Annotated in this window: 50 protein-coding genes and 1 tRNA gene (1 of these 51 running past the window's edge); 19 read left to right on the top strand and 32 right to left on the bottom strand. The window is 33.2% G+C overall.

Annotated elements, in window-relative coordinates; genetic code table 11:
• From BM024_RS12250 to BM024_RS12155, 20 genes are all read right to left on the bottom strand, one after another.
• Positions 1–1,471, bottom strand: part of the annotated coding region (locus tag BM024_RS12250) for a non-ribosomal peptide synthetase (RefSeq protein ID WP_143077774.1) (this coding region is incomplete at its 3' end). 5,802 nt of the annotated region lie to the left of the window's left edge; 1,471 of its 7,273 annotated nt are in view.
• 2 nt (positions 1,472–1,473) lie between these two features.
• Positions 1,474–2,886 (bottom strand): aspartate aminotransferase family protein, encoded by a 1,413-nt coding sequence (locus BM024_RS12245; protein WP_090680866.1) that lies wholly within the window; start codon positions 2,884–2,886, stop codon positions 1,474–1,476.
• An 89-nt stretch (positions 2,887–2,975) separates the two neighbouring features.
• The gene (locus tag BM024_RS12240; protein ID WP_090680864.1) at positions 2,976–4,697 is read right to left on the bottom strand and encodes a cyclic peptide export ABC transporter; all 1,722 of its coding nucleotides are present in this window, start codon (positions 4,695–4,697) and stop codon (positions 2,976–2,978) included.
• 125 nt (positions 4,698–4,822) lie between these two features.
• Positions 4,823–6,421: an MBL fold metallo-hydrolase gene (locus BM024_RS12235; protein ID WP_090680862.1), complete on the bottom strand. Its 1,599-nt coding sequence runs from the start codon at positions 6,419–6,421 to the stop codon at positions 4,823–4,825.
• A 553-nt stretch (positions 6,422–6,974) separates the two neighbouring features.
• Positions 6,975–7,706, bottom strand: a complete 732-nt coding sequence (locus BM024_RS12230; RefSeq protein ID WP_090680860.1) for a thioesterase II family protein — start codon at positions 7,704–7,706, stop codon at positions 6,975–6,977.
• A gap of 25 nt (positions 7,707–7,731) precedes the next feature.
• On the bottom strand, positions 7,732–8,343 hold the full coding sequence (locus tag BM024_RS12225) for a 4'-phosphopantetheinyl transferase family protein (protein WP_245753888.1): 612 nt from the start codon (positions 8,341–8,343) through the stop codon (positions 7,732–7,734).
• A gap of 1,202 nt (positions 8,344–9,545) precedes the next feature.
• Entirely contained in the window at positions 9,546–10,418 is an 873-nt protein-coding gene (gene sucD, locus BM024_RS12220; protein WP_090680855.1) for a succinate--CoA ligase subunit alpha, read from the bottom strand.
• Positions 10,419–10,506: 88 nt separating this feature from the next.
• Positions 10,507–10,881 (bottom strand): hypothetical protein, encoded by a 375-nt coding sequence (locus BM024_RS12215; protein ID WP_090680852.1) that lies wholly within the window; start codon positions 10,879–10,881, stop codon positions 10,507–10,509.
• A complete protein-coding gene (locus BM024_RS12210; RefSeq protein ID WP_090680849.1) occupies positions 10,878–11,813 on the bottom strand; it encodes a UDP-3-O-(3-hydroxymyristoyl)glucosamine N-acyltransferase in 936 nt (311 codons plus the stop codon). The genes BM024_RS12215 and BM024_RS12210 overlap by 4 nt, the downstream gene beginning before the upstream one ends.
• Before the next feature lie 25 nt (positions 11,814–11,838).
• Positions 11,839–12,402, bottom strand: coding sequence for an elongation factor P (gene efp / locus BM024_RS12205; RefSeq protein ID WP_090680846.1), 564 nt, complete (start codon positions 12,400–12,402; stop codon positions 11,839–11,841).
• Between the two features lie 28 nt (positions 12,403–12,430).
• The gene (gene lpxA / locus BM024_RS12200; RefSeq protein ID WP_090680843.1) at positions 12,431–13,216 is read right to left on the bottom strand and encodes an acyl-ACP--UDP-N-acetylglucosamine O-acyltransferase; all 786 of its coding nucleotides are present in this window, start codon (positions 13,214–13,216) and stop codon (positions 12,431–12,433) included.
• 18 nt (positions 13,217–13,234) lie between these two features.
• Positions 13,235–14,620, bottom strand: coding sequence for a bifunctional UDP-3-O-[3-hydroxymyristoyl] N-acetylglucosamine deacetylase/3-hydroxyacyl-ACP dehydratase (locus tag BM024_RS12195; protein WP_090680839.1), 1,386 nt, complete (start codon positions 14,618–14,620; stop codon positions 13,235–13,237).
• Between the two features lie 37 nt (positions 14,621–14,657).
• Positions 14,658–15,677, bottom strand: coding sequence for a UDP-3-O-(3-hydroxymyristoyl)glucosamine N-acyltransferase (gene lpxD, locus BM024_RS12190; RefSeq protein ID WP_090680836.1), 1,020 nt, complete (start codon positions 15,675–15,677; stop codon positions 14,658–14,660).
• Between the two features lie 30 nt (positions 15,678–15,707).
• Positions 15,708–16,943 carry an HD domain-containing protein gene (locus tag BM024_RS12185; protein ID WP_090680833.1) on the bottom strand — a complete coding sequence of 412 codons (1,236 nt, stop codon included), beginning with the start codon at positions 16,941–16,943 and terminating at the stop codon, positions 15,708–15,710.
• A gap of 106 nt (positions 16,944–17,049) precedes the next feature.
• Positions 17,050–18,552 carry a histidine ammonia-lyase gene (gene hutH / locus BM024_RS12180; protein WP_090680831.1) on the bottom strand — a complete coding sequence of 501 codons (1,503 nt, stop codon included), beginning with the start codon at positions 18,550–18,552 and terminating at the stop codon, positions 17,050–17,052.
• 37 nt (positions 18,553–18,589) lie between these two features.
• Positions 18,590–19,354, bottom strand: coding sequence for a peroxide stress protein YaaA (gene yaaA / locus BM024_RS12175; protein WP_090680828.1), 765 nt, complete (start codon positions 19,352–19,354; stop codon positions 18,590–18,592).
• A 107-nt stretch (positions 19,355–19,461) separates the two neighbouring features.
• Positions 19,462–20,682, bottom strand: coding sequence for a M1 family aminopeptidase (locus BM024_RS12170; protein ID WP_090680825.1), 1,221 nt, complete (start codon positions 20,680–20,682; stop codon positions 19,462–19,464).
• A gap of 30 nt (positions 20,683–20,712) precedes the next feature.
• Entirely contained in the window at positions 20,713–21,720 is a 1,008-nt protein-coding gene (locus tag BM024_RS12165) for a metal-dependent hydrolase (protein ID WP_090680823.1), read from the bottom strand.
• 77 nt (positions 21,721–21,797) lie between these two features.
• The gene (locus BM024_RS12160) at positions 21,798–22,277 is read right to left on the bottom strand and encodes an Lrp/AsnC family transcriptional regulator (RefSeq protein WP_090680820.1); all 480 of its coding nucleotides are present in this window, start codon (positions 22,275–22,277) and stop codon (positions 21,798–21,800) included.
• 80 nt (positions 22,278–22,357) lie between these two features.
• Positions 22,358–23,503, bottom strand: coding sequence for a M14 family zinc carboxypeptidase (locus BM024_RS12155; protein WP_177190211.1), 1,146 nt, complete (start codon positions 23,501–23,503; stop codon positions 22,358–22,360).
• A gap of 294 nt (positions 23,504–23,797) precedes the next feature.
• Between BM024_RS12155 and BM024_RS12150 the strand changes: the two genes are divergently transcribed.
• Positions 23,798–24,244 carry a helix-turn-helix domain-containing protein gene (locus BM024_RS12150; protein WP_090680814.1) on the top strand — a complete coding sequence of 149 codons (447 nt, stop codon included), beginning with the start codon at positions 23,798–23,800 and terminating at the stop codon, positions 24,242–24,244.
• Here the strand turns inward: BM024_RS12150 and BM024_RS12145 are convergent.
• Positions 24,234–24,785 (bottom strand): 1-acyl-sn-glycerol-3-phosphate acyltransferase, encoded by a 552-nt coding sequence (locus BM024_RS12145; RefSeq protein ID WP_090680812.1) that lies wholly within the window; start codon positions 24,783–24,785, stop codon positions 24,234–24,236. The genes BM024_RS12150 and BM024_RS12145 overlap by 11 nt on opposite strands.
• Positions 24,786–24,842: 57 nt before the next feature.
• On the opposite strand from BM024_RS12145, the gene BM024_RS12140 reads away from it, so the two are divergent.
• Genes BM024_RS12140 through BM024_RS12130 form a run of 3 tightly spaced genes read left to right on the top strand, consistent with a single transcriptional unit; the run spans position 24,843 to position 27,506 of the window.
• The gene (locus tag BM024_RS12140) at positions 24,843–25,511 is read left to right on the top strand and encodes a spermidine synthase (protein WP_090680809.1); all 669 of its coding nucleotides are present in this window, start codon (positions 24,843–24,845) and stop codon (positions 25,509–25,511) included.
• The gene (locus BM024_RS12135) at positions 25,511–26,386 is read left to right on the top strand and encodes a transporter (protein WP_090680806.1); all 876 of its coding nucleotides are present in this window, start codon (positions 25,511–25,513) and stop codon (positions 26,384–26,386) included. Before BM024_RS12140 ends, BM024_RS12135 begins: the two co-directional genes overlap by 1 nt.
• 4 nt (positions 26,387–26,390) lie before the next feature.
• Positions 26,391–27,506 carry a GNAT family N-acetyltransferase gene (locus tag BM024_RS12130; RefSeq protein ID WP_090680804.1) on the top strand — a complete coding sequence of 372 codons (1,116 nt, stop codon included), beginning with the start codon at positions 26,391–26,393 and terminating at the stop codon, positions 27,504–27,506.
• A 47-nt stretch (positions 27,507–27,553) separates the two neighbouring features.
• On the opposite strand, the gene BM024_RS12125 is transcribed toward BM024_RS12130, so the two are convergent.
• Positions 27,554–27,991, bottom strand: coding sequence for a GNAT family N-acetyltransferase (locus BM024_RS12125; RefSeq protein WP_090680801.1), 438 nt, complete (start codon positions 27,989–27,991; stop codon positions 27,554–27,556).
• A 362-nt stretch (positions 27,992–28,353) separates the two neighbouring features.
• Between BM024_RS12125 and BM024_RS12120 the strand changes: the two genes are divergently transcribed.
• On the top strand, positions 28,354–28,797 hold the full coding sequence (locus tag BM024_RS12120; protein ID WP_090680800.1) for a GNAT family N-acetyltransferase: 444 nt from the start codon (positions 28,354–28,356) through the stop codon (positions 28,795–28,797).
• Positions 28,798–28,799: 2 nt separating this feature from the next.
• Positions 28,800–29,870 carry an alanine racemase gene (locus BM024_RS12115; RefSeq protein WP_090680797.1) on the top strand — a complete coding sequence of 357 codons (1,071 nt, stop codon included), beginning with the start codon at positions 28,800–28,802 and terminating at the stop codon, positions 29,868–29,870.
• Positions 29,871–29,936: 66 nt separating this feature from the next.
• Here the strand turns inward: BM024_RS12115 and BM024_RS12110 are convergent, their stop codons facing one another.
• The 4 genes from BM024_RS12110 to BM024_RS12095 form a co-directional block, all read right to left on the bottom strand.
• Positions 29,937–30,767: a CvfB family protein gene (locus tag BM024_RS12110; RefSeq protein ID WP_090680795.1), complete on the bottom strand. Its 831-nt coding sequence runs from the start codon at positions 30,765–30,767 to the stop codon at positions 29,937–29,939.
• A 10-nt stretch (positions 30,768–30,777) separates the two neighbouring features.
• Complete coding sequence (locus BM024_RS12105; protein ID WP_090680792.1) at positions 30,778–31,221, bottom strand: hypothetical protein; 444 nt, start codon at positions 31,219–31,221, stop codon at positions 30,778–30,780.
• A 212-nt stretch (positions 31,222–31,433) separates the two neighbouring features.
• The gene (gene dnaX / locus BM024_RS12100; protein WP_090680790.1) at positions 31,434–32,519 is read right to left on the bottom strand and encodes a DNA polymerase III subunit gamma/tau; all 1,086 of its coding nucleotides are present in this window, start codon (positions 32,517–32,519) and stop codon (positions 31,434–31,436) included.
• 47 nt (positions 32,520–32,566) lie between these two features.
• Positions 32,567–33,274 (bottom strand): DUF4294 domain-containing protein, encoded by a 708-nt coding sequence (locus BM024_RS12095; protein WP_090680788.1) that lies wholly within the window; start codon positions 33,272–33,274, stop codon positions 32,567–32,569.
• Between the two features lie 79 nt (positions 33,275–33,353).
• On the opposite strand from BM024_RS12095, the gene BM024_RS12090 reads away from it, so the two are divergent.
• Complete coding sequence (locus tag BM024_RS12090; RefSeq protein ID WP_090680786.1) at positions 33,354–34,442, top strand: M42 family metallopeptidase; 1,089 nt, start codon at positions 33,354–33,356, stop codon at positions 34,440–34,442.
• A 365-nt stretch (positions 34,443–34,807) separates the two neighbouring features.
• The gene (locus tag BM024_RS12085) at positions 34,808–35,596 is read left to right on the top strand and encodes an enhanced serine sensitivity protein SseB C-terminal domain-containing protein (RefSeq protein ID WP_090680783.1); all 789 of its coding nucleotides are present in this window, start codon (positions 34,808–34,810) and stop codon (positions 35,594–35,596) included.
• A gap of 56 nt (positions 35,597–35,652) precedes the next feature.
• On the opposite strand, the gene BM024_RS12080 is transcribed toward BM024_RS12085, so the two are convergent.
• The 5 genes from BM024_RS12080 to BM024_RS12060 form a co-directional block, all read right to left on the bottom strand.
• Positions 35,653–36,918, bottom strand: a complete 1,266-nt coding sequence (locus tag BM024_RS12080; RefSeq protein ID WP_090680780.1) for a cysteate-C-fatty acyltransferase — start codon at positions 36,916–36,918, stop codon at positions 35,653–35,655.
• 259 nt (positions 36,919–37,177) lie between these two features.
• Positions 37,178–39,583, bottom strand: a complete 2,406-nt coding sequence (locus BM024_RS12075) for an alpha-ketoacid dehydrogenase subunit alpha/beta (RefSeq protein ID WP_090680778.1) — start codon at positions 39,581–39,583, stop codon at positions 37,178–37,180.
• Positions 39,584–39,882: 299 nt separating this feature from the next.
• Positions 39,883–40,515, bottom strand: coding sequence for a nitroreductase family protein (locus BM024_RS12070; RefSeq protein WP_090680775.1), 633 nt, complete (start codon positions 40,513–40,515; stop codon positions 39,883–39,885).
• A 10-nt stretch (positions 40,516–40,525) separates the two neighbouring features.
• A complete protein-coding gene (locus tag BM024_RS12065; protein ID WP_090680773.1) occupies positions 40,526–41,479 on the bottom strand; it encodes a phosphoribosylaminoimidazolesuccinocarboxamide synthase in 954 nt (317 codons plus the stop codon).
• Between the two features lie 25 nt (positions 41,480–41,504).
• On the bottom strand, positions 41,505–43,490 hold the full coding sequence (locus tag BM024_RS12060; protein ID WP_090680770.1) for an alpha-ketoacid dehydrogenase subunit alpha/beta: 1,986 nt from the start codon (positions 43,488–43,490) through the stop codon (positions 41,505–41,507).
• 971 nt (positions 43,491–44,461) lie between these two features.
• Between BM024_RS12060 and BM024_RS12055 the strand changes: the two genes are divergently transcribed.
• Entirely contained in the window at positions 44,462–46,153 is a 1,692-nt protein-coding gene (locus tag BM024_RS12055; RefSeq protein ID WP_090680766.1) for an acetate--CoA ligase, read from the top strand.
• Positions 46,154–46,534: 381 nt separating this feature from the next.
• On the opposite strand, the gene BM024_RS12050 is transcribed toward BM024_RS12055, so the two are convergent.
• Positions 46,535–47,461, bottom strand: a complete 927-nt coding sequence (locus tag BM024_RS12050) for a bestrophin family protein (RefSeq protein ID WP_090680764.1) — start codon at positions 47,459–47,461, stop codon at positions 46,535–46,537.
• 336 nt (positions 47,462–47,797) lie between these two features.
• Here BM024_RS12050 and nhaC point away from each other — a divergent pair, with 336 nt between their 5' ends.
• From nhaC to BM024_RS12000, 10 genes are all read left to right on the top strand, one after another.
• On the top strand, positions 47,798–49,261 hold the full coding sequence (nhaC, locus tag BM024_RS12045) for a Na+/H+ antiporter NhaC (RefSeq protein WP_090680761.1): 1,464 nt from the start codon (positions 47,798–47,800) through the stop codon (positions 49,259–49,261).
• Between the two features lie 204 nt (positions 49,262–49,465).
• On the top strand, positions 49,466–50,104 hold the full coding sequence (locus BM024_RS12040; RefSeq protein ID WP_090680760.1) for a peroxiredoxin: 639 nt from the start codon (positions 49,466–49,468) through the stop codon (positions 50,102–50,104).
• A gap of 21 nt (positions 50,105–50,125) precedes the next feature.
• Positions 50,126–50,434 carry a thioredoxin family protein gene (locus BM024_RS12035; protein ID WP_090680757.1) on the top strand — a complete coding sequence of 103 codons (309 nt, stop codon included), beginning with the start codon at positions 50,126–50,128 and terminating at the stop codon, positions 50,432–50,434.
• Between the two features lie 17 nt (positions 50,435–50,451).
• Entirely contained in the window at positions 50,452–50,709 is a 258-nt protein-coding gene (locus BM024_RS12030) for a DUF6952 family protein (RefSeq protein ID WP_090680755.1), read from the top strand.
• Between the two features lie 192 nt (positions 50,710–50,901).
• Positions 50,902–51,402 carry a thiol peroxidase gene (tpx, locus tag BM024_RS12025; RefSeq protein ID WP_090680752.1) on the top strand — a complete coding sequence of 167 codons (501 nt, stop codon included), beginning with the start codon at positions 50,902–50,904 and terminating at the stop codon, positions 51,400–51,402.
• A 259-nt stretch (positions 51,403–51,661) separates the two neighbouring features.
• On the top strand, positions 51,662–54,085 hold the full coding sequence (locus tag BM024_RS12020) for a DNA translocase FtsK (protein WP_090680750.1): 2,424 nt from the start codon (positions 51,662–51,664) through the stop codon (positions 54,083–54,085).
• An 8-nt stretch (positions 54,086–54,093) separates the two neighbouring features.
• The gene (locus BM024_RS12015; RefSeq protein ID WP_090680747.1) at positions 54,094–54,741 is read left to right on the top strand and encodes an outer membrane lipoprotein periplasmic chaperone LolA1; all 648 of its coding nucleotides are present in this window, start codon (positions 54,094–54,096) and stop codon (positions 54,739–54,741) included.
• An 8-nt stretch (positions 54,742–54,749) separates the two neighbouring features.
• Positions 54,750–56,189, top strand: coding sequence for an LptF/LptG family permease (locus BM024_RS12010; protein WP_090680744.1), 1,440 nt, complete (start codon positions 54,750–54,752; stop codon positions 56,187–56,189).
• Between the two features lie 4 nt (positions 56,190–56,193).
• Positions 56,194–57,330 carry a 3,4-dihydroxy-2-butanone-4-phosphate synthase gene (ribB, locus tag BM024_RS12005; RefSeq protein ID WP_090680742.1) on the top strand — a complete coding sequence of 379 codons (1,137 nt, stop codon included), beginning with the start codon at positions 56,194–56,196 and terminating at the stop codon, positions 57,328–57,330.
• A gap of 114 nt (positions 57,331–57,444) precedes the next feature.
• Positions 57,445–57,529: transfer RNA gene (locus BM024_RS12000), tRNA-Ser, on the top strand.
• The last annotated feature ends 142 nt before the right edge of the window (positions 57,530–57,671 follow it).

The following is a 57,671-nucleotide window of genomic DNA, read 5'->3' as shown; positions in this document are numbered from 1 at the left end:
ATTGTTGTACAACACGTTCTATATCTTGCGGAAAATGATTTACTCCATTAATGATCATGAGTTCCTTTAAACGACCTGTTATATAAAGTTCTTTATTGTTTAAAAAACCCATATCTCCTGTACGCAAATACTCCTGTTTGTCTTCCTCTAAATTTTCATCTGATTTTTGGATTCGTGCCTGAAAAACATCTTTAGTTAGGTCCTCTCTTTGCCAATAACCTTTAGCAACACTGGCTCCGCTAATCCAAATTTCACCTATTGCATTTTCCTGACATATCATCTTAGTATCAGGATTTACTATCTTAATTTCTAACTCTTCTAAAACTGGTCCATTACCTATAAATTTAATAACATTAGATATTTTATCTTCTTTCTCGAAAAGTTTTACTTCTCCTGAATGAAATTTTTCTTTATCTAATAATAAGGCTTTGGGTATTGAATTAAAATTAGAGCAGCTAACAATTAGAGTAGTTTCCGCCATCCCATAGCATGGGATTAAATAAATTTCATCAAATCCAATAAAGCTGAAACTGGTAGTAAAATTATTTACGGTTTCAGGCCTAATTGGTTCTGATCCATTGTAGGCTACTTGCCAACTGCTTAAATCCAAACCTATTAAATCTTCTTCTTTAATTTGATTTGCACATAAATCATATGAAAAATTAGGCCCCCCACTAAAAGTCCCTTTATAATCTGAAATAACTTTTAACCATCGACTAGGTTTTTGTATAAAAGCGGTTGGTGGCATGACAATCATTTCAAACCCTACGTATAAAGCCTGAAGAATATTTCCTATTAGTCCCATATCATGGTAAATAGGTAACCAACTAACCCCTATACTTTCAGAATTTTGATGAAAACAATTTTTCATCAATTTATTGTTATGTACAATATTAGAATGCGTGACCATAACTCCTTTTGGATCACCTGTTGACCCAGAAGTGTACTGGAGAAACGCAGTATCCGTTGGTAATATAATAGGAAAATCTTTATCCAAAGAATCAAACAACCTATTGGTTTGCAACCATTTTACATTTTTAAGGATTTCAGTATCAAACCAGCCATTACTCTTTGTATATATACTCTCTATAGTCAGAATAAGAGTAGCTTTACAATCCGCAACAATATTTTCTAATCTGCCTATTCTTCGTTTCCCTTGTGGTGGAAAAGCTGGAACTGCAATTACCCCTGCGAAAAAACAGCCTAAAAAAGCGTCAATAAAATCTAATCCTGACGGATATAAGAGTAAAACACGATCTCCAGGTTTTGCATGTTCTAATATATGTGATGCAATACGTTTTGCGTTATCATATAAATCCTGGAATGTCCTGCAATCACTTTCTTCTTCCCCATTTTCTAAAAATCTATAAATAACCTTATTGGGAGTTTGACTAATATGATTTCTTAAAATTTTAACTAAGGTTTCTTGCGAAGATATATCTTCAGGAATAGTCGATTTTATTAGTGACATTATTATATGATTTTATTATTTTCTATAGCGGGTTCTAAATATTCTTCCATACAAACTACTATGGCTTCTTTGATAATTTCAATTGCTGCATCAACAATATTCTGAGTTGTAATTAAGGGAGGAGTCAATCTCATTACATTTTTATAATGACCACCTACTTCAAATAATAGTCCTCGGCGAAAGCATTCTCCCCTAAGCTTTTTAAGATATTCAGGAAAAGGTTCCTTCGTAGTTTTATCTTTTACAAATTCGATTCCTATCATCATTCCCTTTCCTCTTACATCGCCTATAAACGGATTTTGGCTTTCTAATGTCCTAAATTTTTCAATCAAATAATCTCCTATTAACTGGGTGTATTTTTCTATATCATATTCTTCAATAAAATCGAAAGCTCCCCTTGCTGCAGCAATACTCACCTGGTTACATCTAAAAGTACCTATATGGTCTGCCGACTTCCAGGCTTCTATATTTTTTTTATATATCAATCCGGAAATTGGAAAACCTATACCCCCAAAACCCTTAGAAAATGTTATAATATCAGGTACTGCATTTGTATGCATAAATTCTAAAAATCTTCCTGTTCTGAAAAAACCACTTTGGACTTCGTCAAAAATCACAATAATACCATGTTTATGAGCTACTTCTACGATACGTTCTAAATACCCTTCTTTAGGTACAATATTACCGCCTTCTCCTTGTAGTGGTTCTAATATGATTGCCGCCGGAGTTACAATTCCAGAATGTTCTGTGTCTAATATCCATTCAAAGTGACTTACACACTCAAAATCGCAACTATTAGAATTTTTATTAAAAGGACAACGATAACAATAACTGTAAGGTACAAAACTTACATTTGGAATAAGAGATGTTAATTTATTGCGAAAAAAAGTATCAGAAGTTACTGCCAAAGCTCCAGAACTCATACCGTGATAGCCTCCTGTGAAAGCAATAACTCCATCACGTCCTGTTTTAATTTTTGCGAGTTTTATTGCAGCCTCTATAGCATCTGAGCCAGTAGGTCCTCCAAAACTCACCTTATATTCGTCTTGAATTTCTACTGGTAAATTTTTTAATATTAGCTGAATTAAAGTAAGTTTATTTTCTGTTGGAAAATCTAATGCATGAATCAATTCTGTTTGTTGCTCTTTAACATAATCTAACACATACTCATTACCATGTCCCACATTCAAAACTCCGCATCCTCCAAAAAAATCAATAAAATAGTTTCCATCTACATCTTCTATAATACTTCCTTTTGCTCTTTTTATTGCAATTGGCATATTTTTAGGATATGAAACGACACTTCCTTCAATTTCACTTTGCAATTTCAACAATACTTTCGACTTTTCACCTGGTAATGAAGATGAAACAATTTTTGCACATTCAGATAAATGATACTTTTCAAATAACTCCATAATATATTATTCTTGTTTATTTTATTAAAATAGATCTTTGAAAATAAAATTCTCAAATTAACCAGTGTTTATAAATGATCTATAAACTCTCAGACCAATTGTTCTTTCACTAACATTTCACCATAATTAAATTTTATTAATCGATCACAGTACTTATAGTAGGCATCATCGTGGGTGATTGCAATTACAGTTTTCCCTTTACTTTTTAAATCAGGAATTATGTTTTCATAAAAATATTTTCTAAATTCTGGATCTTGTTCTGCAGCCCACTCATCAAAAATAAAAATATCTTTATCTTCTAATACAGAATATATCAATGCAAGTCTTTTTTGTTGACCGCTTGACAAGTTTTGAAATATTCTATTTTTTTCTTCATCTTGTCGAATAACTTTGTCAAGTTTCATTTTTTTTAAAAGCTCTGCTAAGTGTTTATTGGACGGAAGAAGATTAAAACAATCATAATTCTCTGTAAAGAGATAGTTGTCAGAAAAAATACATGATATCATATCTCTATATTGAGCTCTATTATCATTTGTAACTATTAAGTCATTAACGACAATTTTACCTGATTTAGGAATATATAATCCCGATAATAAATTTATAAAAGTGCTTTTCCCGCTACCATTACTTCCAGAAATGAAAATAATTTCTCCTTTACTTATTTCTAGATTGATCGGTTTAAGTTCAAAAGAGACATCTCCTTTTTCATCAATATGTTGATAGCTTATTTTATCGATAGAAAGAGTGGTAAAAACTAGAAACTCCCTTTTTGAAGTAGATAATGAAATTGTATCTGAATCGTTCAAATTATTTGTAAGAGTATCATTAAATTCATTAATTCTTGCAAAAGCAATTTTATAACCTATAACATTTTTCATAAGGTTTATTAAAATAGCAATTGGTCCCATTAAAAATAATAATGTAATCATAAAACCGGAAATAACCGTTTCGTCAATGTTAAAAACAAAAGGTAACACAAAAAGTACTGTACCAATCAAAAAATAAAAAAAATAATCTCCTAATAGTTCATTACCAAAAGCCGATAATCCCGCTTTGATATTGAGATTTATAGCTTTATCACGATTCTCGGTAATGTGCTCTAAAAATATAGAATCACTTCTCTTAGTACTCATTTTAACCTTATTAAAACCATGTAAAAAGTCGTTACAAAATCTCATAAATACATCATCAAGATTCCTCTTCGCATCCATATCCTTTTCAATAATTCCATTTCGATAGATATAAATAAACGCCAATACAATAATAAGAGCACATATCGTTAAGGCTCCTTTGGGATAAAGCCAAAACATATATCCCATTCCTGCAACTACCATTATTAGAGAATTAAAAAAAGTTATAAAAACTCCAGGAAGTGATTCTAAAGTGTGTACATCTTCCAATACAGTTCTTACTCTTGCTTCACCCATCTTTAAATAAGATTCATAATTCGATAACCGAAGCTTATCTATAATTTGCAAGGTCATTTCTTTACCAAAGATTAATGTTGCTTTTATCATGTACCCATTAAAATAGTATGTCAACAAAAAAGAGAAGAAAACAAAAATTAAGTAAATTAACCAATCGTAATCATTAAAAAAAGGTAAAGGAGTACCTGATATTTTATGACTAACCAACATCAACAAACTACCACTCCATAAGCCATTAATTACTGCCAAAAAAACAAGCAGTGGTAATGCTATTTTTAGTTTTAATCTTAATAAATTAAGCAATGTTGCTTTTCCCAATGTTCTAATTAATTTAATTGTTATTATTGGTTTTAAATTCCCATAGATATAATATGGAATACTCATAAAATATCCTGATAAGATTTACCTCTTTTTTATTAGATAAAACCATTTCATTTTTCACTCTTTCTGAATACATTAAAACAAATAAATTTGAAATATTTGGATGTACTCAGAAAAAAAAATTCAAACTATTTTAAATACATAATCTCTTTTTCACCAAACAAGCGCTCTGCGACTATGTTATTCTCTCTACAATTCTTTATCAACAAGTCGGACTGTACGATAGGATGAGATTCGTCTGTATACTTAATACTGCTAATAAACTCAAGCCAAGGTTCTTGTCCCATTGCATAGACATATACCTCGTTTGGATTAAATGCTTCTATCAACTCTTTCCCTCTTTCAAAATTAGAACCCGCCAATCTTCGGGAAGAATCCTTATCTCTTGCCAGCGGTTCTGTTAATAATGGACCATAAAGCCATGAAAGTGGAGCTCCATCACATTCCATACCTAAAAAGATTACGTCAACATCTCCAACTAATTCTTGTACTCTTTCATATATTTTTGATTCCACATTACAGGAATCAGCAACGAAAAGCATTTTAAAATTACCGACACGCACATGATGACATATTTTAGCTTGAATATTTAAATCTGAATGTTCTCCAATGAATGGAATCCCTGTAATGGAACAATCACTAAAGTTAATGGTATCCATTTCATCAATTTCCACAACATTATTAAATCCTATAGCTTTAAACATCAGTTTCAAACTTGGATCTTGTAAATTACCATTAGCAGATCTAGGTACTACTATATTTCTTATTTTATGTCTCAATGGAATAAGAGTTTCAAATAAAATATGGTCTTGATGGTTATGAGTAATTAAAACATAATCAATAGTTTCGGGTAAATCCATATCTGAAAACCGTTCGACTTCCTGATCGTAACCATAATAGCTTATAATAGGATCTAAGAGAATACTAATATCTTTAGTTTCTACTAAAATACATGCATGTCCAAAATAACGCATTCTTACTTTATCACCTGTATATTTTTCATAAGCTTTAGGAACCTCTGTTGTAAAAAAAGATTCGAAGACAGACTCCATTTTAGAAGTAATATTCAATGTTTTTTTTATTTCTTCTAATGAACCTGCAGTTTTTCTCATTCTACTAAGTTCATCCAGTCCATGATGACTAAAAGGTATGTTTAAATGTATTTTATTCTTATCATCTAATCGAGGTGTACTAAGAACAAATGGTCTTTCGTCATTATCTGTCAACCACAGCAAAATACTTTGTGATTTTTCTTTATAAAATTTACTATTGTACAATAACGCCTCAAAAAATCTAAATGAGGGTTGGTTATTTAGATCATAAATCAATTCTACATAACCTTTCAATACTTCGGGAACTTCTTTATATAATGGCTCAAGAGAGTACCCTTTTGCTTTTGTCTTCAAAAGCAAATCTAATTCTCGAACCGCTTCACTAAAAGAAAGAAGATCCTTTTGACTTTTTAAAGTATCGTTCCTTAGTTGCTCTATTTCATCTACCCTTTTTCCATCATAATCAATGAAAGGTCCTCCCAGCATTTTTGGATTTTTTACTGCCGCTGCATGTGCTGCAGGTGCCTGAATATAGGACCCCATTATCTTTAAATGTCTTCCTGTTATATTCATAGCTGCAGTTGCAGGAGATATTAAATGACTCCATGCATACCAATTATCAAATAATGGTTCTATTACTAAATTTGGTTTTAAATAAACTTGATCTGAATTCATAAATATTATTTTATAATAATTGTCACCAAAAGATATCATACTAGGATAAACGATAATTTTAGGACATTCTTAACTAAAGATTAAAACCCATGTTCATTCTTGAAAATGACTTGAATAATACACTCAAAATTCAACAAGAGTTAGATAAAAAGTATTATTCTTTTACTTAAAATATTTCAACACATAATTACTCACGATTAAAAAGAGTAAATTAGATTATTTCTAATATTAATCCTTACGAAAAGCATCAATTATAAAAGATTTCTAATAACTCTAATTTGATTTAAATTTTGTTAAACCAAGATTTCTTTTCTGCTCTCGTTATAAATATTAATCTATCAATAATGTCTATTTATAATATTATAACTATTATCTCTTTCCAAAGTTGTCATAGGATAAGACTTGGAATGATATTCTGATAATACTTCATTTTATATTTCAAAAATCAATATTAGACAAATACGTTTTAAGTTATATTTTGCTAATATAAATTATAATTTCGAATTTTAAATAAATAATTCAGATCATTTAGAAATAATAATTAAATAAAATTCTAAACAATATTAATTGAACCAACAGCAACTTGAGATATTCTTTTTGCTATTGCTTCGGCGTGTCTAAAAATAAAAAAATGATCACCTTCTAGAAGCTCAAATGTACAACTCTCGCTAGTTTCATTTTGCCAACCCTTCATTCCGGCTAGAGAAGTTTTTTCATCACCAATACCTATTTCATCTTTGCCCATTAAGACATGTATAGGAAAGGTGAAGGGTATGTCCATTGGCAAATAATTATAATCCTCAATAGCTTTAAAATCAGATTTCATAATTGGGTAATAAAGATCCAAAAGCTCTTTACATTCCAGAATTTCTTTTGGCAAACCACCAATTTTACTTACTTCTTCCCAAAAAGCATTAGTAGGCAATATAGATTTTTTATTAGTAAATCGGTTAAATCCTGGCGCTCCACGACCAGTAAAAAATAGCGACATTGGTTGCTGTAATTTTCTTTCAATTATTTTCTTTGTCAATTCATATCCTATCAATGTGCCCATACTATGACCATAAATGATATAATTTGTGTCTCCAATATTTGACATTATTTGGGCTAATAGATCTTCTACAATTTGATCAACCTTATCCAGCAAACTTTCTTTAAAACGACTTCCCCTTCCTGGAAGCTCCAAAGTAATCCATTCTACATTTTTTGACACATGCTTTTCAATACTATTAAAGCTATATTTATTACCTCCTGCAAATGGAAGAGCTATTACTTTACTTTTCATTTCATCAAAATCTTTTTATCTGAATTTAATTTGTGTAATAATTCGATGAATTTAATTCAGAAACTCTAATACACTCATTACTAACCAACTCACTAGTGGCAACATAACATTTATATCTATCATCTATGTTAATTTCTTTAAGGAAAAAAAAATTATTATCAATAATTACAATATCTTGTGATATTTCAAAAGATTTTAGAATTACAGAGAAACCTTTTCCATTGCATTTTATTACAGCTTCTTTCTGGGTCCAATAATTATAAAATGAATCCATTTTATCTAAAGAAGTAGAAATTTTTAGCCATTCATTATCTGTCATTTGAGGTTGAAAATCTTCTACAGTGATATCTTGTCGTAATTCAATATCAATTCCAATATCACATACATTTGTCACAGCGCAAACAACCATTTCTCCTGAATGAGAAATATTAAAACAAACTTCATTGCCATCTCCAAAATAAGGTTTATTATATTTATTATATTTTATACTTACATCTTTATAATTTTCATTAAAATTTGCAGTTGCCTTATAAAGTAATATTCTTCCTAACAATGACAATTGTGCATCCTGCCATCTTCGATAGTTTAAAATTTTATTTTGGAAATCTATCGGAAATCTTAACAAAAATTCATTCATTAATTTTTCATGATTATCCTCCGATATAAAAGCATAATATATATATATCATTTTTTCTTATAAAATATAACTAATAGTTCAAATTTATGCTTTTATACTATTTTAAATAAGCAAATTAAAAACTCCACAAGTTTATGAGTAATTTAATTAATAACAAAATTTAATTAACATAATAAATTTTTATGAAATATTTTTTACATATAATCAATATACTCGACTTAAATAAAGTATTTCCATAACATACACTTATATTTTCGATCGATTTAATAATTTTAATGTTATTTTACTTTATTGTAACCAATATATAAAGTGACAAAGAAAAAAACTTATACAAAAAATCTTTTGTATAAGTTTCTGCTTTTACAGTACTAAATGCTAAAGAGGAAGATTGTTTAAACTACTTTTCATCAACGTAATAGTAGGAGGATATTTCATAAAAAAAATATTCCTAGTTTCTTTTTAGAAGGGTTTAGAATGTTAAGTTCAATTGACAGGAAAAATTATACTGAATAAAATTCATTGATATCAATTTATTAAAATATCAACGTTACTTTAAAAAGTCATTTTAATACAGATTAAAAAATTAACAATTACATCTTAAATAAATCATAAAATAAAAATCCTAAAGCATTTTTTTATATCATAACTTTTTGTACTTTTGAGTAAATTGTCAAAACATTTTTACATATTCTTTTTTCAAGCGTGTCTATTAATAGACACGCTTTTTTATTTAAATTAATAAAAATCAATCACATGTAAAATAATCAATCTTTTGAAGAACGCAAAAAACACTCCTAAACTAAAAACTATGTACATACATCTTAGTTAATTTAAGAATACACCAAACAAACTATTTTTTATTACCATTAACATTAATACTTTAATCTCTTTAAGAATAATACTACCAGAATTTCAAAATAATACATTTCAGCATAATCTCAAACTGAAAGACAATTTACATATACATCCCAACAACACACTTTAAGACTATTGAATACCTATATGTCCATTATCCTTATAGACAAATCGTTTTAACAATATAAAAGAGCTCTAATAGCAAATACGTACTATTATACAACCCAAGTTTTAATTCATTATAAAGAAACAGTTATTCAATTAAGAAAACTAACTCCAAAAAAAAAAAGCAGTAGTTAATTAACTACTGCTTTTTAATAATATAAGATTTGAAGTCTTGTCTAAAACTATCCTAATACTTCTTTAACTTTTTTACCAATCTCAGCTGGTGAATCAACAACGTGAATTCCACATTCTCTCATGATACGTTTCTTAGCAGCAGCAGTATCATCAGAACCTCCAACAATAGCTCCAGCATGTCCCATCGTACGTCCAGCAGGCGCAGTTTCTCCAGCAATAAAACCAATTACAGGTTTTCTGTTACCATCAGCTTTTACCCAACGAGCAGCATCTGCCTCTAACTGACCTCCAATTTCACCAATCATAATGATTGCTTCAGTCTCAGGGTCATTCATTAATAATTCAACTGCTTCTTTAGTCGAAGTTCCAATAATAGGGTCTCCACCAATACCAATAGCAGTAGTAATTCCTAAACCTTGTTTCACAACTTGGTCAGCAGCTTCATACGTTAAAGTTCCTGATTTAGAAACAATTCCAACAGTACCTTTCTTGAAAACAAATCCTGGCATAATACCAACTTTTGCTTCACCTGGAGTGATTACACCTGGACAGTTAGGTCCGATTAATCTACACTCTCTACCTTGTACATAATCATAAGCTTTAATCATGTCTGCAACAGGAATTCCCTCAGTAATTGTAATAATTACTTTAATTCCAGCATCAGCAGCTTCCATAATAGCATCAGCCGCGAAAGCTGGTGGTACGAAAATAATTGTAGTGTCTGCTCCTACTTGATCAACAGCGTCTTTAACAGTATTAAATACAGGAAGATCTAAATGAGTAGAACCTCCTTTACCTGGAGTAACTCCACCTACAACGTTTGTTCCGTACTCAATCATTTGAGAAGCGTGGAATGTTCCCTCACTTCCTGTGAATCCTTGAACTATTATTTTTGAATCTTTATTTACTAAAACACTCATGATATTGTATTTTTTATTTTTTAATTTCGTTGCACAAAAATAAGCATTTGTATGCTATCTTTAAAATATTTCAATGCTATTATCTATGTTATGAATCAATTATTAGTTGACTTAACTGATAACCGCGAAATAATTTACTTTCTCTTAACTCCCATAGCACAAAATAGGTAGCTAACACCATCTCCTCATCAGGATTTTCAAAGGTGGCTACATAATGTGTATAATTAATTACTACTCTATCTTCTGAATCCGCCAAAACATGATGGATTACTGCTCTTAATGAATAATAAGAAAGCCTTATGTCTTTAGACAGGGCCAACACATCGTTTTTATCTAGACTAATCTTTCCTTTAGAGCTTGTCCACTCCAAAATCAAATCATCATGCAAAACTTCTTGTAAATAACTTTTACTTAAAATTGCATTGGATTCATAGAATTTTAAAACGATGTCTTTCGCATTCATAGCTCCTTAGTTTTTTCTAGAATATAGGGAACTTTTTTGATATATGCAAGCTGTTTCATTTTTTCTCTAGCTTCATCAGCAGGTGAACCAAAATAGGTCTTGTTCCCAGCTAATGACTTAGATATACCAGATTGAGCTAAAACTACCGCCTTCTCTCCAATTGTTATACCACTAGTCATTCCAACTTGCCCCCATAAAGTAACTTCATCCTCTATAATCACACATCCTGCAATACCAGTTTGAGCTGCAATCAAACATTTTCTACCTACAACAGTATCATGCCCTATATGCACTTGATTATCAATAACAGTTCCTTCTTTTATTGTTGTATCTCCAGTAACCCCTCTATCAATAGTACAAGCAGCACCTAAGGTTACATTATTCTCGATAACAACGCGCCCACAAGAAACTAAAGGATCAAATCCCTCTGGTCTTTTTTTGAAATAGAAAGCATCTGCTCCAAGAATTGTACCTGCATGTATAGTAACATTATCACCAATCACAGAACCATCATATATAACTACATTAGGATGGATTCTGCAATTTTTTCCAATTACAACATCGTTTCCAATAAAAACATGGGGCTGTATTACGGTACCTTCCCCTATCTCCGCACTTTTAGCATGTAGCTCCTGTGCAGGTTTGAAAGGATTAAAAAATTTCGACAAGGTATTGAATGCAGTAAATGGATCTTCACACAACAAAAGAGCTTTTCCTTGCGGACAAGGTACCTCCTTATTAATGATTATTATAGATGCATTTGAATTCAATGCTTTATCATAATATTTAGGATGATCTACAAAAACAATTTCTCCTTCTTGTACAACATGAATTTCATTCATACCATACACTGGAAAACTAGGATCTCCGATAAATGTACAACCGATAATCTCAGCAATCGTTTGTAAATCTTGTACCTTTTTAAATCTCATAAGGTGATTGAAATGACATCAATTATTATTTAATACGTTCGATATAAGCACCCGAAGCTGTATCAATTTTAATTTTGTCTCCTTCGTTAATAAATAATGGAACATTTACACTAGCACCAGTTTCAACCGTTGCAGGTTTAGTAGCATTTGTTGCTGTATTTCCTTTTACTCCTGGTTCAGCATAAGTAACCTCAAGAACAACCGTCGCAGGCATATCCACTGCAATAGGTGCATCTGTTTCAGTGTTTATTTGAACCATAACACTTTCTCCTTCTTTTAACAACTCAGGAGCATCTAGTAAATTCTTAGATAATGTAATTTGCTCATAAGTTTCAGTATGCATAAAGTGAAACTGATCACCTTCTGGATATAAATACTGAAATTTATGATTCTCTACTCTAACTGGATCTATTTTATGTCCTGCTGAAAACGTATTATCTAATACCTTTCCAGTAGTTAAACTTTTCAATTTTGTTCTGACAAAAGCAGGACCTTTCCCTGGCTTCACGTGTAAAAACTCAGTTACTTTATAAATATCATTGTTGTAGTTAATACACAAACCATTTCTGATATCAGCTGTTGTTGCCATATTATTTTTATTTATAATTAGTATTTAATTAATATATTCCAGTATATCCCTTCATAATACCTCTTGAAGAATTACGAATAAACATAATGATTTCATCTCTTTCATTTGTAGCTTCCATATCGGCCTCAATGATACTTAAAGCTTGAGATGTATTAAAGTTCTTTTGATATAGGATACGATAGATATCTTGAATTTCTCGTATTTTCTCAGTTGTAAACCCTCTTCTTCGAAGACCTACAGAGTTAATACCAACATATGATAATGGCTCTTTAGCTGCTTTTGTAAATGGAGGTACATCTTTTCTTAATAAAGAACCTCCGGAAATCATCGCATGTTCACCAATATTAATAAACTGGTGTACTGCAGATAATCCTCCCAAAATCGCATAATCTCCTACTTTCACATGGCCTCCCAATAACACTCCATTTACGATAACCACATTATTTCCAACTTCACAATCATGAGCTATATGTGCAGTTGCCATAATCAAGCAGTTTTTCCCTATTACAGTTTTCCCTGATGCATTAGTCCCCCTATTAATAGTTACACACTCACGAATAGTAGTATTATCACCAATAATTGCAAGGGAATCTTCTCCTTCAAATTTCAAATCTTGAGGTATCGCAGAAATAACCGCTCCAGGAAAAATAGTGCAATTCTTCCCTATTCTCGCCCCTTCCATTATTGTTACATTCGATCCAATCCAAGTTCCTTCTCCTATTTCAACATTGTTGTGAATAGTAGCAAAAGGTTCAATCACAACGTTTTTTGCGATTTTCGCTCCTGGGTGGACATATGCTAAAGGCTGATTCATAAAATCTTTATTTTAGTTTTATTTTTTTACTATTTGAGCCATTAGCTCAGCTTCTGTAACCATTTTCCCATTTGCATAGGCATAGGCCTGCATGTGGCAAATTCCCCTACGAATAGGTGATAATAGCTCCAATTTAAACAACAAAGTATCACCTGGTAAAACAGGATGTCTGAAACGAACTTTATCTATCTTCATAAATAAGGTTATATAGTTTTCAGGATCAGGAACTGAACTCAATACAAGTATACCTCCAGCTTGAGCCATTGCTTCAATTGTTAATACACCAGGCATTACTGGTGCTCCAGGAAAATGTCCTACAAAGAAAGGTTCATTCATTGTAACATTCTTCAAGCCTATAACATGACTATCCGACATTTCAAGAATTTTATCTACCAATAAAAAAGGAGGTCTATGAGGTAACATTGCCATAATCTGATTAATATCCATCAAAGGTTCTTGATTAATATTATACTCAGGAATGGTGTTTTTCTGTTCGTTTGCAATAATCTTAGAAAGTTTCTTTGCAAATTGAGTATTTACCAAATGCCCAGGTTTATTCGCAATAACTTTTCCTCTAATTCTAATCCCAACTAATGCTAAGTCTCCAATCACATCAAGTAACTTATGACGAGCTGCTTCATTAGGGTGATTGAGAACTAAATTATCTAAAATTCCGTTTGGAGTTACATTGATATCATCTTTTTCGAAAGCAACCTTTAACTTTTCCATTGTATTTGCTGATATTTCTTTATCAACATATACTATGGCATTGTTTAAATCCCCTCCCTTAATCAAACCATGATCAAGCAATGTTTCTAACTCATGTAAAAAGCTAAACGTCCTAGCATCTGATATTTCTTCTTTAAAATCAGACAATGACTTCAGAGTAGCGTTTTGAGTACCTAAAACTTTAGTACCAAAATCAACCATAGTAGTCACTTGATAACTATCAGAAGGCATCAAAATTATTTCACTACCCGTTTTTTCGTCAGTATACGAGATCACTTCTTTAACAATGTATTCTTGTCTTTCAGCATCTTGCTCTACAACTCCTGCCTTTTCAACAGCCTCAACAAAAAACTTTGACGAACCATCCATTATCGGTGGTTCTGATGCGTTTAACTCGATAATTACATTATCTAAATCACATCCTACTAAAGCTGCTAAAACATGTTCCGTTGTCTGAACTTTTACACCTTTTTTCTCTAGATTAGTTCCTCGTTGCGTATTTACCACATAAGTCGCATCTGCCTCAATAACAGGACTTCCTTCTAAATCTACTCGAACAAATGAAAATCCATTATTAATTGGAGCTGGCTTTAAAGTCATCTTTACTTGTTGACCTGTATGTAATCCTACACCTTCTAGAGATACCTCATTTAGGATGGTTTTCTGCTTAACCATAATTCTATGTATTTTTCTTTCTATTGTAATAAATGTACTACTTAATACTCTTTTTAATCTCTTCTATATCGTGCACTATTTTAGGGAAATTTCTAAAATGTATATACGACTTTAAAAAATCTGATTGATTTAATGACGGTGACCCTTGAACAGTCTCATTGTTTTCTAAACTTTTAGAAACACCCGATTGAGCCTGAATTTTCACATTATCACCAATCGTGATATGTCCAACTATTCCAACTTGTCCACCTATCATACAATATCTACCAATCTTAGTTGAACCTGCAACACCTGTTTGAGATGCAATCACAGTATGTTCTCCGATTTCTACATTATGAGCAATCTGGATCTGATTATCCAATTTGACTCCTTTTCGAATTCTTGTTGAACCTAATGTAGCTCTATCTACCGTTGTACCTGCACCAATTTCAACATCATCCTCAATAACAACATTCCCTATTTGTGGTATTTTAGTAAAACTACCATCTTCTCCTGGAGCAAAACCAAATCCATCAGATCCTATAATAGTTCCCGAATGTATCGTACAATTATTACCAATAATTGTTTCTGAATATACTCTAGCCCCAGCAAATAGAACTGTATTATCCCCAATAACAACATTATCACCAATAAAAGAATTAGGGTAAATCTTTACATTATTTCCTAATCTAGAATTCTTACCAATATAACTAAAACTTCCAAGATAAAGATCCTCTCCATAAGTTACTCCTTCAGAAATAACACTTGGCTGCTCTATTCCTGATTTCATAAGCTTTACCTGATTATAATACTCTAAAAGTTTAGAAAAAGATTTATAAGCATCCTCTACTTTAATTAGAGTTGCATTGATACGATGTTCTGGCACAAAGCTATTATTAACGATTACTATCGAAGCTTGTGTAGAATAGATATAATTATTATACTTCGGATTAGACAAGAAAGATAGTGTCCCAGGAACTCCTTCTTCAATTTTTGCTAATTGACTGACTTCAACTGTTGCATCACCAACTACTTCCCCCTCTAATAAACCCGCTATTTGTTCTGCTGTTATTTTCATTAGCGCAAAAATATAAAATATAATTGAAACTTAACTTTCAAATACGTATTTTGGATAACAAACAAAGTACTTTGTGACCGGTTTTGACAATGCTTTAAGATTTAACTGATCTGAAGCTTCTAAAACATCAACAACCTCCCGGTTTTTTTTCAGTATTCTAATTGGTTCTTCCGATTTTGTATATGCTTGATTTCTCACTTTTCCTTGAAATACAAAATACTTCGCTTCTTCCTTTGAAATCGGATATTTCTCTAAAATCTTATGACGCATTTCATTTAAACGGTCTTTTGAATTTTTCTCAACAATAAACTCAATTTTCAAAAGTTCCCTATTAATGATCATCTTACTTAATTCTGACAACACAAAGTCATCATGGAATTGCCAACTTTTTAATGCACCAATTATATCAGAATCATCTAATAGCGCAAAAAAATCTAATGCCTTTTGATCAAATTCTGCTTCATTAATTACATTTTTCAAAAAAAACAACAAAGGTGCACTACCCCATAATTCCACACCCCTGTTTGCAAGCTCTTTCGCCCTCTTTAACACCCTCATCATAATCAATTCTGCACAAACACTTGTTTTATGCAAATAAGCTTGCCAATACATTAAACGGCGCGCTACAATAAACATCTCTACCGAATAAACCCCCTTTTCTTCTACAACTAAAACGTCATTTTCTACGTTAATCATCTGTATGAGTCGCTCAGAATTTATATTTCCTTCCGCAACTCCACTATAAAAACTATCTCGTTTCAAATAATCCATTCTATCCATATCTAATTGACTTGAAATCAACTGTAACATGAATTTCCTATGATATTCCCCTTTAAATATTTTAATAGCTAATGATAATTTTCCCTCAAACTCTTCATTTAATCGATTCATAAAAAACAATGAAATTTCCTCATGATGAACCCCTTCGACAATAGATCGTTCCATTGCATGAGAATACGGTCCATGACCGATATCATGAAGCAATATAGCTACATATAAAGCATTTTCTTCCTCATCGGAAATTTCAACATTTTTAAACCTTAATACTTGTACTGCTTTTTGCATCATATGCATAGCACCCAAAGCATGATGAAAACGTGTATGATGTGCACCTGGATACACTAAATATGACACCCCCATTTGAGATATGCGTCTTAAACGCTGAAAATAGGGATGTTCAATCAAGTCGTATAAAAGCGAATTGGGCACAGAAATAAATCCATAAATAGGATCATTAAAAATCTTAAGCTTATTTAAAGTAGCCAATGAAGTGTTTTTTAGTTCTAAACAAATATATGATATATATAAAAAAAACCACACTTAAAATACTGTTAAGTGTGGTTTTATCTTTAAAACAAGTGTTTTTTTTTATTTAATTCTCTAAATCAATTTGAAAAGAATCTAAAAAACCAATAGTTTTCATGATATCATAGTGCATAACTCGGTCGGTCTCAACAAAAGAAACTTCTTCTCTATATGACTTTACAAAACTTTCTATAAATTCACTAGATTTCGCAGGTCTTCTAAACTCAAGCGCTTGAGCTGCATTCATCAATTCAATAGCTAAGATTCGCTCCAAATTATCAATAATTCGCAATGTTTTAGTAGCCCCGTTAGCCCCCATACTCACGTGGTCTTCCTGTCCATTACTAGAAACAATACTATCCACACTCGAAGGTGTAGCTAATTGCTTATTTTGACTCACAATACTAGCAGCAGTATATTGAGGAATCATAAAACCTGAATTCAAACCCGGATCCTTAACTAAAAATGGTGGTAAACCTCTTAATCCTGAAATTAACTGATACGTTCTACGCTCAGATATACTTCCTAATTCAGCCAAAGCAATACCTAAAAAGTCAAGAGCTAACGCCAACGGTTGTCCATGAAAATTTCCACCAGAAACAATTATATCCTCATTATGAAAAACGTTAGGATTATCTGTAACTGAATTTATTTCTGTTTTAAAAACCTTATCCACATAATCAATAGCATCCTTAGAAGCCCCGTGAACTTGAGGAATACAACGGAAAGAGTAAGGATCCTGAACATGGGCCTTTGTTCTAGAAATCAACTCACTTCCCTCTAAAACTTCTGTAAAAAACTCCGCTGTTCTGATTTGTCCTTTATGAGGACGAACTAAATGAATTAATTCGTTAAAAGGCTCAATTCTCCCATCAAAAGCTTCTAATGAAACAGCTCCAATAAGGTCTGCTAAATAAGAATATTTTTTTGCTTTCAACATGATATAACATCCGTACGCACTCATAAATTGAGTCCCATTTAACAATGCTAATCCTTCTTTTGATTTCAGTGAAATTACCTTCCACCCCATCTTATCTAAAACCTTTGATGCTGGCTGTCTAAAACCTTCATAAAAAACTTCTCCTTCACCTATCAAAGGCAGTGTCAAATGCGCTAAAGGAGACAAATCCCCAGAAGCCCCCAAAGACCCTTGATTATAAACAACAGGTAGCACGTCGTGATTAAAGAAATCCATCAAACGCTGAACCGTTTCAAGTTGAACCCCTGAATTTCCATAACTCAACGATTGCACTTTTAACAACAACATTATTTTTACGATTTCCTCAGGCACTAATTCACCAGTACCACAAGCATGAGACTTCATTAGGTTCTCTTGCAGTTTTGAAAGATTTTCATTTGATATCTTTACATCACATAAAGACCCAAAACCTGTATTAATCCCATAAATTGGCGTCTCTTGAGAAGCCATTTTCTTATCTAAATACTCGCGACATTTTTCAATATTCGCACTCGCTTCCTCAGAAAGTTGTATTTTTTTATTTTCTACTATAATCTCCTGAAGCTTTGAAATTGTAAAAACCTCGGAACTTATGTAATGAAACTCTTCCATTTTATTGTTATTTTCAGTATAGTTAATTGTAATTATTTTATCTAGTAAAAATCAAATTATTCTTTTTCGAATCCACTTCACTAAATGTATACCCTTCTAAATTAAAATCCTTTAATCCTTCGAGTGTTTCGATATCATTGTCAATTATAAATCGCACCATCATTCCTCTAGCTTTTTTAGCAAAAAAACTAATTGTCTTGAGCTTTCCATTACGTAACTCTTTAAATTCTGGAGTCACTAAAACACCTTTCAAAGTTTTTTTATCTACTGCAGAAAAATATTCATTACTCGCTAAGTTCACCAACAACTCCCCTTCCTTCATCTCTTTATTAAGCGCCTTTACAATAATTGATTTCCAAAATTCGTATAAATTTTCAGAACTTCCAATTTTGATTTTAGTCCCCATTTCCAATCGATAAGGCTCAATAGCATCTAAAGGCTTTAGCAAACCATACAAACCAGAAAGAATACGCAACTTATCTTGCAATACACGTACTTTATTTTCAGATAATGTATACACATCCAAACCAGCGTAAACATCACCATTAAAAGCATATACCGCTTGTCGTAAATTAGAAACATCGATCGAATCTGCAAACTTTCTATCTTGATTGCGCTTCCAATTTAATTCAGATAAATTCGATGATATTTTCATTAAAGAAGATAATTCCAAAGGAGACAATTCCTTTAAAACCCTATTAATCGTTTTTGCTTCCTTGATAAATAATGGCTTTGTAACTTCAGTCACAGGTACAGTCGAAGTATAATCAAGACTTTTCGCTGGAGAAATTAATACTTTCATGGCAATTGTTTTATATACGCCTCAAATATAAAATATCTATTCCAGATTAACTTCTGCTTATACCGAGAAGTGAGAAAAAAAAGAACAATTACCTAATAACCATAACATTAATTATTCAATAAACTCCATGCCAAATCATAAATCCGTTTATCGTAGTTTTCATTTATTAATACCATCAAAGCTTCAATATTTACTGGCCTCTCACGAACGAGTAATTTCAAAAAATCAACAAACGCCTCTCTACCTAAGTGCAATTCCAATTCATAACAAAACAACATTCCTTTGCCATATAAGCTTTTTGCACGTTCATCAAACTCTATCTCATCGTTTACACTCATAATACTTACTGCACCATTTGCATATTCCTTATAACGATCCATAATTTGTTCAAAATAAGCCTCTCCATACTCTTTTCGAGCATACATTACAGTCAAATAATCTGCAAAACCCTCGTCTATAAATGCACTTGGAGAACCATTATAAACATTCGTCATAGAAAACCATTTGTGTGCTACCTCATGATACAATGTGCTGTATAAATACTCATAATCTACATCTTTGTTATCAACTCCTCTTTCATTGTAATAGTATAGATTAACAAACCCCGGAGAGCTATAAAACGAATGGTTTCCAAAATCATTTACCAAAATGGTAAAAGTCGGAATATCCTCATCAAATACACTGCTGTAATAACTCACAACACTAGTTAACGCAGTATCTATTGATTTAACGAACACAGAATCCTTATTAAGCGTTAAAATAGTACTATTAAGCCCTTTATAAACATCAAACGGTTTTTCTGTAATATTCAAAACCACTTTATGGGTAGTAGCCTTAACCCCATCGGTAAAATTCGAGAACAAATGATATTTACTTTCATTCTCTATTTTAAAAATATAAGTAGGCGGAGTGAATATCTCAGATTTCACCACTGGTATAAGCGCCACACCTTGCAACAAGACACCTATTCCCCCCGTGGTTTCTACCAATGCTTTTTCTAAATCTATAGCATATGTAAAACGAATAACTCCTTGAGATTTTTCTTTACCATTTAAAGAAAGTGTTATAAGATTTTGGTACTCATCTAGACTATCGAGTTTCATACTTTCCACATTCAACCCAGATACCTTTATATCTTTTATACTTTTACTTATTTTAAAAGAGATACTGTCCAAACCACTAACATGATGTAATTCTGTATCAAAGAAAATCTCGGAGTTTTCAAGATGTATATCAACAACATACTCCAAAGCTTTATTTTCAATCTCTTGCTTACAACCAAGAAAAAAAACACTCAATACAACAAAAACACCCCAATAGCTTTTCATAGACACTAAATTAAGCTCCCAATATACAAATTATCTCCCTTGTAAGCGAATCCATAAGTCTTTCAACAATCTCACACCGTCTTTTCGCTCCTTAAAAACCTCCTCCGCATGTAGAACCCCATTATTATCTCTAAACAAACGATAACTAAAAGCAAATTGAATATCATCAACATCTTTTTTCAGCAATCCAAAACGCAAATCATTAAAATACAATTCACCTTCCTTTTCAGAAACTATATACCATCCTTCAGACAAAACGACCAACCTTTGAACCAATTCCTCCTCCATCAAAGAACCAAGTAAATAATGATTCTTAGGAAAAGCCTCAAACACTATATCAGAACTATCAAAAAAAGAATAATCACCAAGCAAATAAGAATCAGGAACATCTACAATAGCATTCCACAAAATCGTATTCATAGCCGAAGGTTTAACAGAGATAGAATTATAAACAACCGATGTCCGATTCAACTCTTTTTCAAATTGATGGTAAGCCACTCCTTTAAGCACTAGAGTCAACATTAAATACCCAGAACTAATCAATAATCCCAAATTATTCCAAAACATTCGCTTATCAGCATTATCATTCTGCCTCATTGACATAATAAGACAAACCAAAAAAGGAACTGTATAAAGAGGATCAATTACAAAAATTGACTTAAAAGCAAAAGGATATGAATAAATAGGCCATAAAATGCGGGTACCCCAAGTGGTAAACATATCCAACAAAGCATGTGTAAACAGACCAAGAAAAAACAACCAAAACCCTTCTTTAAAAGTGAGTCCCGACTTTCTTTCGATTTTAATAACCAAAAATCCCAACAACAAAGCAAGAAAAAAAGCAAAGAAAACAGAATGACTCATCCCTCTATGAATCTCAACAGCGGTAATAGGGTCCACGAACATTCCGACCACTATATCTAAATCAGGAATAGTTCCAGCAATAGCCCCATAGAAAAGAGCCTTATTTTTCAACTTTCTACCAGCAACCGCATTACCAATAGCAGCACCTAAAACAATTTGAGTTAATGAATCCATAAATTACAAAAATACATATATAAAAAAAACCGCCGATAGGCAGTTTTTTTTATAACAATAATACAATTTTAAAAAAATTATAGTTCTTTAAAAATTGTATGCATTAAGCGTTTTTTATCATTGATACTTTCTTCCAAAGAAATCATTGATTCGGTTCTATAAACACCCTCAATATCATCAATCATATAGATAACTTCTTTTGCATGTCTCGTATTTTTTGCACGAATCTTACAGAAAATATTAAACTTTCCAGTTGTAACGTGAGCTACAGTAACAAAAGGTATCTCATTAATTCTTTCCAACACAAATTTAGTTTGTGAAGTATTATGTAAGAAAATTCCGATATAGGCTATAAAAGCATATCCTAACTTCTCATAATCTAAAGTTAAAGACGACCCTTGAATAATCCCAGCATCTTCCATTTTTTTCACTCGAACGTGAACAGTCCCAGCAGAAATCAATAGCTTCTTAGCTATATCCGTAAACGGAACCCTTGTATTGTCGATCAACATATCTAAAATTTGATGATCAATCTCATCTAAACGAAACTTACTCATAAATCAACTATTTACCTAATTCTAATTTGAACAACAAAAATACTACAAATAATCCATTGTTTTTGTAAAATAGTAAGAACTTATTGTTTTTTTAGCAAATCATTAACAGTTATACTTCCAAAATCAATAATTTCGAAGGCTTTTTCCCCGATTAATCTATTTAAATCGCTAACCTGTACAATAAACTTTAATTCAGTATTTACGCAAACGTGTGCAAATTTACTCTCTTTTTTAGAAATTTCCGTTATAATCGGCAAAAATAAAATGCGATCGTTAAACAATACCTCCTCATACTGTAATGAGACACTCCAAAAAACACCGCTAAAAGGTTCTAAAACCTTTCTTAAAATCACATCAACATAACTTTTATTATTTTCAGGTAATAAAAAATACTTATCTACTATATTGTCAATATAACGATCAGCTTCTAATTCCGACAACGCTGAAATCAAAGCACGAAAAACAAACCCTCTAACAGTTTCTCTTAAATAATCACCTTTATAATGACCCGCTTCAAACAATATTGTAGGAACACCTCTATACTGAAAATAATCCCCTACACAGTTAAGGTTAAAACCGTCGTCAAAACGAGCCATTCCATTTGGCAAATGATTTCTTAAAGCATCATATATACCAACTATCAACTTCATTGCCCTCTCCCTTGTTACATTTACACTTCTATCCATATCGAAAGAAGGAGATAAAAAAGAAAGAGAAGCTGCACACTCTTTATCTCCTACACCAAAAATAGTTCTTTGATCATGCAAATTAAAAGCGAAATCAGGACAAAATTCATCAAACACCCTTCTCAATATCTTACTCTCCGGCTGAGATAAATCAACAGCATCTCTATTTAAATCCACTCCATTTGCATTAACTCTTGTATAAGCAAATGCTCCATCTGGATTCACAATCGGAATTATTAACAATGTGAACGCATTCAAAAAAGAATTAGCCATCTCGTTTCCTGAATCTAAAAACAACAACAAATCTAAAACAGCCTTCGTAGTGGTTGATTCATTTCCATGCATCTGGGACCACATAAAAATCTTCTTATCACCAGAACCAACTCGAACTGATTTTACATCTCTATTCTCTACCGACCTCCCTTCAACACAAATCTCAAATAAATCACTTAACCCTAAATAAAATCTCTCTAAATCTACAGTGGTAACATACCTACCACTAACCCCTTCATATTTATATTCTACTATATCTATATCCATAAATAACATGCTATTTTATACAAGCACAAATGTAAACAACTCTCTAATTACATCTGTAAACCCATTGCTAATTACATCTGTTTACAATTGTAATTCACAAAAGTAAACAATTCTAAAACTAATACCACACTTTCATATGTTACTAAATAAAATATAGCATATAAAATTGATAACCAACTTCATAACAGTCATCATATAAACATTAGCTATAATATATATCTAAATATTAAATACACTACCACTCTATGTAAAACATTTTAATTACATTTGTAAACAACTATATTTTATTTATACATGGAAGACTTTGTAAACAGACTTACTCGATTACTTGATCATTTTGAACAAACAGCATCAAGTTTCTCAGACACTATAGGTGTCCAACGATCAAGTCTTTCCCACCTACTATCAGGTAGAAACAAACCAAGCTTAGATCTTATAATGAAGATCCATGAGCGCTTTCCAGAGGTCAATTTATATTGGCTTTTGAAAGGGGAAAAACCCTTTCTATGCGATGAAGAAATCAAGAATATTACAGAGAAAAAACAAGGAGAAATAACAGAAACATTTGAACTACAAAAAACAGAGTTCGATCAATGTAACCAAAGCATTCCAGCAACTGAAGAAATAAAAGAAAAAGAAACCTCACAACCAAACCTAACATCTGACCATGCTAATCCTATAGAACAAATTGTAGTCTTTTATAAAAATGGAACTTTTAAAAACTTCAACCCTACTCGTTAAAACTATTTTCAGACACCCTACCTTCAACATCTTTATAAAGACTATATAGATATGAGAAATCAACTTCCATATCATCTGTAGGCATATATGGCCTAAAAATTTTAACCACTTTATTTTTATAATCAAAAGCAACAGGGACAATAGGAACTCCAGCCTCCTTAGCTATAAAATAAAATCCAGTCTTCCATTCATCAACTTTCCCTCGAGTTCCTTCAGGAGCAATAGCCAAACGAAATTCTTCTTGCTCCGAAAAAATACGAGCAATAGCCTCTACCTTTCCTTCATTCTTAACCCTATTTAGAGGTTGCCCACCCATCCATTTAAAATATAATCCAAAAGGAAAAACAAACAACTCTTTCTTAGCAACAAAGTTCATCTGTTGTTGCAGTATACCACGCGTAAAAACCCCAACATAGAAATCATGCCAGCTAGTATGAGGTACTACTATAATTACACACTTTCTCAGATTCGCATCGATTTTACCATCAATACGCCATCCCATAATAGTTTGAAATATAAATTGATATACTTTTTTCTTCATATGTGATTTTTAAAAAGCGAAAATACAGCTATATTTGTTAAACACAACCCCGAAATTATGATTTCTAAACTACTTAGCTACCTAATTCCAGTACCCTATAAGAGAATTACTTCAAATGTCAATTCCCAACTAGAAGTGACCTGGAACAACGGCAAATTAGTTCTTGACACTCCAAACACCAATTACTCTTACGGTAATTTGGAGAAAATTCTAAAAAAAGGACTTCAATACATTGGTTTCAAAAAAATCAAAAACATGGATTCTGTATTAATTCTTGGACTAGGTGCAGGAAGCATTTTACATACCTTAAGAACTGAAATTGACTATCAGAACCATATTGTCAGTGTAGAGTTAGATCCTGCTGTACTATATACAGCAAAAAAATACTTTGACATTGACCGATTTAAAAACCATGAAATAATTGAAGGAGATGCCTTTGAATACGTATTAAAAAACCACAATAAAAAGTTCGATCTTATAGTCCTTGATTTATTCCAAGATGTTACAATGCCATCTTTTTTATTCGAAAAATACTTTGTTAATAATCTTAAATCAATGCTATCAATAAATGGCTTTATATTATTCAACACTATATGTTTAACAAATGAACACTTAGAAAGAAACCAAGAGTATTTGAAACTATACGACCCTAATATTTTTAGTTTACGTCAATTACCAAAACTTCAGAATCACAATGAAATCATAACTATTAAAAGAATAAAATAATGTTTTTAAACAAGTCACGACACCTTTTAATTACTCTATGTATAGTTTGGTTAAATCCCATTAAATCCCATGCGCAATACACCACAGAAATCAATTCTAATAGACCAAGTAAATCTATCGGAGCATTTGCAGTAGGAAAGAACATTACGCAAATAGAAAGCGGTCTATTTTACAAATCTAAACCCATTGACGATAAAACAAAAGAACAATATGGAGGAGAACTCCAATTTAGATACGGCGCATTTCTAGAAACCATTGAACTTATGGTAGATTTAGAATATACACAACATCAATATAAAAAAGACATCCCTCTAGCCTCTTACGGAGATCTATCCAACCTCTCATTTGGTGCCAAATATTTAATCTATGACCCTTTCAAAAATTATGAAGAAAAAATAAATGTATACAGTTGGAAAGCAAACAACAGATTCAAATGGCGCAGACTTATCCCAGCAGTGTCAATATATGCAGGAGCCAGTTTAAAGACTTCTAAGAAGTTCTTTGCCGAAGAAGAACCCGAGATCAGCCCAAAGGTAGTTTTAATCGCACAGCAGCACTTTAGCGAAAAATGGGCACTAATTACAAATATAATGAGTGACAGATTAAGCTCGAATGAATATAGAGGTTTTGGATATGTAATAACCCTAACTCATGGGTTTAATAACAAATGGTCTACATTCATAGAAAACCAAGGCTATAAAAATGATTTTTATACAGACATCAATACCCGATTAGGAATCACTACACTTTTACACAAAAACCTACAATTAGATATAGCCGGAGGACACAATTACAGAGAAAAACACCAGTCTTACTTTGGACAGTTAGGTCTATCATGGCGTTTTGAAAAAAATCATGTTCCAGTAGAACTTTAATATTATGATAGAGATCAGAGAAGCAAAAACCGAACAAGAGTTAAAAGATTTTGTAAAATTTCCTTTTTCATTATACTCTAAGAGCCCATATTGGGTTCCTCCAATCATTAAAGATGAATTAAAGAGCTTTAATTTATCCAACGACATTTTCAAAAGCGTTGATGTACATTTCTATCTCGCATACAAACAAAACAAACTTGTAGGTAGAATTGCTGTTTGTATCAACTGGACAGAAGTCAAAGAATTAAACAAACCAAAAGTTAGATTCGGTTGGCTAGAGATGATTGACGATATTGAAGTTACGAAAGCATTAATTCGTAAAGCAGAAGAACTAGCCATAAAACATGACCTCGTTTATATAGAAGGCCCTATGGGGTTCTCTAATATGGATAAGGCAGGAATGCTAACTGAAGGCTTTGATCAAATCGCTACCATGATAGGTCTATACAATCACCCATACTACCCTCAACATTTAGAAAAGCTAAACTTCAAAACAGAAGCGGAATGGATGGAATATAAATTAGATATTACTGCTTTCAATCCTAGAAAAATCAACGTAATGGCTGAATTAATTTCGCAACGATACGAAGTAAAGTTACTAAAGTTTAAAACTATTAAGCAATTAGTACCTTATGTAGATGAAATGTTTGCTCTTTTAAATAAAACCTATGCAGATTTACAAAGTTTTGTACCTATACAACAATTTCAAATAGAACATTATAAAAAGCAATATCTAGCCTTCATACATCCAGACTACATTTCTTGCGTCATGGATAAGAACAATAAAATGATAGCATTTTCTATAACAATGCCTTCCTTTTCAAAAGCATTTCAAAAAGCAAACGGAAAAATGTTTCCTTTCGGATTCCTTCATTTATTAGGTGCAATGAAAAAGAACGATAGAGCTGAATTCTATCTAATAGGAATAGATCCTGATTATCAAAATAAAGGAGTTAACGCATTGATGTTTAAAGAGATTTACCATAATTTCATGAAAAAAGGTGTAAAACACATTGAAACTAACCCTTTACTTCTAGAAAACAATAAAATTCAACAACTTTGGAAGCAATTCAATCCCATAATACATAAAAGAAGAAAAACCTTTAGGAAAGATATGTAACCCAAAAAGAAGGATAGCGATTAAATCACTATCCTTCTTTTTTAAAATTAAACCAACTCCATTGCATATAAATCAAAACCCTCTGCCCAATAATTAACAATTACCTCTTTTAGTTTAAATCCATGTTTCTGATAAAACAAATAAGCCATCTGAGAAGTCCTTACCTCTACTTTGAAATTAGGAAGCAATTCTTTAATCAAATTTAAACGAAAACTAATTAATCGATTTCCAATACCATATCCCCGAAAATCAGTATGAACAAAATCCCAACTTATCCTAACAACATTCCTCTCCTCTAAAACATTAAAGCCACCAGCACCAACAATCTTATCCTCTATTTCTACAACATAGTAATACTCTAACTCATTCTGGAGATACGCTTTAAAGTCAAGTAATTCGCTTTTCGCAAAATACTCAGGAATCAATAAACTCAATACATCTAATAAAATGCTTTCGTCATTAACCTGATATTCTCTAATATTCATTTTTTATAATTACATTAATTACAAATCTAAGAATTTAACTCTAATTGCAATTCACAATACCGCACCCTAAGATACTGTACCTCACGCAGGCACAACCAAAAAACAAAACAGTAACAAACATATAAATAATGTAACCAATTAGCATTATAGCATATATAATTCTCATTTTTAAAGCTTTAATTATTTTTTTCATACCTTTGTAGTCAAATATCTACTAATAAGCTTGCTTACGTATAGCATTAGCTTGTCCCTTTTTTCCTTTGTTGGGTACTTTTGTATTCTATCTCGTACCCTAAAACAACAAAACAATTCAAAGTTTTTGAAGGTTATTTTAACGCGTAAGTGGCTTGAAATTTTTTAATATGATTACTATAGAAAAAAAATCAATCCAAGAACAACCAAGTAAAACCGAATTAGAATCCTATGTCACCTTTCTCCATACAAATCTGGAAGAATATGGAGATAAGAAAGAAGACATCGAAAAAGCATTAAACTATGCGCTAGCCAAAGACAATAAACCTGGTGGTTTTATTCTAATAGCGAAAAGCGAAACAAGCAAAATCCTTGGGATAACCGTGATCTTAGACACCCTGATGGAACAATTTATACCAGAACACATTTTAGTTTATATTGCCACAGATTCTAATCAAAGAGGAAAAGGAATTGGTAGAAAACTAATGCAAGAAGCAATCCAAGAAACCAAAGGTTCTATCGCACTACATGTCGAACCACAAAATCCAGCAAAAATACTCTATGAAAAACTTGGATTTGAAAACAAGTATTTAGAAATGCGCTTAACCAAATAGATATGGCATTTATAACCTTAAATCGTCAAGAACTCAAAGAGAATTTCAATCACCTTCAAAAACTGTTTGATAACAAAAACATCGAATGGGCCGTGGTAGCCAAACTACTATGTGGAAATGAATTGTTTTTAAAAGAATTACTTAACCTTAATCCAAAACAAATATGCGATTCAAGAGCTTCTAATTTAAAGACGATTAAAAAATTAAATCCAGATGTAGAAACCGTCTATATTAAACCACCACCAAAAAGAAGCATTTCAAAAATAGTAACCTATGCAGATATTAGTTTTAATACCGAATTAGAAACTATTAAAATGCTGTCTAAAGAAGCCAATAGACAAAATAAAACACACCAAATTGTCATAATGGTTGAATTAGGAGAATTAAGAGAAGGTGTTCTACGAGAAGACCTTATAATGTTCTACGAAAGTGTGTTTCAATTACCGAATATTAAAATCATTGGACTAGGAACCAACTTAACATGTATGTATGGAGTATTGCCCAACAGCGACAAACTAAGACAACTTTCCCTCTACAAAGAACTGATTGAAATGAAATTCAATCGAAAAATCCAGTACATCTCAGGAGGAGCCTCAGTAACAATTCCGCTTATATTAGACAACACTATACCTAAAACTATAAATCATTTTCGAATTGGAGAGACATTATTCTTAGGCACAAATGCTTATGAAAATACTCGATATCCAAATATGAACCAAAATGTATTTAAACTTTATGCAGAAGTAATTGAGCTAACAGAAAAACCCATGATGCCCGAAGGCGAATTAGGCTTGAACATGAATGGAGAGAAAACAACTCTAAATCCAGAATGGGTAGGAAGCACCAATTATAGAGCAATTATAGACTTAGGCCTACTTGATATTGATTTAGAACACATTACACCTGTCGACTCCGGCATGAGTCTTGTTGGTGCAAGCTCAGACATGATTGTAATTGATTTAGCAGATAACCCGAAAAAGATAAAAGTAGGAGATTTAATCCCCTTTCAAATGGATTATATGGGAATATTAAGAATTATGAATTCAGAATATGTAGAAAAAAGAGTCGAATAATAAAATACTTAAAACACAAAACCCTTTGAAATTCAAAGGGTTTTGTGTTTTATATGCTTTAATAAACTATTCAACTAAGTAAATACCATTATCCTTAATATCTATTTGTTTCTCCTTATATAAAGTACCAATAGCTTTCTTAAAAGTTTTCTTACTCATATTCAAAACTGTTTTTATATCTTCAGGATGACTAGCATCACTCAACCCTAAAAAACCGTTATTTTTCCCTAATTCTTCTAAAATTATTTCTGCACTACTTAACACTCCATCAAAACCAATTTTTGTACGTGCAACGTCAATTTTATTACCTTCTCGAATCTTTTTAATGTACCCGATGATTCTATCACCAGTTCTCAATTCTTCAAAAAGTTCATTCTTATAAATAAGTCCTTTGTGTTTCTCATTAATAATCACATTAATCCCCATATCCGTAATATGAGAAACCACTAAATCAACTTCCTCTCCTTCCTCAACAGTTAATTCATCATTGTTCAAAAATTGATTTAATCTACTAGACCCAACCAATCTATTGGTCTTCTCATCCAAATACATATAAATTAAATACCAACCACCTTGAGTCATTGGACGAGCCTGTTCTTTAAATGGAACGAAAAGATCTTTTTCTAATCCCATATCTAAAAAAGCACCAAACTCATTAATATAATTCACCTTCAACAAAGAAAACTCATTTAAATATATATAAGGTTCCAAAGTTGTAGAAATAGGACGTTCTTCGTGATCCAAATAAACAAAGACAGTTATCTCATCTCCAATTTCATAATGCTCAGGAACATACTTATTAGGCAATAAGATATCATTCTCACCATCCGTTAAATAAAGTCCAATACTCGTACTACGAGCTATCTCTAATTTATTATCAACACCTATTGTTATCATTTTATTTCTCTTAATGTTTTAATTCTAAAGCAAATGTTCTACAAAGCAATTCCAAATTTGGATTCAGCTCATTCAAATGCTTTAATTTCTCTCTAGGATCAAAAGTCTGTTTAATCGTAATCTCTTCATTAACTTGAATCAGTACCTCAATATCGTAATTATCTAGCTTTTTTCTAAGATAATTTACTAAATCATATTTATTCTCATCAAAGCTAAGCTTAGACCCTTCATTCGGTAATTCAATATGCACTTTACTCTCGTGAACTTTAGGCTCAACCATACCCATTAAAGAACACATTAACATTAAACCAGAACTACTAAGACGTTCGCCATAAATTTTCCACTCTTTCATCAAAGCCTCTTCCGTAAAAGGTTCTTTAGGTAAGTCATCTAAATTTACAACCTTCTTTTGTATAGAAGCTTGTAAATCTTTTTTTGCACGGATACTCGACAAAGATAAAGCAGAAACCCTCTTTCCTAACGCTTGATTACTAATAGGTTCTTCAATCTTCTGAACCTCTTTTGCAATCTCCTCTTTATAAGTAGAAGCCGTCTCCTCTTTATTTATCTCCGTTATTTCAGGCTTATTAACATCAGTATTCTCAGTAATCTGAGGTTTATCAAGAGAAAAACCCTGAATTAACTCTCTTAAAATTTGAGGGGGTATTATATAGGATTTAGCTTTTTTTTTTCAGCTTCAAATGTAATAGAAGCCAATTGCATTAAGCATAGCTCTACCAACAAGCGTTGATTTTGACTTGTCTTATATTTCAAATCAGAATCATTAGCCACTTCAATACCTTGAAGTAAAAAAGCCATAGAAGTTCTTTGAGACTGTTGCTCAAAAAGTGCCTTTCCATGATCACCGATATCCAATAAAGATATAGTTTCAGGAGTTTTACAAACCATCAAATCTCTGAAATGAGAAGCCAGTCCAGCAACAAAATGATGTCCATCAAACCCTTTCGATAAAATATCATCAAAAGCTAAAAGCAATTGAGGAATATCATTCTTTAAAATCAAATCAGTAATTCTAATATAGTATTCAAAATCTAATACATTCAAATTTTCAGCAACCGCTTGACGCGTAAGATTATTTCCACAATAAGAAACAACACGGTCAAAAATCGAAAGAGCATCCCTCATTGCACCATCGGCTTTTTGCGCAATAATACGCAAAGCATCTTCCTCATAAGCCACACCTTGACTATTAGCAACAGTCGCTAAATGATCTGTAGCATCAGCAATAGTTATGCGTTTAAAATCAAAGATTTGACAACGTGATAAAATAGTAGGGATTATCTTATGCTTTTCAGTAGTTGCTAATATAAAAATAGCATGACGCGGTGGCTCTTCTAAAGTCTTTAAAAAAGCATTAAAAGCAGCTGAAGACAACATGTGAACCTCGTCAATAATGTACACCTTATACTTACCAGTTTGTGGCGGTATACGAACTTGATCTATAAGATTTCTAATATCATCAACAGAGTTATTCGAAGCAGCATCCAATTCAAAAACGTTAAACGCAAAATCCTCATTTGGATCATCATAACCCTCTTGATTAATTTTTCTAGCTAAAATACGAGCACAAGTCGTTTTACCTACTCCACGCGGTCCTGTAAACAACAAAGCCTGCGCCAAGTGATTACTTTCAATAGCATTAACGAGAGTATTAGTTATAGCCTGTTGTCCAACCACATCCTGAAAAGTTTGTGGTCTATATTTACGGGCTGATACGACGAATTGTTCCATATAATTAAGATTAGGACAAATATAGTTTATTTTTCAACAAGGAAAAACTAATCACGCAACTCGATTGGGAAAAACTGATCGTCCTTAATCTGATTTTTCCATCGAACTCTCAAAGAGTTAAAATCAATAGGTGGAGTTGCAGAAGCATAAGGAAGTCGATAATTGAAGAAAAGATAATTTAACTGAGTCTCAATATAAAAATCCTCCAAGTTAGTACTAGGATGATACTCAGACTTCAAATTCAAACTAAAAGTTCTAGCAGTACTATTAGACCAAAAAGCAGTCCAACCACTTTTAAACTCCTTAATTAAATCATAAGTAGTTTCACCAGTTTGACGATGTATTAATTTCAAAAGAATCTTTCCATCATTCCTAGAAAGCTTTTTAAGTTTTTCCTTAAACTCCCCTTCTAAATAAGATTGTGAACGCTTAATATAAACTCGTCTTTCTCTATTTGTTTCTAACTTTTCTAAATTCTTGTTGATAACCATTAAATTCTCCGCAGTAGCTTTTGCATAAGGATAAACACGTAAAATTCTTCCACGCAAAACAGCCATATCCCTTCTGTATTTTTCCTCTTCATGACCTATTCCGATATAAATCTCAGGAATAGTGTAATTATCAATAATAGTATCAGCTTCTATTTCGTTTTGCTTTATAGTATCAAGAACCTGATTAAGTACATGAACACGTGTCTCCTGTGCACATAACAAGGAGGTAAAACTGCAAAAAAAGAAGATTAACACGTTTTTCATATACTCTATTTAGAGCCAAAAATAACCATTTAAATTTAGTTTATATATAGTTTTAAGTAAATTAGCAAAAAATCAACAAATGAATACAAATACCATTTTAAAAGAAAGTTCCCTTCAGTTTTTAGAAACTTATTTAAACAATGCATCCCCTACTGGACATGAATCCAATGGCCAAAAACTATGGATGAAATACCTAGAGCCTTTTGTGGACACATTTATTACAGACAACTACGGAACAGCAGTTGGAGTTATAAACCCTGACGCACCATATAAAGTAGTTATAGAAGGACATGCTGATGAAATATCCTGGTATGTGAACTACATTTCAGAAGACGGATTCATATATGTCGTTCGAAATGGAGGAAGTGACCACATGATTGCACCATCAAAGCGCGTTAACATACACACTAAAAAAGGTATAGTAGAAGGAGTTTTTGGGTGGCCAGCCATTCACACAAGAAATCGAAACAAAGAAGAATACCCGAAAATAGAAAATATATTTATAGACTGTGGATGCAATACTAAAGAAGAAGTATTAGCACTAGACATACACGTTGGATGCGTAATAACATACCCCGACACCTTTACCATATTAAACAACAATAAGTTTGTATGTAGAGCCCTAGATAACAGAATGGGTGGGTTTATGATTGCAGAAGTAGCACGATTGTTAAAAGAAAACAATAGAACACTACCTTTTGGATTGTATATAACAAATTCAGTCCAAGAAGAAGTTGGACTAAGAGGAGCAGAAATGATAACTCAAACAATCAAACCAAATGTTGCAATTGTAACAGACGTATGTCACGATTCAACCACTCCAATGATAGAAGTTAAAATAGAAGGAGAAAACAAAATAGGAAGTGGACCAGTTATTGGATATGCCCCTGCAATACAAAATGAATTAAGAGAACTAATAACCAATACAGCAGAAGCAAACAATATCCCTTTTCAACGAAACGCACTTTCAAGAATTACAGGTACCGACACAGATGCATTTGCATATAGCAACGGAGGTGTCCCTTCAGCATTAATATCACTGCCATTAAGATATATGCATACAACAGTAGAAATGGTACATAGAGAAGATGTAGAAAACACTATAAAACTAATCTACGAAACCCTATTAAAGATAGAAGCGAATCACAACTTTTCGTATTTCAAATAATATAGAAATACCATAAATCAAAAGTAGCTTGCACAAAAAAGGCAAGCTACTTTTTTCATATAAATACACCAAAAAACATGCAGACATAAAATCTCTAAATGAGATTTTTAAGGAAAAAGAAGGTGCTTTTCACACACCTTCTTATAAAACTTCCTCTTTCAAACAATTTCTATCACTAAAATAAGACAATATTTCATATTATACACGTTTTTTGTAATTATTTTTAATTAATTACAAAATAACAATCTTATGGAAACCTTTAATTAACAAAGCAAACCCCAACATATTAAAGAGATCTGAATAGAAACATTCTTTTGCACTAGCAATATTATTGATTTATCTTTGATTTCAAACTTATTACAACAATGGCACTATTCAATAAAAATAAAAAAAGTACATTCAACAAAAACATCATTAACAACAATATATCTTTAGCTAAAGTAATAGAAAAAGCAACAGATGAACCTGAATTCAGAGAAATCTTCTACAAGAGATTTCTAAAAGAAAACATCTACGTTATAGTACAAAAAGATAAAAATTCAACCAAGAACACATCATTAGAATCCTCACCGATTGTTGTTCTACAAAACAACAACATCCCTGTGTTCACGGAGCCAGAACGCATCTTCGAACATAATGCAATTGGTGATGAAGTAGACTATATCAAAGTAATTGGTAGAAGTTTTTTAGAAATGGTAGTTGGAGAAACAGTAATAGTTAATCCATTTTCAAACGCAAATAAAACATTAGTTCCAGCAGAAATCTCAGATATGCTTAACGGCACTATTTTTAATAGAATATCAACAAACCAAAAAACAAAAATTCAAATGGATGTAATGATAGGGCATCCAAAAGTTCATCCCAAAGAATTCATTGAATCGCTGATACCGTTTTTAAATAAGAATCAAGATATAAACAAAGCATATTTAGGTTGGACATTCAATCCGAAAATAGACAAAAACCCACATTATATCATAGCTTTAGATCTTACAACTAATAATTGCTCACAATACGCGAACGAAATCGCATTAATAGCAAAACAATATCAAAGCGAAGATGATATACTAGATATAATTCAACTAGAAGAAGGAGGAACTTTTAGTGAATTCTTCTACAAACAAAGTTCACCATTCTATATAAAAGAAAATAAGTAACAATAAAAAAAAGAGTCAACTTTGTAGTTGACTCTTTTTTTATAAATATATACGTCTTACTCGTCAGAAACATCAACTGTTGTTTGAGCAGCAAGCATTTTATAAGTACCATTTTCAAGTTTTTCACGAATAGCTTCGTAAGCCGCTAAAGTCTCATTAATATCTTCCATAGTATGAGTAGCAGTAGGAATCATTCTCAACAGAATTAACCCTTTAGGAATCACAGGATAAACGACAATAGACAAGAAAACACCATAATTTTCTCTCAAGTCATTAACCATCACCATAGCCTCAGGAATACTTCCCTCTAAATACACTGGTGTAACACAAGTATTTGTATCACCAATATTAAATCCTCTATCTTTCAATCCATTCTGAAGCGCATCAACATTTTCCCATAACTTCGCTTTCAAAGCAGGATTTGTACGCAATAGATCTAAACGTTTCAACGCACCTTTAACAAAAATCATAGGTAATGATTTTGCAAACATTTGAGAACGCAAATTATATTTCAAATAATCAATAATATCTTGATCAGCAGCTACGAAAGCCCCAATACTAGCCATAGACTTAGCAAAAGTTGAGAAGTATACATCGATACCATCTTGACAACCTTGCTCCTCACCTGCACCTGCACCAGTTTTACCAAGAGTACCAAATCCGTGAGCATCATCAACCAAGATTCTAAAATTAAACTTCTCTTTAAGAGCTATAATTTCTTTCAACTTACCTTGCTGACCTCTCATACCAAAAACTCCCTCAGTAATCACCAAAATACCTCCACCAGTAGTTTCAGCCATTTTAGTAGCACGCTCTAAGTTTTTCTCTAAACTCTCAATATTGTTATGTTGATAAGTAAAACGTTTACCCATGTGTAAACGAACTCCATCAATAATACAAGCATGTGAATCTACGTCATAAACAATAACATCATTTTTAGTAACCAAAGCATCAATAATTGACACCATACCTTGATAACCAAAATTCAACAAATAAGCTGCTTCCTTTTGAACAAATGCTGCCAATTCATCTTGTAATTGTTCGTGCATAGTAGTATGCCCAGACATCATACGAGCTCCCATAGGGTAAGCAGCTCCATATTCCTTTGCCGCTTCAGCATCAGCCTCACGAACTTCAGGGTGATTAGCTAAACCTAGATAATCATTGATACTCCAATTGATGATTTCCTTACCATGAAACATCATTCGATTTGACAAAGGTCCTTCCAACTTAGGGAATACATAATAACCTTCTGCTTGTGAAGCCCATTTACCTAATGGACCTTTATTTTTGTGAATTCTATCAAATAAGTCGTTTACCATAATAATACAATGTTTAAAAAACAGTTGCAAAATTACTGATATTTTACATTGTTTCATAATAATACACCATCAAATTCCTATACAAAAACACTGCAACACGATTAAATTCGTAAAAAAAGAATCTTAGAGCTTTTACCGTAATAGAGCTTCAAAATCAAAAGAATACAACACGCATACATTGCTCAAAAAAAAAGCTCAAAAACATTAATTTCTTAAAGTTTCTGAGCTTTTATATACAAGATGTAGAAAATCTAAACCCTTAGTACAAACTTGGATATTGAACAGGATTCACCTCATTCATTATAGAATATATCTTTTCAAAAACATCTTCAGTAGAAGGTTTTGAAAAATAATCCCCATCCGTACCATAAGATGGTCGATGTGCTTTAGCAGCCAATGTTTGTGGACTACTATCTAAATGTTTATACCCATTCTGAACCTCTAATATCTCTTGCAAGATATAAGCAGAAGCACCACCTGGAACATCTTCGTCAACCACTAACAATCTATTTGTTTTAGCCAAACTCTTAACTATATCGTGCTTAACATCAAAAGGTAATAATGATTGAACATCAATCACCTCAATATCGATACCTACTTCAAGTAACTCCTTAGCAGCTTGTTCCACAATACGTAAAGTTGAACCATAAGAAACCACCGTAATATCTTTACCTTCTCTCAACGTTTCAACCACCCCGATTGGAGTTCTAAAATCACCTAAGTTAGTTGGTAACTTTTCCTTTAAACGATACCCATTCAAACACTCAATAACCAATGCAGGCTCATCAGACTCTAACAATGTATTGTAAAATCCAGCAGCTTTAGTCATATCACGAGGAACCAAAACATGAATACCTCGAATTGCATTTATAATCATTCCCATAGGAGAACCTGAATGCCAAATTCCCTCTAAACGATGACCACGAGTACGAACAATCAAAGGAGCCTTCTGACGACCAGATGTTCTATACTGAACAGTAGCCAAATCATCACTCATTATCTGAATAGCATACAGCAAATAATCTAAATACTGAATCTCAGCAATAGGTCTTAATCCACGCATAGCCATTCCAATACCTTGACCTAATATAGTAGCTTCACGAATCCCAACATCGGCAACTCTTGAAGAACCAAATCTCTCTTGTAACCCTTCCAACCCTTGATTAACATCTCCAATAGTACCAGAGTCTTCACCAAAAATCAAAACCTTGTTATTCTTAGCAAATATAGCCTCGAAATTATCTCTCAATACAACACGTGCGTCTACCTCTTCCGAATTCTCATCATAAACAGGTAAAACCTCTTCCACATAAGCAGCTTTTAAATCTGACTGTGAATATAAATGTGAACTGTATTTTGATTGAAACCTATTAAAATAACTTTCTATGAATTGAGCCAATTTAAGTCTACCATCTTCCTTCACTATCATGCGAAGTACTTTTCTAGCAACCGAAATAATATCCTTGCGAATAGGTTCTTTAATAGATGCTAAATCTTGTGCGTATTTTTCAATGAACACCTTATTAGCACTTGTTTGAGCAATCTCATTCAACAAAGTAACAAGCTCTGTCTGTTCAGCTTTAAAAGGATCTACATAAGCTTTCCAAGCATTTTTCTTAGCCTCTAAAACTTCTTTTTTCAAATTCTTATCCAAAACATCCAACTCCTCAGCCGTAGCAAAATTCATGTCAACAATCCAATTGCGCATCTTAAGAATACAATCATTCTCGGTTTCCCACTCTAAACGCTCTTTAGATTTGTAACGCTCGTGAGAACCAGAAGTAGAATGCCCTTGAGGTTGCGTTAGTTCTTGAACGTGAATCAAAACTGGAACATGTTCTTCACGTGCAATCTTAGCAGCACGTTCATAAGCTTCTATCAAAGCAACATAATCCCAACCCATAACGCGAATGATTTCATAACCATTCCCATTCTCATCACGTTGAAAACCTTTCAATATTTCAGAAATATTCTCTTTTGTCGTTTGATGCTTAGCATGAACAGAAATACCATACTGATCATCCCAAACACTCATCACCATTGGAACTTGTAAAACCCCAGCAGCATTAATTGTTTCGAAGAATAAACCCTCAGAAGTAGAAGCATTTCCAATCGTACCCCAGGCTATCTCATTCCCTTTTACAGAAAAGTTCTCGTCCTTGTCCGCTTCATTGAATTCCCTATAATATTTAGAAGCTTGCGCTAAACCTAACAACCTTGGCATTTGACCTGCTGTAGGTGAAATATCAGAACTCGAATTTTTCTGAGCAGTAAGCTTTTTCCAATTTCCGTTTTCATCCAAACTATGCGTTGCGAAGTGCCCTCCCATTTGACGTCCAGCAGACATTGGATCAAAATCCAAATCAGCATGTCCAAATAATCCTGCAAAAAACTGCTCCACACTTAAAGCACCAATAGCCATCATAAAAGTCTGATCGCGGTAATAACCAGAACGGAAATCACCATCTTTAAATGCTTTTGCCAATGCTAATTGAGGAACTTCCTTTCCATCACCAAAAATACCAAACTTTGCTTTTCCAGTTAGTACCTCTCTTCTCCCCAACAAACTACACTCTCTACTAATTCTAGCAATTCTATAATCTTCTAAAACCTCACTTTTAAAATCTTCAAATGAAAGAGACTCTTTCTTATCTTTTTGACTCATAGTATATCTAATAGTAAAATATTCAAAATTTACAAGCTACGAATATAGTACAATCCGTCAAATTATACTAATATAAAAAAAGACTTAACTCAACAAATAACACTAATTTATATTAAACAATTACAACCAAAGCATTGATTCAATTGAAAATAACAAAATTACTTAGCTCATAAACACTAAAACATTGCACTATATGCAAAACAACAAAAACGATATTAAGATGAAATAACCTCCGATTTCCACAAACCCTAATACCATAAACACAAAAAAAGCTACCTCTTTTGGAGATAGCTTTTTTATTATTTCACTTCAATTAAAAAATCTTCTAACGGGAAACGAACTTTCTTCATTGGCAACAACCAATCCTCCTCTTCATTTCGATACCCTAGGGCTAATAAAGTAACACTTTTCAATCCCAACTTATCCAATCCTAGAAACACATCTAACTCATCATTGTGAAAACCCTCCATAGGAGAAGCATCAATTCTCAATTCAGCAGCAGCAGCGATAGCCATACCAAAACCAATATAAGCCTGTCTAGCCGCATGATGATATTGTTCATGCTCAGACTTAGCTTGCATAGACTTTGAAACAGAATTTTTAAACTCGTTCATTTCTCCTTTAGGCAATTCACGAATTGCTTCCATATTATCAAAAACACTATCCATGCGCTCTTGAGTATAAGAGTCCCAAGCAGCAAAAACCAATAAATGAGAACACTCAGTAATCTGTTTCTGATTCATAGCAATAGGAGCAATTTTCTTGCGAATCTCAATATCCTCAATCATTACAACTTTAAAAGGTTGTAGTCCAGAGGACGTTGGAGCTAAGCGAGCCGCTTCAATAACCTGCATTACTTTCTCATTTGGGACATGCTTACCATTCATTCTTTTGGTAGCATAGCGCCATTGTAAATCATTCAATAAGTTCATTCTATATTTTTTAGTAGTGCTGTAAAAAATTCAACACGTTTTGTTCAATTCTTTCTTCAATATTTGAAACCGGTGCTTTCACAAACTTCTCTCCAAGTATATTTTCATACAACTCAATATATCTATCAGAAACCGTTTGTATATATTCATCCGACATCATCGGCACTTCTTGCCCTTCTTTACCCTGAAAACCATTACCAATCAACCATTGTCTCACAAACTCCTTTGAAAGCTGTTTCTGAGCTTCCCCATTCTTTTGTCTCTCCTCATAGCCATCCTTATAAAAATAGCGAGAAGAATCAGGAGTATGAATCTCATCAATCAACACTATCTCACCATCCTTAGTCTTACCAAACTCATACTTAGTATCCACTAAAATCAGTCCTTGTTTGTCAGCAATTTCAGTACCTCTTTTATAAAGAGCATGTGTGTACTTTTCCAACACTAAATAATCCTCTTCACTTACAATTCCTCTACTCAAAATATCCTCTCTAGAAATATCTTCATCATGCAACCCTAAATCCTCTTTAGTAGATGGTGTGATAATTGGTTTCTCAAAAGCATCATTTTCTTTTAATCCTTCAGGCAAAGCAACCCCACAAAGCACTCTTTTTCCCTCTGCATATTCACGCGCTGCATGACCAGACAAATAGCCCCTAATAACCATTTCCACCTTAAAAGGATCACAAACCTTTCCAACAGAAACATTGGGATCAGGACTTGCAATCAGCCAATTTGGAACAATATCTTTAGTTTGCTCCATAAACTTCATGGCAATTTGATTCAAAATCTGTCCTTTATAAGGAATCCCTTTAGGCATTACTACATCAAATGCAGATAGTCGATCCGTTGCAATCATCACCAATAAATCATCATTGATAGTGTAAACCTCACGTACTTTTCCGTGATAAACGGAAGTCTGATTTGGGAATTTAAAATTGGTTTTTGTGATTGTATTCATCATATAAAAATTGTGTAGTTCTTTTAACTTAATATGCTATTAGCTCCAATAGCGCTTTTTCAAATCTACCCTTAGGTAAATATTGATCCTCTAAAGCTTTCACAAAAGGAATAGCCGTTTCAATACTTGCTACCCTTTTCACAGGGGCATCCAAATACTCAAAACAGTTTTCCATAATCATGGCCGAGATATCACTTGCAATACCCCCAAACAAGGAATCCTCTTGCAATATGATAACTCTATTCGTTTTCTTTACCGATTCATAAATGGACTCAACATCCAAAGGATGTAAAGTTCTCAGATCTAATAAATCAGCCTTTATATCTTTATTCTTATCTAAAATCTCAAGCGCCCAATGCACACCTGCTCCAAAACTAATAATAGTCACCTCATCACCTTCCCTAACCAAAGCTGCTTTACCAAACGGTATCGTATAATAATTTGTAGGTACCTCTTGATAAATACTTCTATACAACATCTTATGTTCAAAAAACATAACAGGATTTGGATCATTAATAGCCGTATTCAACAATCCCTTAGCATCCATTGGAAACGCAGGATAAACCACCTTTAACCCAGGAGTTTTTGTAAACCAAGCCTCATTAGTTTGAGAGTGAAAAGGTCCAGCTTGAGTTCCTCCACCACAAGGCATACGAACCACAACATCAGCCTTTTCATTCCATCTATAATGGTTCTTTGCTAAGTAATTCACAATCGGATTAAAACCCGTTGAAACAAAATCTGCAAACTGCATTTCAACAATTGCCTTCTGTCTATTAATAGATAGCCCCATACCAACAGACACTATAGAGCTTTCACAAATCGGAGTATTTCGGATACGATCCTTTCCAAATAAATTCACGAAACCTTCAGATATTTTAAAAGCACCTCCATATTCTGCAATATCTTGCCCCATCATCACTAAATTAGGATGACGCTCAAAAGACTCCCTTAAAGACTCTGAAATTGCATCAATAAATCGAATATTCTTTGTTTCCAAAATAGGTTTCTCATCAATAAAATCAAAAGGAGCATACATATCTCTCAACTCCGTATCTAAATCAGCTACAATCTCCTCTTCCTCTTGACCTTTTAACCAATCTGTTTCGATTTCAACTTTAAAACCCTCGCGAATTTCAGTATCTAACTCAGTAGTTAAAATACCTATTTCGAACAAGTATTGTTTATAATTTTCAACAGGATCCTTCTTCGCCCACATCTCCATCAAATCCTTAGGCACATACTTTGTTCCACTAGCCTCCTCATGCCCTCTCATTCTAAAAGTTTTAAATTCAATTAAAACAGGACGAGGATTTTCGCGCATAGATTTAACAATGACATCTAACTTCTGATAAATCTCCAGAATATTATTACCATCAATAATATGACTCTCCATACCATAGCCAACACCCTTATCAGCTAGGTTTTCACATCTATACTGCTCATTGGTAGGAGTAGAAAGCCCATAACCATTATTTTCAACAACAAACAACACAGGAAGATCCCAAACAGAAGCCACATTCAATGCCTCATGAAAATCCCCTTCAGAAGTAGCACCCTCACCAGTAAAAACAGCAGTGATTTTCTTCTCTTTTCTCAGTTTATGAGCCAAAGCAATACCATCTGCAACACCAAGTTGGGGACCTAAATGCGAAATCATTCCAACTATTTTGTACTCTTGAGTACCAAAATGAAAAGAACGATCCCTACCTTTTGTAAAACCATCACCCTTACCCTGCCATTGAGAAAACAAGCGATATAAAGGAATACCCCTAGAAGTAAAAACTCCAAGATTCCTATGCATCGGCAAAATATACTCATCGGCATCTAATACAGAAGAAACACCAATAGAAATAGCCTCTTGACCTATTCCCGAAAACCATTTCGAAACCTTTCCTTGACGAATAAGAATCAACATCTTTTCCTCCACCATACGCGGTTTCAGAAGCATTTTATATAGTTCTAATAAAAGAGAATCACTAAGACTACCTTTATCAAATTGTAAGTTTTTCATAGCTGGTTGTAAAGGCGTTAAATTTAAATAATTATTTAGTCAATCACTAAACTATTTAACCCATATTATACCTATGTTTTAAACACCCTATTTTCCAGCACAAGAATAAGTCAAAAACACTCTAATTAGTTCGTTTTTATATCTTTTACTTTTTTTATGCATTTCTGTATTTTTTAAGTTCCAGCATTTCTATGTTTTATTACCAATACCTCTTTGACTCTAATGTCTCCCTAGCCTCTTTGCTTCTTAGCCTCTTTGCTTCTTTACTCCTTAGCTTCTTTACTCCTTAGCTTCTTGCTTCTCAACCTCTTTGCTCCTTAGCTCCTTAGCCTCTTTGCTTCTTAGCCTCTTTGCTTCTTAGCCTCTTTGCTCCTTAGCTTCTTTGCTCCTTAGCTTCTTTGCTTCTCAACCTCTTTGCTTCTTAGCCTCTTTACTTCTTAACTTCTTAACCCCTTTACTTCTCAACCTCTTTGCTTCTCAACCTCTTTGCTTCTCAACCTCTTTGCTTCTCAACCTCTTTGCTTCTTAGCCTCTTTGCTCCTTAGCTTCTTTGCTCCTTAGCTTCTTTACTCCTTAGCTTTTTTACTCCTTAGCTTCTTTACTCCTTAGCTTCTTTACTCCTTAGCTTCTTGCTTCTCAACCTCTTTGCTTCTCAACTTCTTTGCTTCTCAACCTCTTTACTTCTTAGCCTCTTTACTTCTTAGCCTCTTTACTTCTTAGCCTCTTTACTTCTTAACCCCTTTGCTTCTTAGCCTCTTTGCTTCTTTGCTTCTTTGCTTCTTGCTTCTTAGCTTCTTGCTTCTTAGCCTCTTTGCCTCTTTGCTTCTTTGCTTCTTTACTCTTTTCAAATTAGCGAACAACCAAATCATCGCATCTACAAATTCACTAATAAACGAATTCACACATTCTCAATATTTTTCATATATTTAGTTTTCTAGAAACAAAGCAAACACACTATAACAATTAAAAAAATGAAAGAATTATTTGAAAAAATCAACACCTTAATAAAGGAACGCGATTTCGACAGACTCAATGAATTAGAAATAAAAAAGCCAGAAAAATTCAATTGGGTACAAGAAATATTTGAAGGAATACACCTAAATAATCACCCAGAAAAAACCGCTCTATTGTGGACAGATGGAAAAGAGACAAAAGCCTACACTTTTTTAACCCTGCACAATAGATACAACCAGTTAATCAACTTTTTGCGGTCAAAAGGAATTAAACAAGGAGACACCATACTAACACAATTAATGTTACAGCGCATCAATTGGGTAGCCATACTAGCAACCATAAAAGGAGGTTTTCAATTAGTACCAGCAGCTTCGATATTAGATGCAAAAGACTTGTCATATCGATTTGAAAAGACTAATCCTAAAGTAGTAATATCCGACCAAGATAACGCAGAAAAAATAGACGAAGCAGAAAAAAACAGCGGGCATAAAATAACCGTAAAAATAATAGCAGAAGGAACAAGAGATGGATGGCATACCCTTTCAGAACTAGATAAACATAAAACAGAAGCAGAAAGCGCTCACACCAAACCAGACGATACTTTGTTCATGTTTTTCACTTCAGGTACCACTGGAATGCCAAAAATAGTTTGTCACACTCAATTAAGCCACCCACTAGGACACCTTACAACATCCTCTTGGATTGGCATTCAAAACAACGACATCCATTACAACATATCTCAACCAGGATGGGCTAAATTCGCTTGGAGCAGTGTATTCGCACCATGGAATGCAGGGGCAACCATATTTGCACATCACACCATTGATCGCTTTGATGCCAAAACAACTCTATCACTAATAGAAAAACACCAAATAACTACACTTTGTGCACCACCAACCGTATATCGTTTATTAATTCAAGAAAACTTAAAATCATATAACTTCCAACTAAAAGAATGTGTTGCGGCTGGAGAACCATTAAACCCAGAAGTAATAGAAGAGTGGAAAAAAGGTACTAACATCGTAATAAGAGATGGATTTGGACAAACCGAAAGCACCTGTATGGTAGCCAACTTACCAGGCAAACCAATAAAATATGGTTCAATGGGAAAACCCACCTTTCTATACGAAGTCATTATCGCAGACGATGAAGGAAAAGAATTACCAATAAATGAAGAAGGAAACATCTGTATCAATACAAGCACAGAAAAACCAAACGGTTTATTCAAAGGATATTTATACGATAAAGAAAAGCAAAAAGAAGTATTTAGAAACGGAGTCTATTTCACGGGAGACAAAGCCTATAAAGACGAAGACGGATATATTTGGTTTATCGGAAGAGACGACGATGTCATTAAAGCATCGGACTATCGCATCGGACCATTTGAAGTAGAAAGCGTTTTATTAGAACACGAGAGTGTACTTGAGTCAGCAGTAGTAGCTAGCCCTCATCCAATAAAAGGATTTGAAGTAAAAGCCTTTATCATATTAAATGATTTCAGCCAAGCATCAGAAGGATTAGCCAAAGAGCTATTTACATACAGTCGAGCGCAATTGGCACCCTATAAAATACCTAGAAAAATAGAATTCGTAAAAGAACTACCGAAGACAATCAGCGGTAAAATACGAAGAGTAGAACTACGAGCTCTACAAGCGGCCCGAATAGCCAAAAAAGAAATCGTTGAATTAGAATTCGACTATAAAAAATAACACACAATCATTGCGGGCTACGGTCCGCAATTTCGTTTAAAACCCTTTAGCGGTTTTGCGTTTATTTGTTTTTGCGTTTTGTTACCATTATCTCTTTGCACCGTCCCGTATCAATAACCGAATTCACAAATTAACGCATTAGCTTCTTTGTTCCTTAACCCCTTAACTCATTAGCCTCTTTACTTCTTTACCCTTAGCCTCCTTGCTCCTTGCTCCTTTACAAATTAGCGAATAACCGAATTCACAAATCAACAAATTAGCGCATTATCTCCTTTTCTCCTTTACAAATTAGCGAATAAACGCATTCACAAATCAAAAAATCAAAAAAAAGAAACCCCAAAACACGATGTATTTTGGGATCACTTATAAGTCATTAATACATTACTGTATCACAAACTTATCGTTAGGTGAAGAAATATCTGGTAATGGTAGATCTGCAATCTCAGCAAGAGAATGCTCTATATTCTGACAAATCTGAGTAAGAGCCAAATCGTTCTCCTCAGTTCCAAACGGTTCTGCAATCTCTGCAACAATAGCATCCAAAGCAATAAAAGAATAACCGACGAAAGTTACAAATAACGGCATAGCCCAATTGATAGTTTCAATCAATCCAAAAGGAAGAATAAAACAATAGATATATACAGTTCTATCAAGCAAAACAAAATAAGCAAAAGGAATCCCCGTATGTACAATACGTTCACAACCAGCTAAAATTGAAGAAAGCTCATTAATATTTTGATCTATTCGTGCCTGAGTAATTGTATCAATTCTACCCGCTTTATGTTGTAAGTTAATCCAATTCGTAAGCTCATGCAAAATAGCAGAAGGAATAAAACGATTAGACTTTATGCGATTATAAACTTCTGGACTCATATATCTTTTCAAAACACTAGAATCCTCCTCTTTTCTCAACTGGTTTTTCAAAGCATAACAAAATGCAATAATCAAATTCACACCAACCTTCTTCTCCTCTTTAGTAAAACCATCCTTCTCTTCAATATAATTCAAAATCTGATAAGTCAAAGAGCGGGAGTGAATCATTAAACTACCCCATAACTTCCTACCCTCCCAATAACGATCGTAAGCAGCACTATTACAGAACCCTAAGAATATAGCCAATGAAATACCCAATAAAGTAAAAGCGGCAATATTAAGAGGAATAAAAACATGCGGATAGTAATCATGAAAAAAATACACCGCTAAAGAAAAAGCAAATAAGATAATTAATCTTGGATATATTTTTTTCAAAACAGACCCCCTCCACGTAAAAAGCATTTTTAAAGTATGCTTTTTATTTCTTACAATCATAACATTTTAATTTTTTGCAAAATTACTCCTTAGAAGCCATAAAAACTATTTATTCAAAAAAAAGTAATCGCAATGTCAATAAAAAATCACAATCATCTAACTATTACCACACAAAATGCAATTAGCCCCTCTGCACATCTAGAGACTTAAAAGAAAAGAAGTATGAAATTTTAAAAGAACAAAAAAAGAGTTCATAACTTTGCAATCATCTATTGAAGGAAATTGAATTTCATTCCCCCATTCCGGACACAACTATCCAATTGATAAAAATTCAACATTCACCCTATCAATTCTATCAATAATTAATTAAATTAGCAATAAAAACACAACCATCCTATGACTAAGGAAGAAAACCTAAATAACAACACCAAGCCGCTTTCTCTATTTCTATCATTAATACCAGTAATACTATTAGTAGTATTATTAGCAATCAATGTATTCATATACGGAGACAGCTCTTTATCAGGTTCCAACCAATTTATATTGCTAATAGGTGGTTTTATAGCAACTCTAGTAGGACTCTTAAACAAAGTATCCTATGATCACATACTAGAAAAAGTAACACAAAACATAAAAGAAACCTCTAATGCCATTTTCATATTACTATTTGTAGGATCGCTCTCGGGAGCTTGGTTACTAAGCGGAATAATCCCAACGATGATTTATTATGGATTGCAAATCTTACATCCCTCCATCTTTTTACCAGCCTGTGTTGTAATATGTGCGATCATATCACTCGCAACAGGTAGTTCTTGGACCACTTCTGCAACAGTAGGAATAGCTTTAGTAGGAATTGGAAATGCAATGGGAATCCCACTTGGAATGATTGGAGGAGCAGTAGTTTCAGGAGCCTATTTCGGAGACAAGATGTCCCCACTATCAGACACAACAAACCTAGCACCAGTAATGGCAGGAACGGATCTATTTACCCATATCCGATATATGCTATATACCACTGTTCCAACACTTATATTAACCCTAATTATATTTATAGTATTAGGATTCACACAAAGCTATGAAGGAAGCTCAGACACTACAGAAACACTACAAGCCATAAAAGACACCTTCTATATAACCCCGTGGCTTTTTCTAGTACCCTTGTTTGTAGTTCTACTCATAATATTTAAAGTACAACCATTGATCTCACTACTATTAGGAACCCTAATGGGAGCAGTTTTCGCCCTAATCTTCCAACCAAACTTAGTAGCAGAAATTGGAGGAAGCACAGAATTAAACTGGCTATCAGGGTATAAAGGAATAATGAATGCACTCACAACAGACATCAAGATTATATCCCCGCTTGAAAGCCTAAACAATCTATTCGAAGCAGGTGGAATGGCATCTATGCTAAACACAGTTTGGTTAATAATTTGTGCCATGTTTTTCGGAGGAGCCATGGAAGCAATCGGAGCATTGAAAACTATTTCACAAGCCCTATTAAAAGTAGCACATACAATTTTTGGACTATTCGCAAGCACGGTAGCAAGTTGTGTAGTAATCAACTTAACAGCGTCAGACCAATATTTATCAATAGTAGTGTCTGGAAAAATGTTTGCAAAAGCCTATGAAGAAAAAGGACTAGCCCCAGAAAACCTAAGTAGAACCTTAGAAGACTCAGGAACAGTAACCTCCGTATTAATCCCTTGGAATACATGCGGAGCGTATCATGCAGGAGTTTTAGGTATAGACACACTTGCTTATGCCCCTTATGCATTTTTCAATATCATTAGTCCAATTATGACATTGATCTATGCAGCCTTAAACATTAGAATACGTAAACTTATAAAAAACGTAATCTAGAAGTTAAATACTTTATTTCACAATTATTATCTTTACTCAATACGAAATTGCAATAGCTAAAAACTAAAAGATTAAAACCTTGTAATAGATAAATACTATTCTATTATAAAAAAGGATAATCAAAAATAATAGCATTATAGAATCAGTCGCTCTATATTTGCAGTATAAAATTAGAAGATTAATTAACATTTAAACCATATTATTATGTCTTTAGTAGGAAAAAAATTCCCAAACATTACAGTTGATGCAATCACAGAAATGGGTGATGATTTAAGAATCAACATCTTTGAAGAAGCTACAAAAAACAATAAAAAAGTATTGTTGTTTTGGTACCCAAAAGATTTCACATTTGTATGTCCTACAGAATTACACGCATTCCAAGAAGCGTTGCCAGAATTTGAAAAAAGAAATACAATAGTAGTAGGTGCATCATGTGACACAAACGAAGTACACTTCGCTTGGTTAAACACACCAAAAAACAACGGTGGAATCGAAGGAGTAACTTACCCGTTGATTGCAGACACTACACGTAACCTTTCTAATGTTTTAGGTATTTTAGATGTAACTAATGAAGAGTACAACGAAACTTATGACGCACTTCAAATCGAAGGTTCAAACGTTACTTACAGAGCAACATACCTTATCGACGAAACTGGAAAAATCTTCCATGAGTCAGTAAACGATATGCCATTAGGAAGAAACGTAAACGAATACCTAAGATTAATTGACGCATACACTCACGTTCAAACACACGGAGAAGTATGTCCAGCTAACTGGGAAGAAGGAAAAGAAGCAATGAATGCTGACAGAAAAGGAGTTGCTTCATATTTAAGCAATAACTAATCAACATAAAAAAAGAAAAAAATGCTAGTAGAATTAGACAAAGACAACTTACAAGAGATTGTAAATGCAAATGAGAAAGTAGTAGTTCAATATTCTGCTACTTGGTGTGGAAACTGCCGTATTATGAAACCAAAGTTCAAGAAAATCTCATCAGAGAAAGAGAACATTACATTCGTAATCGCAGACGCTGAAAATTTTCCTGAATCAAGAAAATTAGCAGATGTTTCAAACCTACCAACCTTTGCCACTTTCGTTAATGGTAGATTGGTAAATCAAGCACAAACAAACAAAGCAGAAGTTTTGGCTGAATTAGTAAGCGAAATCGAATAGTTTTAAAATTTAAAATTATGAAATTACCAGTAATAAAACATTTAACTCAATTCATTGAGGACAATGATCAAGACTATATCGTCGAAACACTTGAAGTATTAGAACACCTAACAGAATCTCCATCATTAAGTGATGAAGAACTAGACGTAATTGGAGAACTAATTTCAAATATGTATGGTGCTCTCGAAGTACACAAGGCTATCAAAGAAGGCGCAACACAACGCGAAGCCCTTAATGGATTCATGCAGCGCGTTATGGGTTCAATAGACAAATAATCTATAGCCTTTTTAAAAAACTAAAGACTGGTTTGAAAATTTCAAACCAGTCTTTTTTTATTCCAATCACTTATATTTACTAGGATATACCTCACTTCCAAGCCACAAACAAACAACATTAAATAAAAAATACTTTATTATAAAAGACCATCAAAAATTCTTAATTTTGAATTCAAATCAAAATAATTTATTATGGCTACAATAACACTGAAACAGAACGAGATACACACATCTGGTAATTTACCAGTAACTAATACAAAGGCAAATGATTTTACATTAGTAAAAACAGACCTTTCGACTTCATCTCTTTCAGACTACAAAGGGAAAAGAGTTATTCTAAACATTTTTCCAAGTATAGATACAGCAACTTGTGCTATGTCTGTAAGACAATTCAACAAACAAGCAGCAGCTTTAGACAACACCGTTGTACTTTGCATTTCAAGAGATCTACCATTTGCTCAAGCACGTTTTTGTGGAGCTGAAGGAATAGACAACGTTGTAATGCTATCAGACTTCAATGAAGGTTCTTTTGGAAAAAGTTATGGCTTAGAAATCATAGATGGTCCTCTTAAAGGATTACATTCAAGATGTGTTATCGTATTAGACGAAAACCACTCTGTCCTTTACACAGAACAAGTACCTGAAATTGCAGATGAACCTCAGTACGAAAAAGCACTAAACATATTAAAGTAATTAGTTAGGGACATTTAACCGAAATCAAATTAAAACGGAAACATATAGTCTCTATATGTTCCGTTTAGGTTACAGTAGTTAATCACTCCAGTGAATACCCTTACTAACACTATTGAACGATTTTTATTAAATGTTCCAACTATTATTAGTAGCATACACCTAGTTACAAAATCTAGAAAACAGTTAGCAAAATTAAGAGCTACAATCATTTAGAATTGAAGTTAAGTTTATATAACTATGAACTTGCAAGACAAATTATATGAAAAAAGAAAATAAGAAAACAACTTCAAAAAAAGCAGCACCACAACACGAAACTTCTATCCTCAAAAACAGTAGATTCATATTCACTATACTACTAGTAATTACAGGAATAGCTTTAGCACTGAGTTTCATATCCTATTTTATTACTGGAACTGCAGACCAAAGCAATGTTGACGTGTTAAGTAACAGAAACATTCCTGTCTCAAATTGGCTAGGAAAAGTTGGAGCATATTTAGCCCAAACTTTAATTTTCAATGGATTTGGAATAGCCGCTTTTTTCATACCTAAAATATTTATACACACTGGAATATTTGCTTTTTTTGGAATTCCAAAGGCAAGAATTAAAAAGTGTGTTTTTTGGGATTTGTTCTCCTTATTAACTCTTTCTATAGCAATGGGATTCTTTTGGAATAGCCACCCAGAACTAGGAGGTGTAATCGGATACGAAATGAATCTATTCTTTCAAGACTACTTAGGGACAATTGGAACCATATTATTGCTTTCCTTCATTCTTGTACTATTACTACTGTTTAGATTCAAATTATCACCAACAAAATTTAGAAATAAAATTCACACCCTCAATTCCAACCTTAAGAAAGATGGAAAAGAAGAAAATGAATTAAACACAACAACAGAAACTAGCTCTGCTCCTACTACACCAAAACCAATTCAACCAATTATCAAAACGGTTGAAAACAAAGAACCACAAGTGTCAAAAATTGAAGTAGAAAAAGCAGCACCTATTGTTGAACAAAAACAAGAAATCACACCTTCACAAAAAGAAGAAACACAGCAAACAAGAGTACATTCAGAAAAAATCACCAGCAATGAAGGAGATTTCGTAATAGAAACTGTAAAAGAAGAAATAACCGTTGAGGAAAATCTAGCATCAAGATTAGTTCAAGACTTTGGAGAATTTGACCCAACCCTAGAACTATCAAACTACCAGTTCCCAACCATTGAACTACTGAAAGACTATGGTTCTGCAGGAATCACAATCAATCAAGAAGAATTAGAAGAAAACAAAAACCGTATTGTAGACACACTTAAAAACTACAAGATTGACATTGCTCAAATCAAAGCAACAGTAGGCCCCACAGTAACGCTATACGAAATAGTACCAGAAGCAGGAGTACGTATCTCTAAAATTAAAAACTTAGAAGACGACATCGCTCTTTCACTTTCCGCATTGGGAATTAGGATTATTGCTCCTATTCCAGGAAAAGGAACCATAGGAATTGAAGTACCAAACAACAATCCTACCATCGTTTCAATGCGCAGTGTAGTAGGTTCACCAAAATTCCAAAGTGCAGAAATGGAATTACCAATTGCATTAGGAAAAACCATCTCAAACGAAACCTTTGTAGTAGACCTAGCTAAAATGCCTCACTTGTTAATGGCAGGAGCAACAGGACAAGGAAAGTCAGTAGGACTAAACGCTGTACTAACATCTTTACTATACAAGAAACACCCAGCTGAAGTAAAATTTGTTCTAGTAGACCCTAAAAAAGTAGAGTTAACCCTATTCAACAAAATAGAACGCCATTACTTAGCCAAACTACCAGATTCTGGAGATGCTATCATTACAGACAACACAAAAGTAATCCATACATTAAACTCATTATGTATTGAGATGGACAACCGCTATGACCTTTTAAAAGATGCCATGGTGAGAAACATCAAAGAATACAATGAGAAATTCAAACAAAGAAGATTAAACCCAGAAAACGGACACAAATTCCTACCCTACATCGTATTAGTAGTAGACGAATTTGCAGATTTGATAATGACCGCAGGAAAAGAAGTAGAAACACCAATAGCTCGTTTGGCCCAATTAGCCCGTGCGATAGGAATTCACTTAATCATCGCAACCCAACGTCCATCAGTAAACGTAATTACAGGTATAATCAAGGCCAATTTCCCTGCTAGAATTGCATTTAGAGTTACCTCTAAAATTGACTCTAGAACCATTTTAGACAGCCAAGGAGCCGACCAGTTAATCGGTCGCGGAGATATGTTATATACACAAGGAAATGAACTAGTTCGTGTACAATGTGCGTTTGTAGATACACCCGAAGTAGACCTTATTACAGAGTTCATCGGATCACAAAAAGCATATCCAGACGCTTATTTATTACCAGAATATGTAGGAGAAGATTCTTCTGGCATAAGTCTTGATAATGATATAAGTGAACGTGATTCTTTATTTAGAGAAGCAGCAGAAACCATTGTAATCGCACAACAAGGATCTGCCTCATTACTTCAAAGAAAATTAAAACTGGGCTACAACCGTGCAGGACGACTAATCGACCAATTAGAAGCAGCCGGAATCGTAGGTCCTTTCGAAGGAAGCAAAGCGCGCAGTGTGCTTATCCCAGATTTAGTAGCTTTGGATTACTTTTTTAAAGAAGAACAAAACTAAAAAACACCATGAAAAAAATATTCTTATTCCTAGGTTGTGCATTGTTACTAACCAGTTCAGTTTCTGCGCAAAATAGCGCAAAAGCAAAAGCACTTTTAGACGAGGTAACAGCAAAAGTGAACAGTTACCAAAACATTGCCATAGACTTCAATTTTGAAATGCGCAATGCAATGGGTGACTTACAACAAGAAAGCAAAGGAAATGTCATCATTGCCAAGAACAACTATGAATTAAACTTCATGGGAGTAAAAAAGATATCCGATGGAAAGAAGATTTACACCATATCGTCTGAAGACGAAGAAGTTACTATAAGCAACTTTAACGCAAACGATCCAGAATCATTATTACCCTCAGAATTGCTAACCTTCTATAAAAAAGGATACGAATACCACTGGGATATCGTGCAAAATGTAAAAGGAAGAAAAATTCAATACATCAAGCTAAAACCAACAAATAGCAAATCAGAGCTAAAAGAAGTGTTATTGGGAATAGACAGTCAAACCAAAAACATCTACAACAAAATTGATATTGCTAAAAACGGAACCAAAAGTATACTAACGGTGAATTCTTTCAAAACGAATCAAACAATATCAAAAAATCATTTTACCTTTACAGAATCAATGTACCCTAATTATTACATCAATAAATTAGATTAGATTCTCTAGTGAAAATACTCGATAGATATATACTTACCACCTTTATATCAACACTGCTAACAGTGTTTGTTATATTGTATTTCATTTTTATTTTACAAGGCATTTGGCTCTTTATAGCCGAGCTAGCAGGAAAAGACTTGGATGTACTGATAATAGTTCAGTTTCTAATGTTCTATTCTCCTAAAATGATACCGCTCGTATTACCACTATCGGTATTATTAGCCTCCATCATGAGCTTCGGTAACTTTGCTGAAAACTATGAATTTGCGGCAATGAAAGCCTCTGGTATTTCACTAAGAAGAGCCATGAGACCCTTGAGTATTTTTATCTTCATACTAGCTGGAATTTCATTTTGGTTTGCCAATGACGTGATTCCAAAAGCAGAATACAAATTCATCAACCTTAGAAAAGAAATCGTACAAACAAAACCCGCTATGGCAATCACAGCAGGACAGTTCAACGATTTAGGTTCGATCAATATAAAAGTTGACAAAAAAACAGGAAAAAAAGGCGAGTTCTTAGAAAACGTAACAATGCACATGAAATCCTCATCGGGCTATGAAAACAAATCTGTAATCAGAGCTGTTGATGGAGAACTAGAAACCCATGAAACCTCAAACCTGTTACAACTACACCTTTTTGATGGGAACTACTACGAAGATGTTAAAGCAAAAACATACACAGCAGAACAAAAAAAGCCATTCATAAAAACCCGTTTTGAAAAATATACAATCAACATTGATTTAAACAGTTTTCAAAGCGATATGTCTGATGAAGATAAGATTACCAATACCACGACTATGTTAAACGTGAATCAATTAAACTATACGATAGATTCACTACAAAAAGTAATGGTTGACGAAAAAAAATCAAACACAGCAAACTTAATGCTGCGGTCAAACAGCACACTGCAAAACAAAACCGTTGAAAAAGACACTCTATATTTAGAGACCGCTCCAAAAGACATACTAGCGGAATTTAAAAATATAACAAAACAACGAATCCTACAATCAGCTATAGACATCAATGGAACCATAGTTTTCAATGCAGAAGCAAACGATGTAGGGATGACAAGTTATAAAAAGAATATAAACTCCCATTGGCTAGCACTACACGAGAAATTCGTGATAGCTTATACCTGCTTTTTGATGTTTTATATAGGAGCACCATTAGGTGCAATTATTAGAAAAGGAGGATTAGGACTTCCAATCGTATTTGCGGTGTTGATATTTATAACCTATCACTTCTTAAACACCTTTGGAAGAAAACTAGCACAAGAAGACGGAATAACACCATTTTTAGGAGGATGGGTAGCGTCAATCGTACTAACACCTTTGGCGATATTTCTAACCTACAAAGCAACAAATGATAATGGAATGGTGAGTTTTGACTTCATCACACAACCATTGCGAAACTTTTTTAAAAGATTTAAAAAAAATAACAACTAATACCATGTCAGAAAAAACAATCAAACTCAATACTATAGAAGAAGCGATCGAAGATATCCGTTTAGGAAAAGTAATCATCGTAGTAGATGATGAAGATCGTGAAAATGAAGGAGATTTTATAGCGGCTGCCGAAAAAGTAACTCCAGAGATGATTAATTTCATGGCTACCCACGGAAGAGGATTAATATGTGCTCCATTGACAGAAAAGCGCTGTAAAGAGTTAGACCTCCACCCTATGGTTAACAACAATACCGTACTACACCAAACCGCGTTTACAGTATCTGTGGACTTAATAGGCCATGGATGTACAACAGGAATATCTGTATTTGACCGATCAAAAACAATAGCGTCATTAGTAGACGACAATACAAAAGCAGAAGAGTTAGGAAGACCGGGACACATCTTTCCATTAATAGCAAAACAAGGCGGAGTATTACGTAGAACAGGCCACACAGAAGCTGCAGTAGACCTAGCTCGATTAGCAGGATTCAAACCAGCGGGAATTCTAGTAGAAATCCTGAACGAAGACGGATCAATGGCACGTTTGCCAGAGCTTATGGAGGTAGCAGCGAAATTCGACCTTAAAATCATCTCAATAGAAGATTTAGTAGCTTACCGAATGAAGCACGACAGTCTAATCATCAAAAAAGAAGACTTCAAGATAGAAACCCGATTTGGAGACTTTAGACTAAGAGCGTATCAGCAGATCACCAATAAGCAAATACACATTGCCCTAACAAAAGGAGATTGGACAGAAGACGAAGCAGTTTTAACAAGAATCAACTCTATGATAGGGAACAATGACATCTTGGATGCATTAAGCGGTAAATTAGATTTAAGAATAGAAGCAGCCTTCAATAGAATAAACAAAGAAGGAAAAGGAGCGATACTATTCATCAATCAAGATACCCAAAACGTAAGTCTATTAAAGCGATTAAGCTACATAAGAGAGCAATTAAACGGAAAATTGGACCTAGACACCCCAAAACTACCAGGAGACGAAAAAGACTTTGGAATAGGCGCACAAATATTACACGACTTAGGAATAGCAAAACTGCAACTAATGAGTAACACCCAACAAGGCAAACGCGTTGGAATGACAGGTTACGGATTAGAAATCACTGATTACGCAAGTTACTAAGCAATTCATTCCAAACAAGTTAAAAAATAACACAACAAATAAGTGTTTTTTATTTGCAAAATAACAAAACACCTATTATATTTGCACTCGCATTCTAGGACATAGAATGTGACTGGAGAAATGGCAGAGTGGTCGATTGCGGTAGTCTTGAAAACTATTGACTGTAACAGGTCCGGGGGTTCGAATCCCTCTTTCTCCGCAAAGAAAAACCGATAGTGAAAACTATCGGTTTTTTTTATATCTAAAAGTTATTGAGAGTCTCACTCTCTGAATAACTTTTAGGTATAAAAAACATAAGAAGCACTAGCTTCTTATAGGTTTTTCTTTGCGTCCATTACCCC

Source organism: Myroides guanonis, from assembly GCF_900114085.1.
Taxonomy (GTDB): domain Bacteria; phylum Bacteroidota; class Bacteroidia; order Flavobacteriales; family Flavobacteriaceae; genus Flavobacterium; species Flavobacterium guanonis.
The sequence above is the reverse complement of the archived record's forward strand: the minus strand, read 5'-3'. Positions and strand labels throughout refer to the sequence as shown.

Excerpts from the sequence above, each read along its gene's own strand:
- BM024_RS12245 (WP_090680866.1), bottom strand. The coding sequence starts at position 2,886 with ATGGAGTTATTTGAAAAGTATCATTTATCTGAATGTGCAAAAATTGTT.
- BM024_RS12240 (WP_090680864.1), bottom strand. The coding sequence starts at position 4,697 with ATGAGTATTCCATATTATATCTATGGGAATTTAAAACCAATAATAACA.
- BM024_RS12235 (WP_090680862.1), bottom strand. The coding sequence starts at position 6,421 with ATGAATTCAGATCAAGTTTATTTAAAACCAAATTTAGTAATAGAACCA.
- BM024_RS12230 (WP_090680860.1), bottom strand. The coding sequence starts at position 7,706 with ATGAAAAGTAAAGTAATAGCTCTTCCATTTGCAGGAGGTAATAAATAT.
- BM024_RS12225 (WP_245753888.1), bottom strand. The coding sequence starts at position 8,343 with ATGAATGAATTTTTGTTAAGATTTCCGATAGATTTCCAAAATAAAATT.
- sucD (WP_090680855.1), bottom strand. The coding sequence starts at position 10,418 with ATGAGTGTTTTAGTAAATAAAGATTCAAAAATAATAGTTCAAGGATTC.
- BM024_RS12215 (WP_090680852.1), bottom strand. The coding sequence starts at position 10,881 with ATGAATGCGAAAGACATCGTTTTAAAATTCTATGAATCCAATGCAATT.
- BM024_RS12210 (WP_090680849.1), bottom strand. The coding sequence starts at position 11,813 with ATGAGATTTAAAAAGGTACAAGATTTACAAACGATTGCTGAGATTATC.
- efp (WP_090680846.1), bottom strand. The coding sequence starts at position 12,402 with ATGGCAACAACAGCTGATATCAGAAATGGTTTGTGTATTAACTACAAC.
- lpxA (WP_090680843.1), bottom strand. The coding sequence starts at position 13,216 with ATGAATCAGCCTTTAGCATATGTCCACCCAGGAGCGAAAATCGCAAAA.
- BM024_RS12195 (WP_090680839.1), bottom strand. The coding sequence starts at position 14,620 with ATGGTTAAGCAGAAAACCATCCTAAATGAGGTATCTCTAGAAGGTGTA.
- lpxD (WP_090680836.1), bottom strand. The coding sequence starts at position 15,677 with ATGAAAATAACAGCAGAACAAATAGCGGGTTTATTAGAGGGGGAAGTA.
- hutH (WP_090680831.1), bottom strand. The coding sequence starts at position 18,552 with ATGGAAGAGTTTCATTACATAAGTTCCGAGGTTTTTACAATTTCAAAG.
- yaaA (WP_090680828.1), bottom strand. The coding sequence starts at position 19,354 with ATGAAAGTATTAATTTCTCCAGCGAAAAGTCTTGATTATACTTCGACT.
- BM024_RS12170 (WP_090680825.1), bottom strand. The coding sequence starts at position 20,682 with ATGAAAAGCTATTGGGGTGTTTTTGTTGTATTGAGTGTTTTTTTTCTT.
- BM024_RS12165 (WP_090680823.1), bottom strand. The coding sequence starts at position 21,720 with ATGGATTCATTAACTCAAATTGTTTTAGGTGCTGCTATTGGTAATGCG.
- BM024_RS12160 (WP_090680820.1), bottom strand. The coding sequence starts at position 22,277 with ATGAGTAAGTTTCGTTTAGATGAGATTGATCATCAAATTTTAGATATG.
- BM024_RS12155 (WP_177190211.1), bottom strand. The coding sequence starts at position 23,503 with ATGGATATAGATATAGTAGAATATAAATATGAAGGGGTTAGTGGTAGG.
- BM024_RS12150 (WP_090680814.1), top strand. The coding sequence starts at position 23,798 with ATGGAAGACTTTGTAAACAGACTTACTCGATTACTTGATCATTTTGAA.
- BM024_RS12145 (WP_090680812.1), bottom strand. The coding sequence starts at position 24,785 with ATGAAGAAAAAAGTATATCAATTTATATTTCAAACTATTATGGGATGG.
- BM024_RS12140 (WP_090680809.1), top strand. The coding sequence starts at position 24,843 with ATGATTTCTAAACTACTTAGCTACCTAATTCCAGTACCCTATAAGAGA.
- BM024_RS12135 (WP_090680806.1), top strand. The coding sequence starts at position 25,511 with ATGTTTTTAAACAAGTCACGACACCTTTTAATTACTCTATGTATAGTT.
- BM024_RS12130 (WP_090680804.1), top strand. The coding sequence starts at position 26,391 with ATGATAGAGATCAGAGAAGCAAAAACCGAACAAGAGTTAAAAGATTTT.
- BM024_RS12125 (WP_090680801.1), bottom strand. The coding sequence starts at position 27,991 with ATGAATATTAGAGAATATCAGGTTAATGACGAAAGCATTTTATTAGAT.
- BM024_RS12120 (WP_090680800.1), top strand. The coding sequence starts at position 28,354 with ATGATTACTATAGAAAAAAAATCAATCCAAGAACAACCAAGTAAAACC.
- BM024_RS12115 (WP_090680797.1), top strand. The coding sequence starts at position 28,800 with ATGGCATTTATAACCTTAAATCGTCAAGAACTCAAAGAGAATTTCAAT.
- BM024_RS12110 (WP_090680795.1), bottom strand. The coding sequence starts at position 30,767 with ATGATAACAATAGGTGTTGATAATAAATTAGAGATAGCTCGTAGTACG.
- dnaX (WP_090680790.1), bottom strand. The coding sequence starts at position 32,519 with ATGGAACAATTCGTCGTATCAGCCCGTAAATATAGACCACAAACTTTT.
- BM024_RS12095 (WP_090680788.1), bottom strand. The coding sequence starts at position 33,274 with ATGAAAAACGTGTTAATCTTCTTTTTTTGCAGTTTTACCTCCTTGTTA.
- BM024_RS12090 (WP_090680786.1), top strand. The coding sequence starts at position 33,354 with ATGAATACAAATACCATTTTAAAAGAAAGTTCCCTTCAGTTTTTAGAA.
- BM024_RS12085 (WP_090680783.1), top strand. The coding sequence starts at position 34,808 with ATGGCACTATTCAATAAAAATAAAAAAAGTACATTCAACAAAAACATC.
- BM024_RS12080 (WP_090680780.1), bottom strand. The coding sequence starts at position 36,918 with ATGGTAAACGACTTATTTGATAGAATTCACAAAAATAAAGGTCCATTA.
- BM024_RS12075 (WP_090680778.1), bottom strand. The coding sequence starts at position 39,583 with ATGAGTCAAAAAGATAAGAAAGAGTCTCTTTCATTTGAAGATTTTAAA.
- BM024_RS12070 (WP_090680775.1), bottom strand. The coding sequence starts at position 40,515 with ATGAACTTATTGAATGATTTACAATGGCGCTATGCTACCAAAAGAATG.
- BM024_RS12065 (WP_090680773.1), bottom strand. The coding sequence starts at position 41,479 with ATGATGAATACAATCACAAAAACCAATTTTAAATTCCCAAATCAGACT.
- BM024_RS12060 (WP_090680770.1), bottom strand. The coding sequence starts at position 43,490 with ATGAAAAACTTACAATTTGATAAAGGTAGTCTTAGTGATTCTCTTTTA.
- BM024_RS12055 (WP_090680766.1), top strand. The coding sequence starts at position 44,462 with ATGAAAGAATTATTTGAAAAAATCAACACCTTAATAAAGGAACGCGAT.
- BM024_RS12050 (WP_090680764.1), bottom strand. The coding sequence starts at position 47,461 with ATGATTGTAAGAAATAAAAAGCATACTTTAAAAATGCTTTTTACGTGG.
- nhaC (WP_090680761.1), top strand. The coding sequence starts at position 47,798 with ATGACTAAGGAAGAAAACCTAAATAACAACACCAAGCCGCTTTCTCTA.
- BM024_RS12040 (WP_090680760.1), top strand. The coding sequence starts at position 49,466 with ATGTCTTTAGTAGGAAAAAAATTCCCAAACATTACAGTTGATGCAATC.
- BM024_RS12035 (WP_090680757.1), top strand. The coding sequence starts at position 50,126 with ATGCTAGTAGAATTAGACAAAGACAACTTACAAGAGATTGTAAATGCA.
- BM024_RS12030 (WP_090680755.1), top strand. The coding sequence starts at position 50,452 with ATGAAATTACCAGTAATAAAACATTTAACTCAATTCATTGAGGACAAT.
- tpx (WP_090680752.1), top strand. The coding sequence starts at position 50,902 with ATGGCTACAATAACACTGAAACAGAACGAGATACACACATCTGGTAAT.
- BM024_RS12020 (WP_090680750.1), top strand. The coding sequence starts at position 51,662 with ATGAAAAAAGAAAATAAGAAAACAACTTCAAAAAAAGCAGCACCACAA.
- BM024_RS12015 (WP_090680747.1), top strand. The coding sequence starts at position 54,094 with ATGAAAAAAATATTCTTATTCCTAGGTTGTGCATTGTTACTAACCAGT.
- ribB (WP_090680742.1), top strand. The coding sequence starts at position 56,194 with ATGTCAGAAAAAACAATCAAACTCAATACTATAGAAGAAGCGATCGAA.